General features: G+C 61.2%; 54 protein-coding genes (1 of these 54 running past the window's edge). 3 read left to right on the forward strand and 51 right to left on the reverse strand.

The window, feature by feature from the left end; all coding sequences use genetic code 11:
* Positions 1 to 159 precede the first annotated feature (159 nt).
* From AB5767_RS00005 to pyrR, 27 genes are all read right to left on the reverse strand, one after another.
* Positions 160 to 2,406, reverse strand: a complete 2,247-nt coding sequence (locus AB5767_RS00005; RefSeq protein ID WP_055309899.1) for a polyribonucleotide nucleotidyltransferase — start codon at positions 2,404 to 2,406, stop codon at positions 160 to 162.
* Between the two features lie 149 nt (positions 2,407 to 2,555).
* A complete protein-coding gene (rpsO, locus tag AB5767_RS00010) occupies positions 2,556 to 2,834 on the reverse strand; it encodes a 30S ribosomal protein S15 (RefSeq protein ID WP_035138510.1) in 279 nt (92 codons plus the stop codon).
* Positions 2,835 to 2,972: 138 nt separating this feature from the next.
* Entirely contained in the window at positions 2,973 to 3,722 is a 750-nt protein-coding gene (recO, locus tag AB5767_RS00015) for a DNA repair protein RecO (RefSeq protein ID WP_368132283.1), read from the reverse strand.
* A gap of 15 nt (positions 3,723 to 3,737) precedes the next feature.
* Positions 3,738 to 4,805, reverse strand: coding sequence for a GTPase Era (era, locus tag AB5767_RS00020; RefSeq protein ID WP_368132284.1), 1,068 nt, complete (start codon positions 4,803 to 4,805; stop codon positions 3,738 to 3,740).
* A 12-nt stretch (positions 4,806 to 4,817) separates the two neighbouring features.
* On the reverse strand, positions 4,818 to 5,195 hold the full coding sequence (locus AB5767_RS00025) for a diacylglycerol kinase family protein (RefSeq protein ID WP_117797781.1): 378 nt from the start codon (positions 5,193 to 5,195) through the stop codon (positions 4,818 to 4,820).
* A gap of 9 nt (positions 5,196 to 5,204) precedes the next feature.
* Complete coding sequence (gene ybeY / locus AB5767_RS00030) at positions 5,205 to 5,714, reverse strand: rRNA maturation RNase YbeY (RefSeq protein ID WP_368132285.1); 510 nt, start codon at positions 5,712 to 5,714, stop codon at positions 5,205 to 5,207.
* Complete coding sequence (locus AB5767_RS00035) at positions 5,711 to 6,697, reverse strand: PhoH family protein (RefSeq protein WP_055285155.1); 987 nt, start codon at positions 6,695 to 6,697, stop codon at positions 5,711 to 5,713. The genes ybeY and AB5767_RS00035 overlap by 4 nt, the downstream gene beginning before the upstream one ends.
* Entirely contained in the window at positions 6,678 to 7,970 is a 1,293-nt protein-coding gene (locus AB5767_RS00040) for a MiaB/RimO family radical SAM methylthiotransferase (protein ID WP_368132286.1), read from the reverse strand. Before AB5767_RS00040 ends, AB5767_RS00035 begins: the two co-directional genes overlap by 20 nt.
* A gap of 9 nt (positions 7,971 to 7,979) precedes the next feature.
* Positions 7,980 to 9,128: a molecular chaperone DnaJ gene (gene dnaJ / locus AB5767_RS00045; RefSeq protein WP_035138517.1), complete on the reverse strand. Its 1,149-nt coding sequence runs from the start codon at positions 9,126 to 9,128 to the stop codon at positions 7,980 to 7,982.
* A gap of 81 nt (positions 9,129 to 9,209) precedes the next feature.
* On the reverse strand, positions 9,210 to 10,313 hold the full coding sequence (locus AB5767_RS00050; protein WP_198019965.1) for a DnaJ domain-containing protein: 1,104 nt from the start codon (positions 10,311 to 10,313) through the stop codon (positions 9,210 to 9,212).
* A gap of 58 nt (positions 10,314 to 10,371) precedes the next feature.
* A complete protein-coding gene (hemW, locus tag AB5767_RS00055; RefSeq protein WP_368132287.1) occupies positions 10,372 to 11,604 on the reverse strand; it encodes a radical SAM family heme chaperone HemW in 1,233 nt (410 codons plus the stop codon).
* A 2-nt stretch (positions 11,605 to 11,606) separates the two neighbouring features.
* On the reverse strand, positions 11,607 to 12,650 hold the full coding sequence (gene dusB, locus AB5767_RS00060) for a tRNA dihydrouridine synthase DusB (RefSeq protein WP_368132288.1): 1,044 nt from the start codon (positions 12,648 to 12,650) through the stop codon (positions 11,607 to 11,609).
* A gap of 4 nt (positions 12,651 to 12,654) precedes the next feature.
* Entirely contained in the window at positions 12,655 to 14,466 is a 1,812-nt protein-coding gene (gene lepA, locus AB5767_RS00065; protein ID WP_368132289.1) for a translation elongation factor 4, read from the reverse strand.
* A gap of 96 nt (positions 14,467 to 14,562) precedes the next feature.
* A complete protein-coding gene (rpsT, locus tag AB5767_RS00070) occupies positions 14,563 to 14,829 on the reverse strand; it encodes a 30S ribosomal protein S20 (protein WP_022094714.1) in 267 nt (88 codons plus the stop codon).
* 133 nt (positions 14,830 to 14,962) lie between these two features.
* Entirely contained in the window at positions 14,963 to 15,925 is a 963-nt protein-coding gene (gene holA / locus AB5767_RS00075) for a DNA polymerase III subunit delta (RefSeq protein WP_368132290.1), read from the reverse strand.
* A 77-nt stretch (positions 15,926 to 16,002) separates the two neighbouring features.
* Positions 16,003 to 18,306: a DNA internalization-related competence protein ComEC/Rec2 gene (locus AB5767_RS00080; RefSeq protein ID WP_368132291.1), complete on the reverse strand. Its 2,304-nt coding sequence runs from the start codon at positions 18,304 to 18,306 to the stop codon at positions 16,003 to 16,005.
* A complete protein-coding gene (locus tag AB5767_RS00085; protein ID WP_117797773.1) occupies positions 18,303 to 19,016 on the reverse strand; it encodes a helix-hairpin-helix domain-containing protein in 714 nt (237 codons plus the stop codon). The genes AB5767_RS00080 and AB5767_RS00085 overlap by 4 nt, the downstream gene beginning before the upstream one ends.
* Before the next feature lie 213 nt (positions 19,017 to 19,229).
* The gene (gene thiI, locus AB5767_RS00090) at positions 19,230 to 20,474 is read right to left on the reverse strand and encodes a tRNA uracil 4-sulfurtransferase ThiI (RefSeq protein ID WP_368132292.1); all 1,245 of its coding nucleotides are present in this window, start codon (positions 20,472 to 20,474) and stop codon (positions 19,230 to 19,232) included.
* Positions 20,475 to 20,756: a DNA-directed RNA polymerase subunit omega gene (locus AB5767_RS00095; RefSeq protein ID WP_035138532.1), complete on the reverse strand. Its 282-nt coding sequence runs from the start codon at positions 20,754 to 20,756 to the stop codon at positions 20,475 to 20,477.
* Positions 20,757 to 20,761: 5 nt separating this feature from the next.
* Positions 20,762 to 21,331: a guanylate kinase gene (gmk, locus tag AB5767_RS00100; protein ID WP_138374178.1), complete on the reverse strand. Its 570-nt coding sequence runs from the start codon at positions 21,329 to 21,331 to the stop codon at positions 20,762 to 20,764.
* On the reverse strand, positions 21,332 to 21,640 hold the full coding sequence (gene mihF, locus AB5767_RS00105; protein ID WP_006236130.1) for an integration host factor, actinobacterial type: 309 nt from the start codon (positions 21,638 to 21,640) through the stop codon (positions 21,332 to 21,334).
* Positions 21,641 to 21,879: 239 nt separating this feature from the next.
* On the reverse strand, positions 21,880 to 22,596 hold the full coding sequence (pyrF, locus tag AB5767_RS00110) for an orotidine-5'-phosphate decarboxylase (protein ID WP_006236129.1): 717 nt from the start codon (positions 22,594 to 22,596) through the stop codon (positions 21,880 to 21,882).
* Positions 22,590 to 23,498 (reverse strand): dihydroorotate dehydrogenase, encoded by a 909-nt coding sequence (locus tag AB5767_RS00115; RefSeq protein ID WP_368132593.1) that lies wholly within the window; start codon positions 23,496 to 23,498, stop codon positions 22,590 to 22,592. Before AB5767_RS00115 ends, pyrF begins: the two co-directional genes overlap by 7 nt.
* A gap of 14 nt (positions 23,499 to 23,512) precedes the next feature.
* Positions 23,513 to 24,280, reverse strand: coding sequence for a dihydroorotate dehydrogenase electron transfer subunit (locus tag AB5767_RS00120; protein ID WP_368132592.1), 768 nt, complete (start codon positions 24,278 to 24,280; stop codon positions 23,513 to 23,515).
* 116 nt (positions 24,281 to 24,396) lie between these two features.
* Positions 24,397 to 25,686, reverse strand: coding sequence for a dihydroorotase (locus AB5767_RS00125; RefSeq protein ID WP_368132591.1), 1,290 nt, complete (start codon positions 25,684 to 25,686; stop codon positions 24,397 to 24,399).
* The gene (locus AB5767_RS00130) at positions 25,670 to 26,614 is read right to left on the reverse strand and encodes an aspartate carbamoyltransferase catalytic subunit (protein WP_035138537.1); all 945 of its coding nucleotides are present in this window, start codon (positions 26,612 to 26,614) and stop codon (positions 25,670 to 25,672) included. Before AB5767_RS00130 ends, AB5767_RS00125 begins: the two co-directional genes overlap by 17 nt.
* A gap of 4 nt (positions 26,615 to 26,618) precedes the next feature.
* Positions 26,619 to 27,203, reverse strand: a complete 585-nt coding sequence (pyrR, locus tag AB5767_RS00135; RefSeq protein ID WP_006236123.1) for a bifunctional pyr operon transcriptional regulator/uracil phosphoribosyltransferase PyrR — start codon at positions 27,201 to 27,203, stop codon at positions 26,619 to 26,621.
* A gap of 451 nt (positions 27,204 to 27,654) precedes the next feature.
* On the opposite strand from pyrR, the gene rpmB reads away from it, so the two are divergent.
* The 3 genes from rpmB (at position 27,655) to AB5767_RS00150 (ending at position 31,861) form a co-directional block, all read left to right on the forward strand.
* Positions 27,655 to 27,843 carry a 50S ribosomal protein L28 gene (rpmB, locus tag AB5767_RS00140; RefSeq protein ID WP_022094725.1) on the forward strand — a complete coding sequence of 63 codons (189 nt, stop codon included), beginning with the start codon at positions 27,655 to 27,657 and terminating at the stop codon, positions 27,841 to 27,843.
* 516 nt (positions 27,844 to 28,359) lie between these two features.
* Positions 28,360 to 31,008: a bifunctional acetaldehyde-CoA/alcohol dehydrogenase gene (adhE, locus tag AB5767_RS00145; RefSeq protein ID WP_117797767.1), complete on the forward strand. Its 2,649-nt coding sequence runs from the start codon at positions 28,360 to 28,362 to the stop codon at positions 31,006 to 31,008.
* Between the two features lie 88 nt (positions 31,009 to 31,096).
* Positions 31,097 to 31,861: an aminoglycoside phosphotransferase family protein gene (locus AB5767_RS00150; RefSeq protein ID WP_035138543.1), complete on the forward strand. Its 765-nt coding sequence runs from the start codon at positions 31,097 to 31,099 to the stop codon at positions 31,859 to 31,861.
* A 178-nt stretch (positions 31,862 to 32,039) separates the two neighbouring features.
* Here AB5767_RS00150 and AB5767_RS00155 read toward each other — a convergent pair whose 3' ends face one another.
* The 24 genes from AB5767_RS00155 to rimM form a co-directional block, all read right to left on the reverse strand.
* Positions 32,040 to 33,761 (reverse strand): proline--tRNA ligase, encoded by a 1,722-nt coding sequence (locus AB5767_RS00155; RefSeq protein ID WP_368137006.1) that lies wholly within the window; start codon positions 33,759 to 33,761, stop codon positions 32,040 to 32,042.
* Entirely contained in the window at positions 33,762 to 34,844 is a 1,083-nt protein-coding gene (ispG, locus tag AB5767_RS00160) for a flavodoxin-dependent (E)-4-hydroxy-3-methylbut-2-enyl-diphosphate synthase (RefSeq protein WP_229028270.1), read from the reverse strand. It lies immediately after the preceding gene.
* A 13-nt stretch (positions 34,845 to 34,857) separates the two neighbouring features.
* On the reverse strand, positions 34,858 to 36,219 hold the full coding sequence (locus AB5767_RS00165; RefSeq protein WP_055285139.1) for a M50 family metallopeptidase: 1,362 nt from the start codon (positions 36,217 to 36,219) through the stop codon (positions 34,858 to 34,860).
* A gap of 25 nt (positions 36,220 to 36,244) precedes the next feature.
* Complete coding sequence (gene dxr / locus AB5767_RS00170; protein WP_055285138.1) at positions 36,245 to 37,432, reverse strand: 1-deoxy-D-xylulose-5-phosphate reductoisomerase; 1,188 nt, start codon at positions 37,430 to 37,432, stop codon at positions 36,245 to 36,247.
* Positions 37,432 to 38,331 carry a phosphatidate cytidylyltransferase gene (locus tag AB5767_RS00175; protein ID WP_253276017.1) on the reverse strand — a complete coding sequence of 300 codons (900 nt, stop codon included), beginning with the start codon at positions 38,329 to 38,331 and terminating at the stop codon, positions 37,432 to 37,434. Before AB5767_RS00175 ends, dxr begins: the two co-directional genes overlap by 1 nt.
* Before the next feature lie 2 nt (positions 38,332 to 38,333).
* Positions 38,334 to 39,128, reverse strand: a complete 795-nt coding sequence (gene uppS, locus AB5767_RS00180) for an undecaprenyl pyrophosphate synthase (protein ID WP_368132325.1) — start codon at positions 39,126 to 39,128, stop codon at positions 38,334 to 38,336.
* A gap of 1 nt (position 39,129) precedes the next feature.
* Positions 39,130 to 39,666 carry a ribosome recycling factor gene (gene frr / locus AB5767_RS00185; RefSeq protein ID WP_006236112.1) on the reverse strand — a complete coding sequence of 179 codons (537 nt, stop codon included), beginning with the start codon at positions 39,664 to 39,666 and terminating at the stop codon, positions 39,130 to 39,132.
* A 2-nt stretch (positions 39,667 to 39,668) separates the two neighbouring features.
* A complete protein-coding gene (gene pyrH / locus AB5767_RS00190) occupies positions 39,669 to 40,391 on the reverse strand; it encodes a UMP kinase (RefSeq protein WP_035138557.1) in 723 nt (240 codons plus the stop codon).
* A gap of 118 nt (positions 40,392 to 40,509) precedes the next feature.
* A complete protein-coding gene (gene tsf / locus AB5767_RS00195; RefSeq protein ID WP_022094736.1) occupies positions 40,510 to 41,379 on the reverse strand; it encodes a translation elongation factor Ts in 870 nt (289 codons plus the stop codon).
* A gap of 45 nt (positions 41,380 to 41,424) precedes the next feature.
* Positions 41,425 to 42,153, reverse strand: coding sequence for a 30S ribosomal protein S2 (gene rpsB / locus AB5767_RS00200; protein ID WP_006236109.1), 729 nt, complete (start codon positions 42,151 to 42,153; stop codon positions 41,425 to 41,427).
* Positions 42,154 to 42,372: 219 nt separating this feature from the next.
* Entirely contained in the window at positions 42,373 to 43,293 is a 921-nt protein-coding gene (locus AB5767_RS00205; RefSeq protein WP_368132332.1) for a tyrosine recombinase XerC, read from the reverse strand.
* The gene (gene trmFO, locus AB5767_RS00210; protein ID WP_368132326.1) at positions 43,290 to 44,627 is read right to left on the reverse strand and encodes a methylenetetrahydrofolate--tRNA-(uracil(54)-C(5))-methyltransferase (FADH(2)-oxidizing) TrmFO; all 1,338 of its coding nucleotides are present in this window, start codon (positions 44,625 to 44,627) and stop codon (positions 43,290 to 43,292) included. Before trmFO ends, AB5767_RS00205 begins: the two co-directional genes overlap by 4 nt.
* A gap of 29 nt (positions 44,628 to 44,656) precedes the next feature.
* Positions 44,657 to 45,574 carry a DNA-processing protein DprA gene (locus AB5767_RS00215; protein WP_368132327.1) on the reverse strand — a complete coding sequence of 306 codons (918 nt, stop codon included), beginning with the start codon at positions 45,572 to 45,574 and terminating at the stop codon, positions 44,657 to 44,659.
* The gene (locus AB5767_RS00220; protein ID WP_368132328.1) at positions 45,574 to 47,097 is read right to left on the reverse strand and encodes a YifB family Mg chelatase-like AAA ATPase; all 1,524 of its coding nucleotides are present in this window, start codon (positions 47,095 to 47,097) and stop codon (positions 45,574 to 45,576) included. Before AB5767_RS00220 ends, AB5767_RS00215 begins: the two co-directional genes overlap by 1 nt.
* The gene (locus AB5767_RS00225) at positions 47,097 to 47,582 is read right to left on the reverse strand and encodes a YraN family protein (protein ID WP_368132329.1); all 486 of its coding nucleotides are present in this window, start codon (positions 47,580 to 47,582) and stop codon (positions 47,097 to 47,099) included. The genes AB5767_RS00220 and AB5767_RS00225 overlap by 1 nt, the downstream gene beginning before the upstream one ends.
* Before the next feature lie 189 nt (positions 47,583 to 47,771).
* Complete coding sequence (gene rnhB / locus AB5767_RS00230) at positions 47,772 to 48,560, reverse strand: ribonuclease HII (protein ID WP_368132330.1); 789 nt, start codon at positions 48,558 to 48,560, stop codon at positions 47,772 to 47,774.
* Positions 48,561 to 48,653: 93 nt separating this feature from the next.
* On the reverse strand, positions 48,654 to 48,995 hold the full coding sequence (rplS, locus tag AB5767_RS00235) for a 50S ribosomal protein L19 (protein WP_006236098.1): 342 nt from the start codon (positions 48,993 to 48,995) through the stop codon (positions 48,654 to 48,656).
* 209 nt (positions 48,996 to 49,204) lie between these two features.
* A complete protein-coding gene (gene ppdK / locus AB5767_RS00240) occupies positions 49,205 to 51,955 on the reverse strand; it encodes a pyruvate, phosphate dikinase (protein WP_368132793.1) in 2,751 nt (916 codons plus the stop codon).
* A 249-nt stretch (positions 51,956 to 52,204) separates the two neighbouring features.
* Positions 52,205 to 53,071, reverse strand: coding sequence for a pyruvate, water dikinase regulatory protein (locus tag AB5767_RS00245; protein WP_368131533.1), 867 nt, complete (start codon positions 53,069 to 53,071; stop codon positions 52,205 to 52,207).
* 34 nt (positions 53,072 to 53,105) lie between these two features.
* Positions 53,106 to 55,202, reverse strand: coding sequence for a glycine--tRNA ligase subunit beta (gene glyS / locus AB5767_RS00250; RefSeq protein WP_368131534.1), 2,097 nt, complete (start codon positions 55,200 to 55,202; stop codon positions 53,106 to 53,108).
* Positions 55,203 to 55,205: 3 nt separating this feature from the next.
* Positions 55,206 to 56,117: a glycine--tRNA ligase subunit alpha gene (locus AB5767_RS00255; protein ID WP_006236091.1), complete on the reverse strand. Its 912-nt coding sequence runs from the start codon at positions 56,115 to 56,117 to the stop codon at positions 55,206 to 55,208.
* Between the two features lie 59 nt (positions 56,118 to 56,176).
* Complete coding sequence (gene lepB / locus AB5767_RS00260) at positions 56,177 to 56,740, reverse strand: signal peptidase I (protein ID WP_368131536.1); 564 nt, start codon at positions 56,738 to 56,740, stop codon at positions 56,177 to 56,179.
* A 2-nt stretch (positions 56,741 to 56,742) separates the two neighbouring features.
* On the reverse strand, positions 56,743 to 57,501 hold the full coding sequence (trmD, locus tag AB5767_RS00265; protein WP_368131538.1) for a tRNA (guanosine(37)-N1)-methyltransferase TrmD: 759 nt from the start codon (positions 57,499 to 57,501) through the stop codon (positions 56,743 to 56,745).
* 10 nt (positions 57,502 to 57,511) lie between these two features.
* Positions 57,512 to 57,671: the end of a ribosome maturation factor RimM gene (gene rimM, locus AB5767_RS00270; protein ID WP_226812527.1), read on the reverse strand. It continues 332 nt past the right edge of the window; 160 of the gene's 492 nt are visible here — the last part of the coding sequence; its start codon lies beyond the right edge, outside the window; the stop codon is at positions 57,512 to 57,514.

Genomic DNA, 57,671 nt, shown 5'->3' on the forward strand with positions numbered 1-57,671 from the left:
GTTTATCGCGAGTTCCGCACGAACAGGAGGCCACTTAATGTGGCCTCCGTCGTGAGCAGGACTGTAGAGCAGGAAACTTTATCCGCGGACCCCGCCGGGAATAGCAAAAGGGCGACCCCTGTCCGGGGTCGCCCTTGTTGAACTGCTTATGTGCGGCTGTTACTCGGCGTCGTGGTGACGGCGGGGCTTGCGGCCTCCGTTGTCGCCGGGACGGCGCGGACGGTCGCTGCGCTCGGAGCGCTCGCGTCGCGGACGCTCACGGCGCTGGAAGTGCTCGCCGTCGCCCTCGGAGGCACCCTCGGCGCGAGCCGGGGCCTCGGGCTTATCCAGACGATCGAGCGAAATCTTGCCGCGGTCATCGACTTCGATGACGACGACCTTGACCTCGTCGCCCACATTGAGGACGTCCTCGACCTTCTCCACGCGACCCTTGGCGACGCGGGAGATGTGCAGCAGGCCGTCCTTACCGGGCAGCAGGTTGACGAAGGCGCCGAAGGGCTGGATGGAGACCACGCGACCGGTGTACTCCTCGCCCGGCTCGGGAACCTTGATGATGAGCTTGATGCGCTCGACGGCCTGGTCCACGGACTCGCCGGTGCCGCCGACAAAGACGGTGCCGTCCTCCTGGATGTCGACCGAAGCGCCGGTCTCGTCCTGAATACCGCGGATGACCTTACCGCCGGAACCGATGACGTCGCGGATCTTGTCGGTCGGGACCTGGATGGAGACGATGCGCGGAGCGGTGCTGCGTGTGGTGTGGCGCGGCTCGGGGATCACATCGAGCATCTTCTGCAGGATGAAGGCGCGACCCTCCTTGGCCTGCTGCAGGGCGCGGGCCAGGATGTCGAAGGTGAGGCCGGTGGCCTTGTTGTCCATCTGCAGGGCGGTGATGCCCTCGGTGGTGCCGGTGACCTTAAAGTCCATGTCGCCCAGGAAGTCCTCGAGACCCTGGATGTCGGACAGGACCACGGTCTTGCCCTCCTCCTGGATCAGGCCCATGGCGATACCGGAGACCGGGCGCTTAATGGGCACGCCGCCGTCCATAAGGGCGAGCGTGGAGCCGCAGGTCGAAGCCATCGAAGAGGAGCCGTTGGACTCCATGACCTCGGAGACGACGCGGATGGCGTAGGGGAACTCGTTCTCGTCGGGGAGCACCGGAAGCAGAGCGCGCTCAGCAAGGTTGCCGTGGCCGATCTCGCGGCGCTTGGGGCTGCCCATGCGGCCAGTCTCGCCGGTGCAGAACGGCGGGAAGTTGTAGTGATGCATGTAGCGCTTGCCCTCGGTAGGCTCGATGGTATCCAGACGCTGGCCCTCGTTGAGCATGCCGAGCGAAAGAACCGAGAGCACCTGGGTCTGGCCACGCTGGAACAGGCCGGAGCCGTGAACGAGCGGCAGGTAGTTGTCCTTCACCATGATGGGGCGGATCTCATCGGCGGCACGGCCGTCGACACGCTCACCGGTCTCGACGACCATGGTGCGCATGGCCTTCTTCTCGAGCTTCTTGAGCGCCACGGGGATCTCGCGCTCCCAAGCGGCCTGCTCCTCCTCGGTGAACTCGGCGCGGATGGACTCCTTCAGAGCCTCGACCTTACCGATACGGGAGAGCTTGTCGGCGTCACGAAGGGCGGCTGCCATCTCGTCGTAGTGGGCGAAGATGCGCTCCTGGACCTCCTCGACGGGCTGGTCGAGCGGGTACTCCTTCTTGACGATGGGGCCGTTGACCTGCTCCCACTCGGCGACGAACTCGTCCTGAGCCTGACAGAAGGCAGCAAGGGCCTCCTGGCCAAACTTCATAGCGGCGAGCATGTCGTCCTCGGAGATCTCCTCGGCGCCGGCCTCGACCATCGAGATGAAGTCGGCAGAGCCGCCCAGCTCCAGGTCCAGATCGGAGTTCTCGCGCTCCTCGTAGGTGGGGTTGACGATAAACTCACCGGTCTCCACGTTACGGCCAATGCGCACGCAGGCAAGCGGGCCCTCGAAGGGCACGCCGCCGAGCGTCATGGCCAGAGAAGCACCCATGACGTTGATGACGTCGAAGGGGTTGACCTGGTCGGCGACGAGCGAGGTGGCGACGATGTGCACCTCGTTGCGGAAGCCGTCCGGGAAGCTCGGGCGAATCGGACGGTCGATCATGCGCGCGGTGAGCGTGGCCTTCTCGCTGGGACGGCCCTCACGCTTGAGGTAGCCACCCGGGATGCGGCCGGCGGCGTACATCTTCTCGTTGAAGTCGACGGTCAGCGGGAAGAAGTCGTAGTTCTTGCGCTCCTTGGAGACGACCACGGTGTCGAGCATGGTGGTGTCGCCCTGCTTGACCAGGCAGGCGCCGGTGGCCTGCTTGGCAAGCTCGCCCGACTCAAAGGTGTAGGTCTTGCCGTACAGCTCAAAGGTCTTGGATACAAGTGTCATTGTTCTCCTTTACCCCACAGGCCCCTTGCCTGCGGGCTTCTCATGTGACGCAGGCCCCCTGCCCCCGCCACGCTTCAGAGCGTGATTGTTCACGCCCTTACACAAAAAGAGCGCCCCGCTGCGCAGGACGCTCTTAGCATGTACAAATCCTACTGGATGTTGTCGCGGATGCCCAGAGCCTTGATGAGCTCACGGTACTCGACGATGTCGTTCTTCTTGATGTAGGAGAGAAGACGACGACGACGGCCGACGAGCATGAGCAGGCCACGACGGGTGTGGAAGTCCTTCTGGTGGGACTTCATGTGCTCGGTCAGCTCCTTGATGCGCTCGGACAGGATGGCGACCTGAACCTTGGGGTTGCCGGTGTCGACCGGGGTGTTACCGAACTGGGCAGTCAGCTCCGCCTTGCGCTCTTTGGAAACAGTCATTGTTTCACCTTTCGTTTTGCGTCGCCATCGGGCGACTCGATTCGCCTCGGACTGGGAAGCCGCCGGTGGAGCGAGCAACCAAGGTCGAGGTACCAACAGGTCGGTATGTTACCACAAGCAGCCCGCGCCTGCGCATCATCACCGACCCAACATGAATTCCATCGCACGGAGGCGCTGATCGGTGTGCGTCGCAGCCCAAACATGCGAAAGCCCCAGCAAAAAGGCTGCGGTATGCGGGTCGATTCGCTCGGCCAAAAGCGCATCGAAGGTCATGGACATGAGGGCGCGCAGCCATGCGGCCTCACCGGTCGACACCAGTTCGACACCTGGAACGCTCGACGCGCACGACCCGCACATGAGGCCGCCCGCCTGGGGCGAAAAATACGACAGCATGGGGTCTCCGCACAGCACGCAGGCCGAAAAATCGGGTCGATAGCCAACGTGCGACAGCAGCTTAAAGACATATGCCGCCACAAGTAGGTCCATATGCGCCGTGTCGAGCCCGCTGCCCACCAGGGCAAGCGCTCGCTGCGTTATAGCAAAGGTAAACGGGTCCTCGGCGTCCTCGAACGAGCACACGCGCGCGACCTCGGCGATCGCGCTTGCGGCGCAGGTCGTCTCGTAATCGGGCGCAGCGCCGAGCGGCGCCTCCATAAGCTCGGCCTGAGAAACCACGTCGAGTGACCGTCCATGCGCGAGCAGCATATCGACCGTACAGAACAGCTCGCAGCGCGCAGCCAGGCGTCCGCCGGGTTTGCGGGCGCCCTTTGCCACTGCACGAACCTGCCGTCCCCGCTCGTCAAGCATCGTCAAGATCAGGTCGGTCTCTTTGAGCTTAGTCTTATCGAGCACGAGCACTTTCGTGCGATATGTCCGGGAGCCTGCCATGCGCGCCGCGCGTCCTTAGTCCTCGGCGTTATAGCCAAAGCGGCGAATCTGGGCCTCGTCGTCGCGCCAGCCGGACTTGACCTTCACGTCCAGCTCCAAAAAGACCTGCGTGCCAAAGATGCGCTCAAGATCGCGACGGGCGTCGATACCGATATGCTTGATCATCTCGCCGCCTTTGCCGATGATGATGCCCTTTTGGCCCTCGCGCTCGACGTAAATGGTGGCGTGCACGCGCAGCACCTTCTTGGTCTGCTCGAGCGCATCGCAGATCACGCCAACGGAGTGCGGAATCTCATCACGGGTGCGGCGCAAGACCTTCTCGCGCACAAACTCGGCAACGAGCGTCTCATCGGAAGCGTCGGTACCCATGTCCTCGGGGAACCAACGCGGACCCTCGGGCAAAAAGTGCGCAACGGTCTCGATAAAGGCATCGACGTTGAAGTTCTTGACCGACGACGTCACGATCTCGTCGTCATATTCCATGAGCTCGTGGGCGGCCTTAAGCTGCTCCATGACCTGTGCGGGGTCGGCCTCATCGGCCTTGGTAAGCACCAGGACCTTCTTGCAACGAGCGCATCTGACACGCTCGGCAACCCAGGCGTCTCCCCTGCCGATGGGCTTGGTGGCATCAATCAAAAACGCGACGACATCGACATCGTTCAGCTCAAACAACGCGCTCTTGTTGAGCTCGGAACCCAGGCCGTCCTTAGGCTTGTGGATACCCGGGGTATCGACAAAGACCAGCTGGTAGCCGGGGCGGTTGACGACGGCACGCATGCGGCGGCGAGTCGTCTGGGCCACCGGCGAGGTGATGGCGACCTTCTTGCCGTAACAGGCGTTGAGCAGCGTGGACTTGCCGGCGTTGGGACGACCGACCAGGGCCACAAAGCCGCTGCGGAAACCGGGCTCCACGTCGCCAAAGCCCGCGAGGTTGTCGTCCTCGTCGCACAGGGCGTCGAGTTCCTCGTCGCTCATACCCTCAAACGGGTCGAACTCCTCGACATCCTCGAGCTCCTCGGTATCCACCGCGTCCAGGGACTCGTCGTCCAAAATCTCATCGGTAGGCTGCATATTGTCGGACATGGGAATCCCTTTCTAAATAAAGTCGAGCGCGTGGGCAAATACCAGTACGCCCACAATCGCGGCGGTGATGGAAAGAACGTATACAGAGGCGGCGGCGATGTCCTTCGCACGCTTGGCCAGCGGATGGAGCTCTTGGGTCGCTAGGTCGACGATAGCCTCCATAGCGGTGTTGCACAGCTCGCCGTGAATCACCAGGCCACAACAGATGATAATCGTGGCCCACTCGGCAATGTCGAGCCCCACGATACAGCCGGCAATGACAGTGCACACGCCCGCCACGAGCATCACCTTAATATTGCGCTCAGTCTTGACTGCGGTGACAAAGCCCTCCATGGCGTAGGAAAACGACTTTAAGAAGGACGGATGGTCCTTGTTCGATCCGGGAATCATAGAAGGCTCCTAGTCGTGGGCGTGGTTGGTGATGGGGCCGACGTGGACTAGCTTTGGGTCCTCGCCGCGCTCGAGCGCCAGATCGCGCAGGATCGCGTCCTCGCGGGCCTCCATGACCTCGGCTTCGTCGTCCTCGATGTGGTCATAGCCCAGCAGGTGAAGCATGCCGTGAACGAGCATCAGACGACACTCGTCAGCGGGGCTATTGCCAAAGCCGGGGGCCTGACGGGAAATAACCTGCGGGGCCAAGATGATATCGCCGAGCTCGAGCGTCTCATCGGCGGGAATGTCATCGTCAAAGGCCGAATCGCACTCAAACGAGAGCACATCGGTGGTGCGGTCGATACCGCGCCACTCGTGGTTGAGCTCGTGCATCTCGTCCTCGTCGACATACGAAAGGGAAATCTCGACTTCACGTTCAACGCCCTCGGCAGCAAGCACAACTTCGCAGATGTGCCCCACCTCCTGTGCGTCGAGCAGCGTATCGAGCTCGGCATCGTTGCTGATCAATACACTCAACGGGACTCCTTTCGGTCGCGCGGGCGCTGCTCGCGCACGTCATCATAAGCATCATATGCCTCGACGATACGTCCCACCAAGGCATGGCGCACCACGTCGGCGCGCTCCAGGTGCGAAAATGCGACATCGTCGACACGGCCCAAAATCTTCTCGACATCGGCCAAACCACCACGACGACCCACCAGGTCGCGCTGGCTCAGGTCGCCGGTAATCACAAACTTGGAGTTGAAGCCCAGGCGCGTCAGGAACATCTTCATCTGCTCGGGCGTGGTATTTTGCGCCTCGTCGAGCACCACGAAAGCATCGCTCAGCGTGCGGCCGCGCATGTAGGCAAGCGGGGCGATCTCAATCACGCCGCGCTCCATAAGCTCATCGGTGCGCTCGCGATCCATCATGTCAAAAAGGGCATCGTAGAGCGGACGCATGTAGGGATCGATCTTTTCCTCAAGGGTACCGGGCAAAAAGCCCAGGTTCTCCCCCGCCTCGACAACCGGACGTGTCAAGATCAGACGGCCCACCTCGTGACGCTTGAGCGCGGCAACGGCGAGCGCCATAGCCAGATAGGTCTTACCGGTACCGGCAGGACCCAAGCCAAACGTGATGGTATGCGAGCGGATGGCATCCACATAGCGCTTTTGCCCGAGCGTCTTGGGGCGAATGACGCGGCCGCGATACGAAAGCAGCACGTCATCGCGAAGCGACGTAGCCTCGTGCTCACCGTCGCGCAAGACAGCCAGGCAGCGAGAGACATCGTCGGCAGACAGCGTGCGCCCGGCGGCCGCCTCGCGAAAAGCGTGCTCGAAAAAGCGCGCCACGAGTTCGACCTCGTCCGGGTCGCCGCTCACGGCGATGCTATCGCCACGGGCGACCACATGAGCGCGAACCAAGCTCTCGAGCGCACGAAGGACGCCGTCGCCGGCGCCCAAAACGCGCGAGGGATCAATTCCCTCGGGAACGGTAAGTCTAATCTTCGAGGCTTCCATGAACCTCCCTGCGTGCATGGACCAAGCCGGAATCATCGACTCCGATGATAGCAACATCGAGCAGGCACGGGGCTGTAAGTCCACAGGTATCGTCAAGACGGGCATGATGGAACGAGCCGAGCGTCAGGTTGTCGCCATACTCGAGCACGGCACGCTCGACCGTGCCCACGCGACGGCGAGCGTCGGCAATAGCGAGCTCCTGTGCGGAGGCCCGCATACGGCGGCTGCGCTCGGCCATAACCTCGGGCGGAACCTGGTCGGGCATGTCGGCAGCAAGGGTACCGGGACGCTTGCTGTAGCGGAACACGTGCATACGCGAGAAACCCACACGGCGGCACAGCGCCAGCGACTCCTCGAACTCCTCGTCCGTCTCACCAGGGAAGCCGACAATAACGTCGCAAGAAAGTGACGCCTGCGGCAGATTGGCGCGAATCATACGCACCGTGTCCTCAAAGGCCTCCGCACTATAGGGACGGCCCATGCGATGCAGGGTCGCCGTGCAGCCGGACTGCACGGGCAGGTGCAAAAACGGGGCGATACGCTGCGGATAGCGCGCCATAACCTTAAGCAGGCGCTCAGAGATATCCATGGGCTCGACCGAGGAAATGCGCACATGCGGAATAGACGTGCGCTCCATGATGGCCTCGAGCAGCTCATCGATTTCGACGTGCTCGTCGGTCGCGCTCTTGCCATCGTAGGCACCCAGGTTCACACCGGTCAGCACCACCTCGGGTACGCCGGCCTCCTGGGCCTCACGAACTTGCTCGAGCACGGACTCGACGGGCACGGAGCGCTCGGGGCCGCGTGCCTTCCACACAATGCAATAGGTGCAGCGATGGTTGCAGCCGTCCTGAATCTTCACGCCCAGGCGAGAGCGACCGAGCGCATCGACCACCTCGCCATCGCTGCAGGCGGGAACGCTATCGGATTCGACACCCAGCACCTCGCAGACGCGCTCGGCGACGTCAATCTTGGACGGCTCGGCGATCACGCGATCGGAGAGCTCCAGCAACTCCTCGGGATGCAGGTTGACGACGCAGCCGGTTACGACCACGTAAGGGTCGTTAGGATGGGCCAGCGCATGACGGACGGCCTTACGGGTCTTGGCCTCGGCCTCGCCCGTAACGGCACAGGTGTTAATGACGATCAGATCGGCATCCTGGGGATCCACAATAGCAAAGCCCAGGCGCATAAGATCGGCAGTGATACGGTCAGACTCAACCCGGTTGACGCGGCAGCCGAGGTTGACGACGGAAATATGGGGTGCGAGCACGCGGGCTCCTTAATCGAGGATATCGTCGAGGGCACTCTTGATACGGTCGGTCACCGACTTCTTACCGGAAGCGACGTCATCGCCCATCTCATCGGCAAAAGCACGGAGCAGCTCGTGTTGCTTATTGGAAAGATTGGTGGGAACGACCACGCGCAGTTGCACGATCAGGCGACCACGCGAACCGCCACCGCCAATGCGCGGCATGCCGTAATTATTGACGCTCACGGTGTCGCCGTACTGTGTACCAGCAGGGACCGTCACCTTGACGACCTCATCGGGCATAATGCCCTCGACCTCGATCTCGCAGCCGAGCGCTGCCTGCGCAATCGAAATATCGCTCACGAGGTACAGGTCGTCACCGTTGCGCTTAAAACGCTCGTGGTCGGCGACGCGCACGTTGACGATCAGGTCGCCCGAGGGCTCGCCGCGAAGGCCAGCCTCGCCAAAGCCGCTCACGCGCAGCTGGCGACCGGTCGAAACGCCGGCGGGGATATCGATGTCGATCTTTTCATGCGAAGGCGTGCGGCCCTGACCGTCGCAGGTCTCGCAGGGATGATCGATGACCGTGCCCTCGCCGTGGCAGTCGGGACAAGGCGAAGAGGACTGAACCTGGCCCAGGAACGAACGCTGGACCGTCGTGACATAGCCCGTGCCGTGGCAGCGGCTGCACTGCTTTTCCTGCGCGCCCTCGGCCCTACCGGTGCCATTGCAATCCTCACAGGGAGCAAGGCGGTCATAGCTGATCGTCTTTTTGCACCCGAGTGCCGCCTCCTCGAGCGTCACCGAAAGGGAGATGGCCATGTCGCGGCCGCGACGACGCTCACGGCGATTTCGGGCGCCACCGCCGGCACCGCCGCCAAAGAACGACGAGAAGAGGTCGTCCATGCCCATGCCGCCAAAGATATCGTTAATGTCGACGTAGCCCGAACCACCAGGGCCGTCGGCAATGCCGTAACGGTCGTAGTTAGCACGCTTCTGCTCATCGGAAAGAACGGAATATGCCTCGTTGAGCTCTTTGAACTTGGCCTCGGCCTCGGGGTCGTCCGAAACGTCCGGGTGTACGGTACGGGCCTTCTTTAGAAACGCGCGCTTAATCGTCCGCGCGTCGGCATCCTTGTCGACGCCAAGCACCTCGTAGTAATCCCTATTTTCCGACACGACCGAATCCTTCCGACTTTCATTATTGTCACAGTGCGTCCTATACCCAAGCTGGGCCGGCCGCAAACAGAGGGTTTGATGTTATTGCATTGCGTAGGGTGAAAGCATGGCACGTTGCGAGCAGCTCGCAAACCAAACCGACACGAGCGCAAACATAAATCCGTTGGCAAAACCGTTGGCAAACTGCATCGCGCCGCGCTTCCACCACAGCAGGCTGCGGTGCAGCACGCCGTCCGAGAGCACCATGAACAGGCCCATGGCAAACGGAATAAAGCACATCACGGCAAAGGCCGAGAACACGCCCGAGATGGCCGATAGCACCAAAAACGGCGCCACGATGCCCATCAGGTAAAAACCGGTACGGGCCTTGCCTTCCAGGCGCTCGGCCTCAACATGGGCGCGACCGACCAGATCACCGCCAGAGGCGCCGTTGGTGCCGGCGTGACCCATGCCGCCAATACGGACCTCGTCGCCATCGTGCGTGCCGGCGGGAAACTCAATCGTCTGCTCGGAGGTCACACGGGTCCGCCCGCTGCCGCCGCAATCGGGACAGGGGTCGGCGACGACCTTACCGGAGCCACCGCACTCAGGGCAGACCGACTGGAACGTGCCGGCACCAAACAGAAAGGACAGGTCGACATCGATGTGACCGCGACCGCCGCAGCTCGGACAGGTATGTGCATGCTCGGACGAAACAGAGCCCGAACCACCGCAGTGACCACAGGTATCGAAGCGCGTATAGCGGACGGTCTTGCGGGCACCGCCCTTGGCCTCCTTGGCGTCGAGTTTGATATCGACGACCACATTGGCGCCGTTCTCGGGATTGTAAGCAGCCTGCCCACGACGCTGCTGGCCCCAAGCGCCGCCAAAGGGAAAACCGCCCTCAAAGGGATTGCCATAGCCTGTGTTGCCGGCGTAGCCGCCACCATAGGGCGAAGCCGTAGGAGCGCCGGCAAAGGGATTGCCCGAGCGCATGGCGTCGTAGCGCGCACGTTTTTGCTCATCCGAAAGCACGGCGTAGGCCTCGGAAACCTCTTTAAACTTTTCCTCGGCATCCGGCTCTTTGTTGACGTCCGGATGGAGCTTGCGGGCCTTTTGCTGAAAGGCCTTTTGAATATCACGCGAGGTGGCGTCCTTGGAGACACCCAGAATCTCGTAGTAATCTTTTTCGTTCATCGTCGCCATGCGCGGCAACCTCCTGCTCACAGCAGCGTATATATTCCGGTAATTCTACCCGAGCGGCCTAAGCTAGATCCCAAAACAGCTCGAACAGAACATTTCCATCGAGCCAGCCCAAGTGTGTCGGCGCCAGACGAGCTCGAACATAGCCCGCGACGACATCTGCCGAAGTGAAAGGTCCCTCATGGACCCCGAGCGTCTCGGGCACCCAAGTGGCAAGACCCAATTCGAGCGCGCGATCGCAGGCAGCTGCCAGCTCATCGGCCGGGATGACGCAAGCTGCACGAACCAACAGGTCGGACGCAACACCGCCCGTCATGCGACAAGACAGCATCAGGTCTTCAGCCGCAGCCTCACGCTGCGACAGATATTCGGCCTCAAACGCCGTCGCGTCATCGTCACGTTGCACCAGACGCACGCGGTACGAATCGCCTCGAGAAGACACGCCGGGAAACAAACCTACAAGACGGTCGAAATCCTCGGCGTCGAGCATGCCCGCGGCGGAACGACCCAGGCCCAAATAGCCCTGGTCGGTCCAGTAGGCAATGTTATGGGCGCACTCATGTCCGTCGAGCGCATAGCTTGCCACCTCATACGGGTGATAGCCGGCCGCACCCAGACGCTCACGCGCCACATCCATGCACGAAGCTTGAAAATCCTCGTCGGGCTCGACCGACTCGTCGCGGCACGCCATGCGATAAAGGGGAGTCCCCTCCTCAAGCGTGAGCGGGTAGACCGACACATGATGCGGAGCCGCCGCCAGCACGCCATCGAGCGTGCGCTTCCAACTCGCTGCGGTCTGCCCGGGAAGTCCGCACATAAGGTCGCACGACACGTCAAGCCCAGAGTTCTTGACCGTCGCGATGGCGGCAAACGCCCGATCGGCATCGTGAATACGGCCGATGGCGGTAAGTTCGGTGTTATCGAGCGTTTGCACGCCCAGAGAGACGCGTGTGACACCAACCTTGGCAAGCGCAGTGGCAAGCTCGGCGGTCAGCGACTCGGGATTGGCCTCGCAGGTAAACTCAACGGGAGCGCACCACGCACGAATACGCCGCGCCAGCTCCACCAGGCGCTCCCCCGCCAGCGACGGCGTACCGCCGCCAACATAGACGGTGCGGATATGGTCAAGGGCCCCAGCCTTGCCAAAAGCATCGAGGCGCGCGAACAACTGCTCAAAATAGACATCGAGCGCAGCACTCAGGTCGCACGGAGAAAAACTGCGCGAGTCAAAGTCGCAGTACCGGCACTTTTGGGCGCAAAACGGCACGTGCACGTACAGCGCGGTAACGGCCACCCTTAAGCCTCCAGCGGATTAGGGGGCACCGATTCGCCGGCGGCAAGGGCAGCCTCGCAGGCCACCACATCGCGCTCGATATCATCGACCAGTGCCATAAACTCCTCGTACGTGGAGCAGCGCACCACCTGAGCGCGCCAGGCGGCGGCATGGGGCATGCCCTTTAGATACCAGCTCGCGTACGTACGGGCGCGCGACATAAGCGGCAGAAGCTCGTGCGTCAACGTCAGGTGCTCACGCAGAGCCTCCAGGCGCTCGACCGAGGAGCGAGAAGGAACCGGCGTGCCATCGAGCGCAAGGGCGCGAGCATCACCGAACACCCACGGATTGCCGTAGATGCCGCGCGCGATAAACACCGCGCTGGCACCCGAGCCTTGCAGATGCTCAGCAGCGTCCTCGGCCGAGAACACATCACCCGAACCAATCACGGGAATCTCGACAGCGTCGGCAACCTCATCGACGACAGACCAATCGGCCTGGCCCGTATAGAGCTGCGTGGCACAACGACCGTGCACGGCGACTGCGGCGGCACCGGCGCCTTCGAGCATCTGGGCAAACGTCGCGGCATTACGGTCCTCGGCATAAAAGCCCTTGCGGATCTTTACAGTCACGGGCACATGTGCCGCGCCCACCGCCGCCTCGACGATCTTCTCGGCCAGATCGGGCGTGCGCATAAGCGCCGAGCCCTCGCCCTTGGTAACGACCTTGCGCGCCGGACAAGCCATGTTGATATCAATCAATGACAGGCGATCGCCCACGCGTTCCTCGACAGCAGCGACGGCACTCGCAAACTGCTCGGGCTTGGAGCCAAAGAGCTGCACGCAAATCTGCTGCTCCTCGTCGGCCGGTAGCACCAGGCGCCAGGTCTTGTTGCTGGCATAGGCAAGGCCCGCCACGCTCACCATCTCGCTATAGGCAAGGTTGGCACCGCGGCGGCGGCACATGATGCGGTAGGCAGGGTCGGTCACGCCGGCCATGGGAGCCATAAGGAACGGCTGCTCGGCATAGGCACCCAGCAACCGCGTACTGTATTCACAAAGCGCCATGGACCTACTCGTCCACCTTGAGGATCGCCATAAAGGCCTCCTGCGGGACCTCGACCGAACCGATGGCCTTCATGCGCTTCTTGCCCTCTTTCTGCTTCTCGAGCAGTTTGCGCTTACGCGAGATATCGCCGCCATAGCACTTGGCCAAAACGTCCTTGCGGCGCGCCTTGACGGTGGAGCGGGCGATAATCTTGTTGCCGATGGCACCCTGAATAGGCACCTCGAACAGCTGGCGCGGAATGATTTCCTTGAGCTTGTCGCATAGACCGCGGGCCAGGCCATAGGCCTTGTCCTTGTGAACGATAAACGAAAGCGCGTCCACCTCGTCGCCCGAAAGCAAGATATCGAGCTTAACGAGCTCGGAGGGACGGTACTCGTTGAACTCGTAGTCGAGCGAGGCATAGCCCTTGGTACGGCTCTTGAGCTGGTCAAAGAAGTCCAAGATGAGCTCGGCGAGCGGCATATCGAAGCGCATCTCGACCGATTTGCTCGTCAGGTGGATCATGTCGGTCGTAACGCCGCGGTGCTCGATGGCGAGCTGCATGACGGCACCCGTGTACTCAGGCGGGCAGATGATCTTTGCCTTGAGGTAGGGCTCCTCAATGCGCTCGATGCGCGTAGCCTCGGGCAGATCCTGCGGGCTGCGGACATCGATCATCTCGCCATCGGTCTTGTACACGTGATAGTCCACCGAGGGGCTCGTGGCAATGAGGTCAAGATTGAACTCGCGCTCCAGGCGCTCCTTGACGACCTCCATATGCAGCAGGCCCAAGAAGCCCACGCGGAAGCCAAAGCCGAGCGCCACCGAGGTCTCGGGCTCCCACACCAACGACGGGTCGTTGACGTGCAGCTTATCGAGCGCGTCACGCAGGTTCTCGTAGTCCTTGTTATCGATCGGGAACAGGCCCGTATAGACCATGGGCTTGGCCTCGCGGTAGCCGGGAAGCGGCTCGGGGCAGGGATTCGACGCCCACGTGAGGGTATCGCCCACGCGAACGGCCTCGGGGTCCTTCAGGCCCGTGACCACGTATCCGACCTCGCCGACCGTGAGCGCGTCGACCGGGGTCTCGGCGGGACGCTTGACGCCCACGCCATCGACCAAAAAGTCGCCCTTTGCCTGCATCATGCGCAGGGTATCGCCCTTTTTGATTGAGCCGTCAAAGACGCGCACCGTGGCGACGACGCCACGATACTCATCGAAGTACGAATCCAGGATAAGTGCCTTGAGCGGCGCGTTCGCATCGCCCTTGGGCGGGGAGATCAAAAAGACAATGGACTCCAGCAGATCGTGGATGCCCTCGCCGGTCTTGCCCGAGACACACACGGCATCATCGGCAGGGATCGCCAGGTCATCCTCGATCTCGGTCTTAACCTCATCGGGATGGGCCGAGGGCAGGTCGATCTTGTTGATGGCCGGCACAATGTCCAGATTGGCGTTCATGGCGAGCGTCGCGTTGGAGACGGTCTGCGCCTCGACGCCCTGCGTGGCGTCGACAACAAGCACCGCGCCCTCACAGGCTGCCAGCGAGCGCGAGACCTCATAGGTAAAGTCCACGTGGCCCGGCGTATCGATCAGGTTGAACTGATACGTCTCGCCATCGTCGGCGTCATAGGACACGCGAACGGCATTGGACTTGATCGTAATGCCGCGCTCGCGCTCGATATCCATGGTGTCGAGCAGCTGCGACTCCATGTCGCGCTCGTCGACGGTATGGGTGAGCTCGAGGATGCGGTCACTGATCGTTGACTTGCCATGGTCGATGTGCGCAACAATCGAGAAGTTGCGGATGTGGGAAATGTCATTTGAAGTATTCATGCGGACTATCTTACCCGAGCGATACAAAAAATGGAGCCTGTTCCATAAAACAGGCTCCATTTATGCGCGTAATCTGTGTGGTGTGAAATTTACAACTTAGGCGTTGATGCTGTTCACGAGCTTGGCAAGACCGGACTTGCGGTTGGAAGCCTGGTTCTTGTGGATAACATGCTTGGCGGCAGCCATGTCGAGACGCTTGGTGACGGTCTTGAGGGCGGCCTGGGCCTTCTCGGCGTCGCCCTCGGCGACGGCGGACTGGACGTGCTTGGTCAGCGTCTTGAGCTCGGACTTGACAGCCTTGTTACGCATGCGAGCTGCCTCATTGGTGCGGATACGCTTCTTCTGAGACTTGATGTTTGCCACTTCTGGAGTTCCTTTCGAGTTCCTTGCAAAAAATGTATGACACCTCTGAGACACGGTGAGGTCATGCAAGCGCCTACTATAGCACGCTCCCCCCCAAAGGGATAGAACGAATTTGTCAAATAGGCAGGTATCATCACGATTTTCTCAAGATGTTCGTAATCCAGAGCAAAAGCGCGGTCCGAGAATCGGCCGAACCCTTGAGCGCGAGCTCCACATCGACCGCTCCCTCGAGCGCTGCGACGAGCTCTGCCATCGAAAAGCGGCGAGCCCAGGTCAGGTGATTCTTGACCTGCCAGGACTGGAGCTTAAGCGTTGCGGCCAGCTCACGACCCTGTCCGCGCGCATCGAGCGCCTTGGCAACGATAAGCTCGCGAATACGGCCGCACAGCAATGTGTAAGTCCACACGTAGCTCTTGGCGGGCAGTAGATTGAAGAGCTCGAGCGAGCGGCGCATGTCACGGGCCGAGACCGCATTGAGAAAGTCCCAGGGCTGAACCTCGGCCGTACGTACAATCCAGCGCTCAACGTCGGCAAGCTCAATCTGGGGCGCCTCGACCATCTGGGCAAGCTTAGCCAAATCGTTATCGAGCATGCGAGTGTTTTCACCCGAACGCGAGACGAGTTCCTCGGCGGCCGCCGTCGAGATCGACTTGCCATGCTGCGTCGCCATCTGCTGAACGCGGCGCGGTAGCTCCCAGCGCTTGGTGCCGGAGCAATCGATCACGGCCTTCTTGTCGATCTTGGCGATCGCCTTATACAGGCGCGTGTTCTTGGCAAGCGAGTCGGCGATGATGAGGCAGACCGTTGTGGGGCTGGGACTTGCGAGGTACTCGACGAGCGGCTCCGAGACAGCCTTAGCGAGCTTTGAGCAGCCATCAAGGATTACCAGGCGAAACTCGCTGCCCATCGGAAAGGTGTTAAGCGATCCGATAATGGACTCGATATCGGGGTCCTTAGTCATGTCGCGCTCGTCGAGGTTAAACTCGACCATACCCGACTTTTCCAGACGCGCTTTCATACGCGAGACGGCGTGATCGCGCTTGACTCCGTCGGTACCGACGATCAGATATGCCGGCAGCAGACCGGTTTCGGACATTGCGCTCCCCTCCCGCAGGCCTTCGTATTCGTTCCGTGCCATTCTAGCCCAGGGGCCACCACACGCCAACGACGTCGTTACGGTCGCTGGCATCGCATCGCAAAGCCATTCGCAGTCGGCGTGACGGTAATGTCGCCGTGTTCGATAGTGCACGCGAACACGCCGCCCGCTTCCTTAACGGCATCGATGCAGGCATCGGACGGATGGCCGTATCGATTCCCTTCGCCCGCACTCGCGAGGGAAAGCTCGGGCTTCAGGACGTCCAGCAACTCATCATCGACCGAAACCTTAGAGCCGTGATGCCCAAGTTTAAGTATGTCGATATCCCCCACCTCCTGCACGAATTCCCGTTCTTGGTCGATCTCGGCATCACCGGTGAGGAGCATACGCAGGCCCTTGCCTTCCTGAACATAAGAGAGCAGCAGGACAAGCGAGTCCTCATTGCCCTCGCCATCCACGGACTCGAATGGCCACATCACGCGGGCGCAAAATGAGCCGATATCGACCGTATCCCCACGGCGCACCTGCCGATACTCCACGCCAGGTCGGTTCAATACCTCGGCAGGAGCATCCTCCAGCGCATCCGCCGCCACGGCAATCGTACCGACCGAAAACTGTTCGAGCACGGCAGGCAGACCACCCCAGTGATCCTCATCCCAATGCGTCACAAAGACGGCATCGATATGGTGCACGTTATTGCGAACCAACGCCGCCACCACGCGCTCGTCGAGCCCGCAGTCGACGAGTGCCACTGCACGGCCCTGGCGGATAAGAATCGCATCGGCCTGGCCCACATCGAGCACCGTCACAGAAGGCGGAGCGAATCGATCCCAGTAGACGTACGGAATCGCAGCCAGGAACACCAGACATGCAAGCCCCACCGCCACAGAACGTGCACGGGGACGCGGCCACCAGACCAGCAGCACCGCCAGCAAACACGGCACTAGATAAATCCACATGCTATCGGGCGGCACGCTCACGGATGCACCCGGCACGGCGGCAAACAGCTGCTCGAAGAACAGCGCGCAACGGGAGGCAATCATGGGCACAACGAGCGCCCAAGTCCGCAACGGTGCCACGAGCGAAAAGGGAACCAGCACGATCGACACGGCAAGCAGTACGCTCACCACCGGACCGATGACCGCATTTGCCAGCGGAGCAATGAGCGAGAACGTACCGAAGGCAGGAATGGTAATGGGAAGTGTCGCCAGTTGCGAGCACAGCGTGACGGAAAGCATGCTGGCAACGCCCGATGGCACACCCAGCTCGCCCAAAGCGTAGGTCGCATAGGGGCAAAAGCACAGAATGGCTAAGACGCTGGCACATGAAAGCTGAAAGCCCATCTCGAACGGCACCGTCGGCCGCAGTAGAACAAAGATGGACATGGTAACAAAGAGTGCCGAAAGGCCGTGCCGGCGACGCCCCGCGCCGTTTACGACAAGCGTCGCGAATACCATGCAGCACGCGCGCACGGCCGAGGGAGACGCGCCCGTAAAGGCAGCGTAGCCCACAAGCGTTATCGCCAGTATCGCCCGCTGAAGACCAGGTGAGCACCGAGTCTTTTGCAATAAACCCTCGATTACAAACCCCACGATAGCCAAATGGCTACCCGAGACGGCGATAAGATGCGCCGTTCCCGTCACCGAAAACCAGTCGCCCGCCGGCTGGGCGCGCAGCTCGGCCGAACGACCGCAGACGACACCGGCTATGAGCGCACGCGCCGGGTCGGTCGCAGCCGCGATGGACGCAAGCAGCCCATTTCGCAGCCGAAGCAGCGGCCCCGGAGAGCCCTCATCGACCGACACAATCCGAACGGCTTTAACCTTGCGCACCTCGCCTCGGAGCACGCGCGATCGTCCATACGCATCGTTCTCAAAACGTGAAACGCGACCGATAACACGCACGTGCGCCCCGACCTTGAGCTCGCGGTCAAACGATAGGCGAACCGTTGCCAGGTTCTTACCGTCCGCGCGTGCCTCGCAGGTATAGGAATACACGTCGTCGTTTATGGATGGATCACCCTGCACGACAAACTCGAGGCTGCTTGCCGCTCGACCATCGAGCGCCTTCGAGGCACTCAGCGTGCCCACAGCCCACCACACCGAGACGACCGCTCCCGCCACGAGACCGACGGACGCGGCATACAGCCACCGCTTCCAAGGGGCAAGCCGCGCACAAGATTGAGCCAGCACAACGAATACCGCCGCCGCAACGGGAATGGCCCATAGCGGCCCGACCGCCGGAGCCCGCTCCCTCAGCAGCGCATCAGCGACCATGTTGAGCACCAAGACGCAGCTCATGCACATGCCGGCACACAGGGCCATCGTCCACGGCATCAGGGGCCGCGGAGGCATCACGTGCTCGCGCTCGGTCGCACTCATACGCAGATGCAATCTTTGATTTTGGCAAGCTTCTTCTCGCCGATTCCCGACACACGCATCAGATCGTCAACCGAAGAAAAAGCACCGTTCTTTGTCCGCTCATCGATAATCGACTGGGCCATGGAGGGGCCGATGCCCGAAAGCGTCTGCAGCTCTTCTGCGCTTGCCGTATTGATGTTTACTAGGCCTGTTGCGCCACCCGCGCCCGATGATGCGGAAACCCCACCATCAACACCGGCTTCCGCAATGGACGCCTGCTGCTCCCCTACCGTTGGAACATGGATTTTTTGTCCATCAGTGACCTTAGATGCCCGATTGAGCCCCGTAACGTCTGCCTCGGGCGCCAGCCCGCCGGCAGCATCAATCGCCTGAGCCACCCGCGCGCCGTCCTTGAGACGATATACGCCGGGCGACACAACGGCGCCATCAACATCGACATAGACCTCTGCCGCAGCAGACGCCTTAGGCGAAGAGCCTTCGGATGTCTTTCCGCTCGAAGCATCGCCGGATCCCGGCTCCACCAACGAGCCCGAACCATCAGTCCGCTCAAAAGACACGCCGCTGGCACCGCCGCCAAGGTTCGCCATCGCCAAGCCGCTCGCCATCGCAATGACAACCAGTATCGCCATCACCACTGCCTTATGACCGAGCAGCTTGTCCGCCAAGCGGTCCATCCGTTTGACCCGTTCGTGTTGTTCGCGCTGCGCCATAGCAAAACCTCCCAACAACATCGTGTCAGGAAAAGAGCCCTGCAACAGCCACGCTCCAAAACCGGTTTTAGCGGTCAAACCAAAAGCTGACCAAAACCTTGCACAAATCTGTCCATTTATTCAAGCACACGTCAGCAAATGAACACTTAGCCGCAAAATGCCCAGATAGCAAAAGACCGACGATGCAGACGCATCGTCGGTCTATGCACAAAATTACTCGTGATCTTGGTAAATCTCACGCGGAGCAAGCTCCGAATGTTTGCGCTTTAAGGTCTTAGGGGCCTTATACGTGTTGCTCTCGAAGTCGATGTACTCGGCCTGCTTGAGCAGGCGCTCGATCATCTCCTCGTGATCGAACAACTCCCAGGCCTCATGCACGGCATCGAGTTTAGCGTGCGTCTCGGGACGGCGCGGCATAAACAGCGTGCAGCAGTCGGGAGCGGCCTCAGTGGAGATATCGAACGTACCGATCTCCTCGGCGCGCGCGATGATCTCCTGCTTGTCCGAACCGATGAGAGGGCGGAACACGGGGATCTTCACGGCCTCGTTGACGGCCATGATATTCTCAAGCGTTTGGGAGGCAACCTGCCCAAGCGATTCGCCCGTAACGATGGCCTTGGCACCCTCGATGTGCGCAATGCGCTCAGCAACCGAATACATAATGCGGCGATACATGATCACGCGCAGGTTGCTGGGACAGGTGACCGAAATCTCACGCTGGCAGTCGCCAAACGGCACTACGTACAGTCGGCCGATCTGGACACCCGGCTCAAGCGCACGGATGATGTCCTGCACCAAATACTCGCTCGTATCGGGCGTCTGCGGACGACCGGAGAAATGTACCGGCACGCACACCGCGCCGCGACGCGCGAGCATCCAGGTCGCCACCGGAGAATCGATACCCGAAGAAAGCAGCGTCACGACCTTGCCGGCAGACCCCACCGGAAGACCACCCACGCCGCGCTCAGAGCGCGCATACACATAGACGCTACCCTGGACCACCAGTACGTGCACCATCGCATCGGGGTCGTGCATTTGAACCTTTTTATCGGGGAAGGCCTCGCACAGCACCTCGCCCACCTGACGATTGATGTCAATCGAGGTGAGCTCATAATCGGTATTGGAGCGCTTGGCGTGCACCTTAAACGAATCGAAGGAACCAAACTCGCGCAGCGCCTTCACGGCGGCGGCACAGTACTCCTGAGGGTCGCGATTGGTGTGATACGCCAAAGACACACGAGCAACGCCGGGAACGGTGCGAATGACACGCGCCGCCTCGTCGGCCTGATGCTCGTTAAAGGTCACGAGGATATAACCGGAAATTCGAGACACGGCATTCACGGAAAAGGCGGCCAAGGCCGCCTTGATGTTATCCATGAGGATATGCTCAAAATGTGCGCGGTTCTTACCCTTCAGTCCAACCTCGTGATAGTGGACCAGGCAGACGCGAGCCGCCACTTAGGCTTCAGCAACCTTGTGGCCGAGCGCCTTCTCGTAACGGGCCTCGTCATAAGAGATGTCGCCGTCGACAATCTCGTCCATGGCCATCGAGATGGTATCGGCACCGGAAAGCCCGATGGTGATGTCATCGACATCCTGGACGGCAAGCACACGGTTGTGCTGGCCACGCAGCATGCTATTGATGTCGCAGGCGCGCTTGGAGGCAAGCGAAGCGAGCAGGAAGCGGTTGTGATCGGTCTTCTCCAGAAGATCGTCAATGCAAGGCTTTACAACGGACACGGACCTCAGATCCTTTCATGCATATCGAGAACGCGAACGAGCTCATCGGTCGCGCGGTCGAGATCGTCATTCACCACGACGTCGTCGTAGCGGTCGGCAAGGGCAAGCTCATCGGCGGCGTTTGCCATACGCAGCTCAATCGTCTCGGGCGTCTCGGTACCGCGACCGACTAGACGCTCGCGAAGCACCTCGAGCGAAGGTGGCTTGATAAAGATCAGCACGGCCTCGGGGAAACGCTCCTTCACCTGCAGGGCACCCTGGACATCGATCTCCAAGATGAGAGACGAACCAGAGGCGAGCTTGGACTGGACCTCGCTCACCAACGTGCCGTAGCAGTTACCGTGGACCTCGGCCCACTCAACAAACTCACCGTTTGCCACGCGGCGGTCGAACTCCTCGCGCGTCAGAAAAAAGTAGTTGACGCCGTCGACCTCACCTTTGCGTGGTGCTCGCGTGGTAGCCGAAACCGTCAGGCCCAGGTTCGAGCGGCGCTCGCGCACACGAGTGACGAGCGTACCCTTGCCTGCGCCTGACGGTCCAGAAATCACAAAGAGCTTGGAATCCTGAGCGCTCACTTATTTGGTCAGCTGCTCGAGGAGCTGCTCGCGCTGACGGACGCCGAGGCCCTGGACGCGACGGGTAGCGGAGATACCGAGCTCCTCCATGATCTTGGCGGCCTTGGCCTTGCCATAACCAGGGAGAGACTCGATGAGGGTGGAAACCTTCATGCGGGAAGCGATGGGGTCATCGGAGTTGAGCACGGACTCGAGGGACTTCTCGCCCTTCTTGATCTGCTCGCGAAGCTCAGCGCGGGCGTGACGTGCGGCAGCAGCCTTCTCAAGAGCCTGCTTGCGCTGCTCATCGGTAAGCTGAGGGAGTGCCATTCGTACCTCCAAATAGTTGGGTTATATCTGATTCAATAATTGGCATTTTAGCACGTAGAACGTACAAAATGCCCAATCGCGGCTCCATAGGTTAGACGATACCCGCAAAAAGTGCAATATACTGCGCCCAAAGTTAAGCCCCTGACCTGCGATTCCACACAAAGGATGGGAAAGTTTACGCAGGCACAGGGGCTATTTTGTGCTAATGAGACCCAAAAGTGGTGACTTAGGGGAATCTTTTACGCGACGTTTTCGACCAGCTCGGCGACGATGGCGTCAAAGGCGGCAACCGGATCGTCGGCACCAGTGATGGGACGGCCCACCACAATGTGGCTTGCGCCTCGCTCGATAGCCTGGGAAGGCGTCGCCACGCGAGACTGGTCGCCTAAGGCGGCACCCACCGGACGCACACCCGGAGTCACGATCAGGGCATCAGGACCCAGCAGCTCACGCATGTCGTGAGCCTCCATCGGCGAGCACACAATGCCATCGATGCCGCTGGCCTGAGCGAGCTTTGCCAGGCGGGCGGCCTCCTCGGCCACGGGCGACTCGACGCCGATCTCGCTCAAGGCATCCTGATTCATGCTCGTGAGCACGGTGATGGCGACGAGCTTGGCGCGGTCCTCGCGCGCCTCCTCGGCACCCTCGCGGCAGGCAGCGAGCATGGCGCCCGAACCCAAGCCGTGAACCGAGAGCAGGTCGGCACCGGCAAGCGAGGCCGAACGGGCGGCACCGCGAACCTGATGCGGAATATCATGGAACTTAAGGTCAAGGAAGACCTTAAAGCCCAGGTCCTTAAAGGTCTTGACGATCTCGGGGCCCTCAGCGTAATAGAGCGTCATACCAACCTTAAGCCAGGCGGCATGGCCCGAAAGCTCGTGGGCGAGCTCGAGCGCACGCTCACGATCGCAGTCGAGGGCGACGATTACGCGGTCGCGGGCATCGGTCTCTAGCATTCGAAAGCACCTACCAGCTCGTTGATGTCCTTTACGCCCTGGGACTCGGCCCAGGCCTCGAGCTCATGCGCGATCTTGAGCGAAGCGCACGGATCGACGAAGTTGGCCATGCCAACCGACACGCAGGTGGCACCGGCCAGGATAAACTCGGCCGCATCCTCGCCGGTCATGACACCGCCGACACCGTTGATGGGGATATCGACGGCCTGGGCAACCTCCCAGACCATGCGCACGGCGATGTGGTGGCACAGCGGGCCCGAAAGGCCGCCCTTGGGCTTGGCCACGCGGGACTTGCGGGTATGGACGTCGATGGCCATGCCCTGGATGGAGTTGATAACTGAAAGGCCGTCGGCACCGGCAGCCTCGAGGGCCCTGGCGATCTCGGCGACGTTGACCGGCGCCATCTTCACGAACAGCGGCTTATCGGTCACCTTACGGCAGGCAGCCATAACGGAAGAGGCGCCCTCGGGCGTGGAGCCCATGGCGGCACCGCCGGCGGCGATATTAGGGCAGCTCACGTTGATCTCGTAGCCGGCAGCCCAGGGGCACAGCTCGACATACATCTCGAGTGCGCGGACAAACTCGTCAACGGAGTGGCCGGCAACCTGACAGATGACCTGGCAGCCGTCCTTGGACAGCTGTTCGAGCCACGGACCGGACTCGCGGGCAAAGGCGGCCACGCCGGGGTTCTGAAGGCCCACGGAGTTGATCATACCGCCGGGAATCTCGGCCATGCGGGGCGCGGGATTGCCGGGCCAGGGCTCGGCTGCGCAACCCTTGGTGGTGATGGCACCCAGCTGGGAGACATCAAAGAAGTTCTGGAACTGCCAGCCGTAGCCAAAGGTACCGGCTGCGGTGTTGATGGGGTTTTGCATCTTGACGCCGCCGAAATCGACGGCCATGTTCACGGTACCCACTAGAAGACCACCACCTTGGAAGCATCGAACACGGGGCCGCACATGCAGGCGCCCTTCATACCGTCGACCGTCTCGACATTACAGGTGTTGCAGGCGCCAAAGCCGCAGCTCATCATGCGCTCGAGCGACACCTCGCAGTACGCACCGGCCTCGGCGGCAGCGGCGGCGACTTTCTTCATCATGACGGCGGGACCGCAGCTGGCGACATAGTCGTAGCCGCCCTCGCTAAGCAGCTCGGCAGCAGGATCGGTGCAAAAACCGTGCGTGCCCAGCGTGCCATCGTCGGTGCACACATTAACCGTGGCGCCCAGCGCGCGGAACTCGTCGATGCCCACGGCCTTGGAAGCGGTGCCAAAGCCCAGGCACACGTCCACATCAACACTCTGCTCGGCAAGCATACCGGCAAGACACAGCACAGGCGGAACACCGATGCCACCGGCGACGAGCAGGGCCTTCCTGGTGCCCTCGGGTACCATCCAGCCACGGCCACCGGGGCCCAGCAGGTTAGAGGAGGAGCCAGAGCCCATCTGGGACAAACGACGGGTATCGTCGCCCACGACGGCGTACCACAGCTCGACGGTGCCGGCCTCGGCGTCGGCGCGGTAGTAGCTCAGGGGCACGCGAAGCAGCGAGGACGCATCACCGGGTACGGCGATGTTCACAAACTGACCGGGCTTGAGCGCACTTGCAAGCTTGGGGGCCGAGATGACGAGCGAGAAGACGCCGTCGGCAATCTCCCGGTTCGAGACGACCTCGAAGTCGTGCATGCGTGCAGTGGAAGGTGTGGGCATAAACGCTCCAATCCCCCATGCGGTTGCATGGTCCAAACGAATAGAAAGCGCGGCACCGCAAGGGCGCCGCGCACAAAAGCGATAAGGCTATGCTAGCAGATGCAGCCGTCGGCAAGCGTCTGTTTACCGCCGACAAATACATCGGTGGCACGACCGGTGAGCGTGCGGCCGGCAAAACCGGAGTTCTCGGCGCGCGACTCGTAACCGTCCTCGCCAACCGTCCAGGTTGCGGAGGGGTCGAACACGGTCAGGTCGGCAACGGATCCCGCCTTGACCTGAACCTGGTCGAGACCCAGGATTTCACGCGGTTTGATGGCCATGAGCTCGACCATGCGGCCCATGCTCATCTTGCCCGTGTTGACCAGCTCGGTGAGCACGAGCGACAGCGAGGTCTCGAGACCGATCATGCCAAAGGGCGCAAGCTCGAACTCGCGGGCCTTCTCCCACGGGGTGTGGGGAGCGTGATCGGTGACGATAACGTCGACGGTGCCGTCGATGACGCCCCGACGGATGGCCTCGGCATCTTCCTCGGTACGCAGCGGCGGATTGACCTTGAGCGAGGTGTTGTAGGTCTCGTCCAGGTCGTTCTCGGTCAGGAACATGTGGTGCGGAGTGGCCTCGCAGGTAACCTGAACGCCAGCGGCCTTACCGGCACGCACGAGCTCCAGGCCATGGGCGGTGGAGATGTGCTGGATGTGCAGCTTGGCACCAGTCAGCTTGGCGATCTCGATGTCGCGGGCGATCTGGAGCTCCTCGCCGGCAGCCGGCCAACCCTCGAGAGCCAGACGGGTCGAGACCTTGCCCTCGTTGATCTGGCCGTGGCCGACCAGGTCCTCGTCCTGGCAGTGGCTCATAAAGACCTTGCCGAACATCTTGCCGTAGTCCATGCAACGACGGAGCATGCCCGCGCCCTGCACGCCGCGACCGTCGTCGGTGAAGGCGACGGCGCCGTGGGCGACCATATCGCCCATCTCGGACATGGCCTCGCCCTTAAGACCGCGGGTCATGGCGCCCGACGGATAGACGCGGCAGTGACCGACCTCGGCAGCACGGGACTTTACGAACTCCACGACGGTGCCGTTATCGGTGACGGGATCGGTGTTGGGCATGGAGCACACGCCGGTAAAGCCGCCCTTGGCAGCTGCGCGGGTACCGCTCTCGATGTCCTCTTTGACCTCGTAGCCGGGCTCGCGAAGGTGAACGTGCATATCCACCAGGCCGGGGACGAGGTACTTGCCGGAAAGGTCGCGGACCTCGGCTCCCTCGACGGCGAGATTCTCGCCGACCTCGGCGATCTTGTCGCCGTCAATCAGGACGTCAACGACACCGTCAAGCTCGACGGACGGGTCGACGACGTGGGCATTCTTAAGAAGCAAGGCCATTATCGGCACCTCCAAGCAGCAGATACAGGATAGCCATACGCACGCAGATACCGGCGTAGACCTGCTCCAGGATGACGGAGCGTTGCGGGTGGTCGGCCATATAGGAATCGAACTCGACGCCGCGGTTGATGGGGCCCGGGTGGCAGATAATCGCGTCGGGCTTCATGAGCTTCTCGCGGTCCTTGGTCAGACCGAAGAGCTTGTGGTACTCACGAATGGTCGGGAACGGGGCACCCTCGAGACGCTCCTGCTGCACGCGCAGCATGTAGACGACGTCCAGCTCGGGCAGGACGGAATCGAGGTCGCTCGTCACGTGGTCGCAGCCCAGGACCTCGGGCGCCGGCGGCAGCAGCGTGCCGGGGGCGACGGCGTAGGTCTCGCAGCCCATGATCTTAAGGGCGGGGATCAGCGAGCCGCAGACGCGGGAGTGCGCGATATCGCCGACGACGGCGACCTTCAGACCGTGGAAGTCACCCTTGTGCTCCCAGATGGTGTACAGGTCGAGCAGGGCCTGCGTGGGATGGTTGTGCTTGCCGTCACCGGCGCAGATGACGCTCGCGGGCGAGTTCTGCGTGACGATGTAGGGAGCGCCGGCGTGCTTATCGCGCACGACGATGCAGTCGATCTTGTAGGCGTTGAGGGTCTCGACGGTGTCGACGAGGCTCTCGCCCTTGACCGTGGAGGTCGAGGAGCCGCCAAAGTTGAGGCTGTCGGCCGAAAGACGCTTCTCGGCGAGCTCGAAGGAGCTGCGGGTGCGCGTCGAGGGCTCGTTGAACATGTTGACGATGGTCTTGCCCTTGAGCGTGGGGACCTTCTTGATGGCACGCTCGTTGACCTCGGAGAACGCCTTGGCGGTCTCGAGGATGAGCTTGATGTCCTCTTCGGAGTACTCGGTAATGTCGATCAGGTGCTTATGGTTGAACGCCACGGTACTACTCACCTCCCAGCGGCGCGGAGCCCACGTGGGAACCCGGCGCGACGTCGTTAATCTCGACAGCGGTGTGGCCGTCGACTTCCTTCATATATAGGTGCACGTTCTCCTCATGCGACGAGGGAACGTTCTTGCCGACAAAGTCCGGCGAGATGGGGAGCTCGCGGTGGCCGCGGTCAACGAGGACTGCCAGCTCAATGCGGCTCGGACGGCCCAGGTCCATGACGGCGTCGAGAGCGGCGCGGATGGTACGGCCCGTATACAGGATGTCGTCCACCAGCACGACGCGCTTGCCATCGACGCTGAAGGGAATGTTGGTAGCGTGGATCGCGGGAGCGAAATTGGTCGCATAGTCATCGCGGTAGAAGCTGATGTCCAGGCTGCCGAGCGGAACGTCGACGCCCTCGATCTCCTTGATCTCCTCGGCGAGCTTCTTTGCCAGAAGGTCGCCGCGCGTGACGATGCCGACCAGAGCGAGGTCTTCACAGCCCTCGTTGCGCTCGAGAATCTCGTGCGCGATGCGGGTCATCGCTCGATTGACGGCGGTCTCGTCCATGATGACCGCCTTGGGGGAAGTCGTGCCCATCGATCTCCTTCCTCACATGTCTTGACTGCTGACACAGTCAAAAAAATAGATGCCCGACCGCTTAAAGCGGACCAGACACCCACAGGAAGGGCTGCTCTTTGGCAGCTATGTAATTCCATGTGGGTATCTCGTACCCCTTTAATGGTCAAGGGATAGTGTAGCCAACCTCGAGCTTAATTGCGAGCATTAATACAGAGCAATCCGTAAACGGAGCCCAATGCTCAATAAACCTATATATATTTGTGGGACGAGCTTGAAAACGCACGCACGAGCTGGCATAATCCCCTCTGCTGCACGCAAATCGGATCTACGTCCAGGGCCGTGGCGTGAGCACTATCGCCAAAAGAGGAATATCTCTGTGTAGATTACGCACAGGGAGTTGCTTCTGTGCTATAGTTCAGGCTTGTTTGTTAACGCGACATGTTCGTTTGTCGCCCAAGGAGGGTCAGTTATGTCCAAAGTTTGCGAAGTTTGCGGTAAGCACCCCGTTGCCGGTCGCTCCATCAGCCACTCTCACCGCGTCACCAACCGTAAGTTCCGCCCCAACATCCAGCGCGTCTACGTCGTCGTCGATGGTCACCGTCGTAAGATGAACGTTTGCTCCACCTGCCTCAAGTCTGGCAAGGTTGCGCGCTCCTAAATAAGGTCTTACCAACAAGTACCTCGGACTCTCCGGGTCAAAGACCTCGCGTTCATATAGAACTTACCAAAGGCGCCCTCCCCTACGGAGGGCGCCTTTTTGCACTCATTTGGGACAGACTTACATGAGTGTTTGCAGATGTCAAAGGGATCGTAGCCCAGCTGGTATGCCCTGTAGCTTGACCAGCGGTACGCCTCGATTGAGCCAAGCGCACCTTTCACGAGATTGAGACGAATATAGTCGAGCAGCTGCACCGCCTGCGTGTCTGACTCAACCGCGACCCGCGAATAGCAATTGTCAAAAAGATGCCCCGTTCTTCCCGTTTTCCGATTGAAATTCTCATGTAAGTCCGTCCCCAATAAGCGGGGAGATGCAGTAGGCAGATAGTTCTAGTTAAAACGCTTCATTTTATTGAAGCGTTTTAGTGTGCCTTTTAGAGGAATCTGGCCGTTCACCGAATTATTTCTTGCTATCATGCAAGGCGTAGGGTAAATCTCCGATCGCAAGGAGACACAAATGGTGAAAAAGTCACCGGAAAACACTACTCCCGCAATTGTGGACAACGTAGAGGCGCTTGAGGCTAAGCTCGCTCAGATGCGAGAGGCCCAGGCGCTTTTTGCTACGTACACGCAGGAGCAGGTCGACAAGATCTTCTATGAGGCCGCCATGGCCGCCAACAAGGCTCGTATCCCGTTGGCGAAGATGGCCATCGAGGAGACCGGCCGCGGCGTTCTTGAGGACAAGGTCATCAAGAACCACTACGCCGCAGAGTACATCTACAACGCTTACAAGAACACCAAGACCTGTGGTGTCCTGGAGCGCGACGAGGCTTACGGCATCACCAAGATCGCCGAGCCCATCGGCATCGTGGGCGCCGTCATCCCGACGACCAACCCCACCTCCACCGCAATCTTCAAGACGCTGATCAGCCTGAAGACCCGCAATGCCATCATCATCTCCCCGCACCCGGCTGCCGCCAAGTGCACCATCGCCGCTGCCAAGCTCGTGCTTGACGCCGCCGTCAAGGCCGGCGCCCCCGAGGGCATCATCGGCTGGGTCGATGTCCCCTCCATCGAGCTGACCAACATGGTCATGCGCGACGTCGACATCATCCTCGCCACCGGTGGCCCGGGCATGGTCAAGGCCGCTTACTCCTCGGGCAAGCCCGCCCTGGGCGTTGGCGCCGGTAACACCCCGGTCGTCATCGACGACACCGCCGACGTGCTGCTCGCCGTCAACTCCATCATCCACTCCAAGACCTTCGACAACGGCATGATCTGCGCTTCCGAGCAGTCCGTGACCGTCATCGACACCATCTATGACCAGGTCAAGGCCGAGTTCCAGAAGCGCGGCTGCTACTTCGTCAAGCAGGGTGCCGAGATGGAGGCCCTGCGTGCCGCCATGTTCAAGAACGGCGCTCTCGACCACCGCATCCCCGGCATGGCTGCCGCCAAGATCGCCGAGCTCGCCGGCATCGAGGTTCCCGCCAAGACCAAGATCCTGATCGCCGAGGTCACCTCCACCGACCCCGCCAAGGAGGAGTTCTCCCACGAGAAGCTCTCCCCGGTCCTGGCCATGTACCACGCCAAGGACTTCCAGGAGGCCGTCGACAAGGCCGAGCACCTGGTGCTCGCCGGTGGCCCGGGCCACACCGCCTCTCTGTACGTGCACCCCGCCCAGGCCGAGAAGATCAGCCTGTTCGAGCACGTCATGAAGGCCTGCCGTATCGTCATCAACACCCCGTCCTCGCACGGCGGCATCGGTGACCTGTACAACTTTGGCATGAAGCCGTCTCTGACCCTGGGCTGCGGCTCCTGGGGCGGCAACTCCGTCTCCGAGAACGTTGGGGTGAAGCACTTGATCAACGTTAAGACTGTGGCCGAGCGCCGTGAGAACATGCTTTGGTTCCGCGCTCCCGAGAAGGTCTACTTCAAGAAGGGTTCCACGCCCGTCGCCCTCGACGAGCTTGGCAACGTCATGGGCAAGAAGCGCGCCTTCATCGTCACCGACCAGTTCCTCTTCAAGAATGGCAACACCCGCGCCATCGAGGCCAAGCTCGACGAGATGGGCATCGCCCACGACTGCTTCTACGACGTCGAGCCCGATCCGTCGCTGCAGTGCGCACGTCGCGGCGCCAAGCAGATGGCTCTCTTTGAGCCGGACGTCATCATCGCCGTCGGCGGTGGCTCCGCTATGGACGCCGGCAAGATCATGTGGATGATGTACGAGCACCCCGAGTGCAAGTTTGAGGACATGGCCATGGACTTCATGGACATCCGCAAGCGTATCTTCACCTTCCCCGAGATGGGCAAGAAGGCCTACTTCGTCGCCGTCCCGACCTCTTCGGGTACCGGCTCCGAGTGCACGCCGTTCGCCATCATCACCGACAAGGAGACCGGCATCAAGTGGCCGCTCGCCGACTACGCGCTGCTCCCCAACATGGCTATCGTCGACGCCGACAACTGCATGACCGCCCCGCGCGGCCTGACCGCTGCCTCCGGCATCGACGTCATGACCCACGCCATCGAGTCCTACGTCTCCATCATGGCTTCCGACTACACCAAGGGCCTCTCCGAGCGCGCTGCCAAGCTCGTCTTCGAGAACCTGCCCTCCAGCTTCACGAACGGCGCCAAGGACCCGCACGCCCGCGAGGAGATGCACAACGCCTCCTGCATGGCCGGTATGGCCTTCGCCAACGCCTTCCTGGGCCTCAACCACTCCATGGCCCACAAGCTCGGCGCTTTCCATCACCTGCCCCACGGCCTCGCAAACGCTGTCATCCTGACCCGCGTCATGCGCTACAACGCCGCCGAGGCTCCCGTCAAGATGGGTACCTTCTCCCAGTATCCTTACCCCAACGCGCTGCACAACTACGCCGAGATGGCCAAGTACTGCGGCATCGAGGGCAAGGACGACAAGGAGGTCTTCGAGAACTTCATCACGAAGCTCGAAGAGCTCAAGGACTTCATCGGCGTCAAGAAGACCATCGCCGACTACGGTGTTGACGAGCAGTACTTCCTCGACACCCTCGACGAAATGACCGAGCAGGCATTCAACGACCAGTGCACCGGCGCCAACCCGCGCTACCCGCTCATGAGCGAGATCAAGGAGCTCTACCTGGACGCCTACTACGGCCGCGAGCCCCAGGATTACGCCGTCTGCTAGTTTTAGCACGGTTTTTAACGGCGGGGGTGCACGGGTGTTTCACACACCCCCGCCGTCGCTTCTATCGCATCGTTGAAAGGATGCAACCATGCTGCTACCCGATTCCAAGACCGAGCTCGTCCGCCGTGGCAACAAGGTCGTTTACGACCTGGGCGACAAGATTGTCAAGGTCTTTAACGAGACCAAGCCTGTCTCCGACGTGTTCAACGAGGCTTTGAATCTTGCCCGCATCAATGAGTGCGGCATCCGCAGCCCCAAGGCGCTCGAGGTTTCCCAGCTCGAGAACGCCAACGGCTGGGCGCTCGTGACCGAGAAGGTTCCGGGCACCACCCTTGCCGAGAAGATGACTGCCGAGCCCCAGCGCTTTGGTGAGTACCTCGAGATGTTCGTCGACCTCCAGATCGAGATCCACGGCTACACCTCCCCGCTGCTCAACCGTCAGCGCGACAAGTACGCCCGCATGATCGACAGCCTTGATCAGCTCAATGCCACCACGCGCTACAACCTTCAGGAGCGTCTGGACGGCATGACCAAGGAGTTCAAGGTCTGCCACGGCGACTTCAACCCCTCCAACGTCATCGTCGGCGACGACGGCCAGCTCTATGTGTGCGACTGGGCACACGCCACCCAGGGCTCCCCTGCTGCCGACGTTGCCACCACCTACCTGCTCTTTGCCCTCAACAGCAAGGATCAGGCTGAGGCCTACCTGGAGCTCTACTGCGACCGCGCCGACATGCCCATGCAGGTCGTGCGTCAGTGGACGAGCATCGTCGCCGCTTCCGAGCTCGCTCGTAAGCGCAACGTGAACGATGAGTTCCTGAAGAACTGGATCGACGTCGTCGATTATCAGTAATATCTGAGCGATTTATTTCGCATCGGAGGCACAAGGAAAACCCCGCAGCTCACATGGGCTGTGGGGTTTTCCTTTTAGATATCGAGGATGCCACAAGATAAAAGGACGGCCCCGCATCTCCCCGATCTGGAGAAATGCGGGGCCGTCCCGTATATCGAACTACAAGCGAAATCGTCGATTAACGGCGTGCTGCCTTCACAAGCTCGGCAACCTTGGCGACGACCTCGTCGATCGCCACATCCTCGCGCTCACCCGTGGCACGGTCCTTGAGCTCAACGGTGCCATCCTTAAGGCCACGCTTACCCAGAACGACCTGATACGGGAAGCCCATAAGGTCGTTGTCGGCAAACTTAAAGCCGGGACGCTCGTCGCGGTCGTCGACGACAACCTCGATTCCCTCGGCGCACAGGCCATCAACAATCTGCTCGCAGACGGTCGAGCACTCCTCCTTCTTGGGATCGAGCGGAATCACCGCGACCTCGTACGGAGCGACAGAGACCGGCCAGACGATACCGTGCTCGTCGTTGTGCTGCTCCACAACGGCAGCAAGCGAGCGGGACACGCCCACGCCGTAGCAACCCATGATAAGCGGCTTCTCCTTGCCGTCCTCATCCATAAAGGTGGCACCCATGGCCTCGGAATACTTGGTACCCAGCTGGAAGACCTGAGAGACCTCGATGCCACGAGCAGCAGAGAGCGGCTTGCCGCAGTGCGGGCAGGGATCGCCGGCGACGACGGTGACCAGGTCGGCCCACTCATCGACGGTAAAATCGCGCTCGGGGCAGGCGCCGGTAAAGTGATAGTCGACCTCATTGGCGCCGCAGGCCCACTGCTTGGACTCACGCAGGCTCTCGTCGCACACCAGGCGGATACCCTCGGGCAGGTTGACCGGCCCGATAAAGCCCTTATGCAGGCCGTAGGTCTGGAGCTCCTCGTCGGTCATCATGCGATAGCCCTTGCCAAAGACATGCTCGGCCTTGCAGTCGTTGAGCTCATGATCGCCCGGAACGATGGCCACGACGGGCTTACCCTCGGCATCGATGAGCGCCAGGGACTTGCGCGTGCCGTTCTCGGGGAACCCAAAGAACTTAGCAACAGCCTCGATGGTGCCCATGCCCGGAGTCTCGACCTTGGTGAGCGTACCGTCACCGGGGCCCTCAGTCACGACGACCTTGGTGCTTGCCGCCTCGTCATCGGCAGCAAAGCCGCAATCGTCGCAGTAGACGAGCGAAGCCTCGCCGGCGTCGGCCAAAGCCATGTACTCGACGGAGGTATCGCCACCGATCTCACCGGAGTCGGCAACAACGGGCAGGGCCTTGATATAGCAGCGCTCGCAGATGTTAGCGTAGGCCTGCTTCATCTTGTCGTACTCCTCCTGCAGACTCTCCTGCGTGGCGGAGAAGCTGTAGGCGTCCTTCATGATGAACTCGCGACCGCGCATCAGGCCAAAGCGGGGGCGGAACTCGTCGCGGAACTTATCCTGGATGTGGTAGAGGTTAACGGGTAGCTGCTTGTAGGAGCGCAGCTCATTGCGCACCAGGGCCGTGACGGTCTCCTCGTGCGTGGGGCCCAGGACGAACTCGCGACCGTGACGGTCGTCAAAGCGCACAAGCTCCTTGCCATAGGCGTCGATGCGGCCGGACTCACGCCACAACTCGGCATCGACCATGATAGGCATCATAAGCTCCTGGGCGCCGGCGGCGTCCATCTCGTCGCGCACGATGTTCTCGATCTTGCGAATCGAGCGCCAAGCAAGCGGCAGGTAGGAATATAGACCGGCGGCCTCCTTGCGGATCATGCCGGCACGGAGCAGCAGACGGTGGCTGGCGAGCTCAGCGTCCGCCGGATCCTCTTTAAGCGTCGGCGCATAAAGCTTAGACATATACATTGCTCGGGTCATTTATTTCTCCTCAATAAGCTTGTCGACCTCGGCCATAAGCGCGTCGACAATTTGGTCCTCAGCTACTTTACCAATGATCTGGCCATGCGAAAAGAGCAAGGCCTGACCACGTCCGCAAGCAACGCCCAGATCGGCATCAGAAGCCTCGCCGGGGCCATTAACGGCACATCCCATCACAGCGATCGAAAGCGGCGCGGAGTAGTTCTTAAGCCGCTCGGTAACCTCCTCGGCAATGGGAATAAGGTTAACCTGGCAGCGGGCGCATGTGGGGCACGAGACAATCTCGGGGCCACGGCGACGCAGGCCCAACGACTGCAGTATACCCCAGGCAACCGGCGGCTCCTCAACCGGATCGGCTGTGAGCGACACACGCATGGTGTCGCCAATGCCTTCGGAAAGCAAGATACCCAAGCCTACAGAGCTCTTGATGGTGCCCTGGAGCTTGGTCCCCGCCTCCGTCACGCCCAGGTGAAGCGGAACGTGGGGAATCTCACGCGACAGGGCTCGATAGGTATCGAGCGTCGTTTGCACGCTATGGGCCTTGGCCGAAAGCACAATGTTCGTAAAGCCGCGGTCCTCAAAGTGCTTGACGAAGCGCTCGCTCGACATCACGAGCTTTTCGGGCTGCGTGAGGTCTTCGCGCTCGGCGATATCCTGCTCAAGCGAACCGGCATTGACGCCGATACGAATCGCACAGCCCGCGGCGCCGGCGGCGTCGATGACGGCATCGACCTTGGCCCAATCGCCAATGTTGCCGGGATTGATGCGGAGCTTGGCGGCACCGGCCTCCACAGCGCCAATGGCCAGCTTGTGGTTAAAGTGGATATCGGCAACGATTGGCACCGGAGACTCGGCACAGATGGTGCGGAAACCCTCAAGCGCGGCCTCGGTGGGCACGCTCACACGCACGATATCGCAGCCAGCCTGCGCCAACGCGCACACTTGCGCAAGCGTTGCCTGGGCGTCAGCGGTATCGGTGCAGGTCATGGATTGGACCACCACCGGCGCGCCGCCACCGATCTGCACACCGCCCACATGCACGGGGCGCGTCAACTCGCGAGGCAAAGGATGGGATAAAGACAATCCAAACACTCCCCTACAGGATAAATCGAAGGACGTCGGAACGAAGCATATAGACAAACAGCAGCGCAAAGAGCGCGATGCCCACATAGCTCACAATCGTCTGGACCTTGAGCGGAAGCTCGCGGCCAGCAATCTTTTGAATGATCTCGATGACCAGCTTGCCGCCATCGAGTGGTGGGATGGGCAGCAGGTTCATAAAGCCAAGCGAGAACGAAATGAGGGCGGCAAACGAAAGGAACGTGGCAGGGCCGGCAGCAGCAGCCTGTGAGGACATAACGCTAATGCCCACGATCGAAGAAGACTGATCGAGAATCTCCATCGTATGCTGCGGCTGGAGCAGGCGCATCACGCCCTCCGCTGTCTGCACGACACAGGAGAACGAAAGGCGAGCCGACGTGATGGGGTCTAAACGGACCACCTGCGTAGAGGCATACACACCTAGGCGCTCGTCCTCTTTGAGCGCAACCGAGGTCGAATGCTGCTTGCCGTCGCGCTCATACTCAATGGCGATATCGTCCTTACCGGCGGCCTTGCCGATGGCATCGTAAACGTCCATCCAGGTAGAGCACGATACTCCGTCAACCGAAAGGATCGCGTCGCCGCCCTCGATACCCGCCTTGGCGGCAATAGACCCCTCGTCAACCTGACCGATCACGTTGGTATCCATCGGCACGGTGACACCCGCAATAGAGTAGATGCTCATAAGCAGCAAAAAGCCCGTCAGGATATTGACGAGAATGCCCGCGAGCAGCATAAAGGCGCGCTTGAGAAAACCCTGGCCCAGATAGGTATGCGAACGCTCTTGCGCAAGGAACTCGGCTTCGCCGCACGGCAGCTCCCACACATCGCCCTCGGTAGTCGCATGCTCTCGATCGAAACGGCGGCCGTCAAAGGTGGTGTAACCCGCCGCGTCTCGCGGCAGCGTCTGATACTTGGTGGGATAGTAGCTCGGCGAGGGCTTCTCCCCTTCCTCATACCAAGGCGCGATAGAGCCCCAACCCAAGAGCAAGGCGCATGCCTCGAGCACAACCTCCTCGGATAGCTCGAGCTCGACAGCAAGGTCGGCCACGGTCACGCGACCATGACGATAGATAGCCGCGAGCACGCGATCGGCACACGAGACGTCGGTCGGATCCATACCGCAGATGGCAGCGTAGCCACCCAGCAGCAGCGGGGTCACGCCAAACTTGGTTCCAATGCGACGCGACGTGTAATGGATGTCAAAGCGGCAAGGCAGGCCCAAAAAGAACTCGGTCACACGGACGCCGCAGGCACGCGCCGCCAAAAAGTGGCCGCCCTCGTGCAAAAACACGAGGACGGAAAGCATCAGCAGGCCCCAAAAGACCGATGAGAGAACGCTCAGAACAGTATCCATAAAACGAAAAAGCAATCCTTATGGGTTAGGAACGGGTTGCGGCGAGCACCTGCGCAGCCTTTTCACGCGCCCATGCATCGATGTCGTGAAGCTGCTCAAACGAATCGACCGCCTGCATATCGTGGGAATCCATGCAGGATTCCACAATGCGATCGATATCGGTAAAGCTGCAGCCATCGTGCAGGAAGGCATCGACGGCGACCTCGTTGGCGGCATTGAGCACGCACGGCATGGTGCCACCCGTCTTGCCGGCACGTTCGGCCAGTGCCAGACAGCGGAAGGTATCCATGTCGGCAGCATCAAACGTGAGCTGCCCCAGCTCGCGGAAATCGATACGAGGCGCCGGGGTATCCCAACGCTCGGGATACGAGAACGCGAACTGGATGGGAATACGCATGTCGGAAGCACCGAGATGCGCCATCACGGAGCCGTCGGCGAACTCGACCATAGAGTGAATCTTGGACTGACGCTGCACGACCACGTTAATGAAATCGAGGTCGCAGTTAAACAGATGCATGGCCTCAATGCGCTCCAGGCCCTTGTTCATGAGGGTGGCGGAGTCGATGGTGATCTTGGCACCCATGGCCCACGTGGGATGTGCGAGGGCATCGGCACGCGTCACGCGGTCGAGCTCGTCGCGGGTGCGGCCAAAGAACGGACCGCCCGAGCAGGTGAGCCAAATACAATGAGCCTCGCGTGGGTTCTCCCCCAGATAGCACTGGTAGATGGCGGAGTGCTCAGAGTCGACTGGAATAAGCTGGCCCGGTTGCGCCAACGGCATAAGCAAGTCGCCGCCGACGACGAGGGACTCCTTGTTGGCAAGGGCAAGACGCTTATTTGAGGTCAAGGCCGCATGGCTCGCCTCGAGACCAGCGGCGCCCACAATAGCAACGAGCACGCAGTCGACATCGTCGCGACGCGCGAGCTCGCAAACCGCCTGCGCGCCAAGGCCAAGCTTCGTTCCCTCGGGCAACTCCTGCAGCACGGCGTCATCGCCATGAGCGACATCGGCCACGGCAACCGCCGGAACCGAGAACTCGCGGGCAGCGGCAACAAGCTCGGAGGTGCTGGAGTTAACGGACAGCGCCGTCACCTGCAGGCGATCGGCATGCTGGCGGCACACATCGAGCGCCTGGGTGCCGATGGAGCCGGTACAACCCAGGATGGCAACACGGAGGCGTCCATCGGGGCCATACGTCGTCTGGAATGACATTACAGCACGCCTCCGATCATCAGCATCAGCTGCGCGGTGATGCAGCCGAAGATAAGCGAATCGCTACGATCGAGCATGCCGCCGTGGCCCGGGATAAGGTTGCCGGAATCCTTGACGCCCACACCGCGCTTGATGCGCGACTCGATAAGGTCGCCGATAACGCCCAGAATGGACACGACCACGCCGCACAGCAGCGCATAGGGCAGGCTGAGCTTGAAGAAATGCGTCGCCCACAGGATGAGCCAAATCAAAACCGAGCCCAGGATGCCGCCAACAAACCCCTCCCAGCTCTTTTTGGGAGAGATCTTGGGAACCATCTTGTGTTTGCCGATACGGCTACCCACGATATAGGCAAACGAATCGGAGACCCAGAGAGACGCGCAAACACCCACCGAAAGCAGGGCGCCGGCAAAACCGGGCACGGCATCGCGCAGCAGCACGATAGCCGACAGCATAAAACCGGTGTAGATGGGACCCATGAGTGTCACGGCAACATCGGATATGCGGGTACGCGGCGACCAGACATACCAAATGCCCACAGCGAGCATCAGGGCAAAAAGCAGGGCATTCAGCAGCATCGAATCGCCCAACGCCGACAGCGGAAAGAGCACGGCGGCAGCGATACCCATGCGCTCGTTAGCCATCTTGCCATCGAGCCTTGTCATACGGAAAAACTCATAGCAGCACAGACCGCTCATGACGGAAACAAAGATGGCCGTGGGCACGATACCCAAAACCAGGCACAGGATAAAGACAACGGCGTAGACGATACCGGCGGCGGCACGGGTAATAAAGCCCGCCAGCCACGAACCGGAACCGCTCTTCGCTGCAGGCGCTCCCGCAGTGGCAGCTTTACGCGCAGGCGTCTTGGGAGCAGATGCCTTGGGACGATCGGACACGATTAAGCCTCCTCGGTCATGCTCAGTCCACCAAACCTACGGTCACGGCCCTGATAGGCCAAAATGGCGTCGACAAGGCCCCAACGATCAAAGTCGGGCCAATAGGTATCGGTGACGTAGAACTCAGAATAAGCTACCTGCCACAGCAGATAGTTCGAAAGGCGCAGCTCACCAGAGGTGCGAATCACAAGCTCAGGATCGGGAAGACCGGCGGTATAGAGGTGGGAAGCCACCATGTCGTCATCAATTGCGGCAGGATCGATCTTACCGGCGGCAACGTCGAGTGCGATCTGACGGACAGCGCGGGTAATCTCGGCACGCGCGCCGTAGTTGACGGCAAGCGCCAGCGTCATACCGGTGTGATCGGCGCACTCGGCAAGACCGCGTTCAAAAACGTCGCGGGTCTTCTTGGGCAGCGCGGAAATATCACCCAAAAAGACAACGCGCACGTTTTCGCGCTTCAGAAGCGGCAACTCGTCGATGAACGTCTTGGCAAACAGGTGCATCAAGACGTTGACCTCATGCTGCGGGCGGTTCCAGTTTTCGGTAGAAAACGCATAGGCCGAAAGCACGTCGACGCCCAGGCGCACGCAGGCGGTAATGATCTCGCGCAGCGAGACGATACCCGCCTTGTGGCCCTCAGTGCGTGCAAGACCGCGCGACGTGGCCCAACGACCGTTGCCGTCCATGATGCACGAGATATGGTGCGGAATGTTATTGAGGTCAAGGTCGGAAAAACCGACGCCCGCAGGGGCGTCGGCAAAGTACTCGACCAGTTTATGCTCGTCGTATTGCACCTTAGATCTCCATGACCTCGGCTTCTTTTTCCTTCAGAAGCTCCTCGACCTTGGCGACATACTCATCGGTGTGCTTCTGGACCTTAGCCTGCTCGCGACGGACATCGTCCTCGGTGAGCTCCTCATCGCGCTCGAGCTTGTTGTTGAAGTCGCGACGGATGTTACGGATAGACACCTTGGCCTGCTCGGCGTACTCGCGGCACTCCTTGACGAGCTCGCGACGGCGCTCCTCGGTGGGAGCCGGGAACGGCAGACGAACCACGGTGCCATCGGAGTTGGGGGTAATACCCAGATCGGAAGCGCCGATGGCCTTGACGATAGCGTTGATGAGTGCCTTGTCCCACGGCTCGATGAGCAGCATGTGGGCCTCGGGGGTCTTGACGGCGGCAACCTGCGTGACCGGCGTGGGAACACCGTAATAATCGACGGTGATGTCGGACAGAATGTTGGCATTGGCGCGGCCGGTACGGACCTTGGAGAAGTTATGCTTGAGGGACTCGAGCGACTTGTCCATGTGGGCGGTGATGTTCTCTGCCATGCTTAATCCTCCTGATAGACCAGCGTGCCGACGGGCTCACCCGAAAGCGCGCGCTTGACGGTGTCCTCGCCATCGATGTTGAGGACCAAAATCGGCATACGGTTGTCCTGGCACAGTGCCGTAGCCGTGGAATCCATAACCTGCAGACCGCGGACGAGAACCTCGTGATAGGTAATCTTGTCAAAACGGACGGCATCAGCGCACTTGACGGGATCCTTATCGTAGATGCCGTCAACCTTGGTGGCTTTAATCAGAATCTCGGCGCCGATCTCGCACGCACGAAGAGCCGCGGCGGTGTCGGTCGTAAAGTACGGATTGCCCGAACCGGCGGCAAAAATAACGACGTTGCCCTTGGAAAGGTGGTTGATGGCGCGACGGCGAATATAGGGCTCGCAGATCTCGTTCATCTGGATAGCGCTCATCACGCGGCAGGGAACATCGTTATGCTCGAAGGCATCCTGCAGGGCGAGCGCGTTCATAACGGTTGCCAGCATGCCCATGTAGTCGGCCTGAGCACGCTCCATGCCACCGGCAGCGCCTGCCATGCCGCGGAAAATATTGCCGCCGCCGACAACGACGCCGACCTCATGGCCAACGGCGAGCAGCTCCTTGACCTGCTTAGCAAGATGGTCGGTAACCTTGGGGTCGATGCCATATTGGCCGTCGCCCATCAGCGCTTCGCCGGAAAGCTTAAGAAGCACGCGTTTATATCGGATGTCGGACAAAGCGATCCTCCTTTAGATTGAACTTTCAACATTCTATCAAAGGCTCTAAGAAGAGCCATGAAAAAGCAGGCTGTGAGTAAAACCCACAGCCTGCTCATTACCAGCTACAAGAGCTTATTTACTCGCCACGGACCAGACGGTCAAAGGCAACGACGGTAATGGTGTCGCCGAGCTCCTTGGAGACCTGCTCAGCGTACTTCTTGATGGTGAGGGAGCTGTCCTTGATGAACTCCTGCTCGGTGAGCACAGACTGCTTGTAGAACTTCTCCAGACGGCCGACAGCCATCTTCTCCTGGATAGCCTCGGGCTTACCAGACTCGGCAGCCTGAGCCATGTAGATCTGCTTCTCGTGCTCGACGGTCTCGGCCGGAACCTGATCGCGGGTAGCGCAGATCGGGGCGACGGCGGCAACCTGAAGGGCAACGTCGTGAGCGAAGGTCTTGAAGGATTCAGCCTGAGCGGTCTCAGCCTTCTCGAAGGCGAACTCGACGAGGACGCCGATCTTACCACCCATGTGGATGTAAGAAGCGAGCGCGCCGTTCTCAGCCTTGCGGGCAGCGAAGCGGGAGATCTTCATGTTCTCGCCCATGATGTGAATCATCTCGGTGAGCTCGGAGGAAACGGTCTCCTCGCCCATCGGCTTCTCGAGCAGAGCGTCGACGTCAGCAGGCTCGGTGGTAGCGACAACCTCAGCGACCTTGGAAGCAAAGCCGGTGAACTTGGCGTTAGAGCCAACGAAGTCGGTCTCGCAGGAGAGCTCGAGCAGAGCGCCGGTCTTGCCATCCTCGGAGACGAACGCGGCGACAGCGCCCTCGTTGGTCTCACGGCCAGCCTTCTTGGCAGCCTTGGCAAGGCCGTTCTTACGCAGAACGTCGACAGCGGCGTCCATGTCGCCGTCAGCCTCGACGAGAGCCTTCTTGCACTCCATCATCGGGGAGTCGGTCATCTCGCGGAGCTGCTTGACCATAGCGGCGGTAATCTGGGCCATTGTGGTTCCTTTCAAAGAGATGAAAAAGAATTAACTAAGACTGATTTACTCGGCCTTGGGCTCAGCGGCCATCTCGGCCTCGGAGACCTGCTCCTTGCCGGAGCCAGCGAGGCAGGCGTCAGCCATGAGCTCGCACATAAGGGTGACAGCGGAGATAGCGTCATCGTTGCAGGGGATGCCGTACTCGACCTCGTCGGGATCGGAGTTGGTGTCGATCAGAGCGACGACGGGGATGTTCAGGCGCTGAGCCTCCTTGATGGCGTTCTCCTCGCGCTTGGTGTCGATGACGAAGAGAGCCTGGGGCAGACCCTTCATGTCGCGGGCGCCGCCGAGGTTGGTCTGGAGCTTGGTGAGCTCCTTGCCGAGCACAGCCTGCTCCTTCTTGGGCAGAACAGCCATGCGGCCGTCCTCGACCATGGCCTCGAGCTCCTCCATGCGGTTGATGCGGGAGCGGATGGTGACGAAGTTGGTCAGCATACCGCCGAGCCAACGCTGGTTGATGTAAGGCATGTTGGCGCGCTCAGCAGCGTTCTTGACGGCCTCCTGAGCCTGCTTCTTGGTGCCGACGAACAGCACGTTGCCACCCTTGGCGACGTTCTTGACGAAGGTGTAGGCCTGGTCGGCGTCGAGGATGGTCTGCTTGAGGTCGAGGATGTAGATGCCGTTGCGCTCACCGAAGATGAACGGCTTCATCTTGGGGTTCCAGCGACGGGTCTGGTGACCGAAGTGGCAGCCGGCCTCGAGCAGGGTGCGGATATTAATCTTGGTAGCCATGTTAAACCTCCTGTGGTTTGCCTCCGCGCGGGGTCATCCTCCAAAACCAACCCGGACATGTGCTACCAAAGCCCGGGCACCACGGTATGAAGTAGCCGCGCGTGCGTGATAAAAACATGTTGCCGTGAAGCAACCCGATGAATGATAGCAGGAATGCTTCCTCCTGCCAACCCGTAATCAAAACCACACACCTGAGTGCGGCGCGGGACGTCCCAGCCACTATTCGCCGCGGGGATGGGCTTGAGCCACAGCCCGCTTAAGCCGATCGGGTGTGAGATGCGTGTAGATCTGCGTCGTGGACAGGCTCGCATGACCCAGCAGCTCTTGAACCGAGCGCAGGTCCGCACCGCCCTCGAGCAAGTCGGTCGCAAAGGTATGGCGCATCGCATGCGGGGCGATATCGGCCGGAATGCCGGCGAGCGTCGCCAGCGTATGGAACCGCCGCCGGAGCATGGCGGCGCTCATGCGGTTGCCGCGCGCCGATACAAGCAGCGGATGCGGCCCGGTAGCGAGGTCACGGCGCTTTGCCTGAGCGAGCAACTCCGGCCTCCCCTCCTCAATATAGAGACGCGTCACTTCGAGCGCACGACGATACAGAGGGACGATACGTTCCTTGCCCCCCTTGCCCCACAGGCGCAGCGTGCATTCGGACCAAGCGATGGACTCCACATTGAGTGCTGCGAGCTCAGAGATACGAGCACCCGAGGCATAGAGCAGCTCGAGCATCGCCGCATCGCGCAGTCCCGCGGGCGTCGAGGTATCAGGCGTCTTGAGCAGCGCCTCGACCTGCTGGGTCGTAAGGACGCCCGGCAGGTCGCGCGGCAGCTTGGGCGATGCGATCGCCGAGACCGCATCACCCTCGATAATCCCCTCGGCAGTCATCCACCGATAGAGCGAGCGAATGGCAGACAGATGCGCCGCAAGCGTTCGGGGAGCCACCTGTTCACGCGAAAGCTCGGCAAGATAGCGACGAATGGTGCGCACGTCGGCAGCGAAAGCATCGATATCCTCGCGCTCGCACCAGGAAGCAAAGCGCTCCAGCCTCGAGCCATAGGCCGTCACCGTGTTGGGAGAAAGTCCCTCGACACGTGCGATATAGGCGATAAACGAGTCGACGGCATCGTACAGGTCAAAGGCTATGACCGGTCGCCTCCAAACAGATCGGGGCGAGTGGCCAGATAGGCATCAAGGGCCTCAAGCGCACGGTCCGCATAGGCCTGGTAGCGGTCGCGCTTGCTGCGACGCTTACCGTCCTCGAGCGGCGGCACCAGGCCAAAGTTGACATGCATGGGCTGGTAGCCCACGGTGGCAGGATCGGTCGCATAGCCCACGAGCGCGCCCAGGGCGCCCACGCGGGGCAACTCGACGCCCGCGGCACCGATAGCCTCGGCATAGGTGTTGAGTGCCGCGAGCAGACCGGTCGCCACGGCTTCCATGTACCCCTCGGTGCCGGTGATCTGACCGGCCAGGCGCACGCCGGTACCGGGCACGGCAAAGGTGCCATCGAGCACGTGCGGGGCGTCGACAAAGGTATTACGGTGCATGACACCGTAGCGGAAGAACTCAGCGTTCTCCAGGCCCGGCACCATATGGAAGACGCGCTTCTGCTCGCCAAAGGTCAGGTTGGTCTGGAAGCCCACCAGGTTATAGGCGGTCTTCTCCTTGTTCTCGGCACGCAGCTGAATCGCCGCCCAAGGGCGACGTCCGGTACGCGGGTCGGTGAGGCCGACGGGCTTCATGGCGCCAAAGCGAATGGCGTCCTTGCCGGTGCGCGCAACCTCCTCGGCAGGCTGGCAGGCCTGGAACAGATCGCCGCCCTCAAAGTCTTTGAGCACCACGCGGTCGGCCGTGGTAAGTGCCCCGATAAAGGCCTCGTACTCCTCCTTGTTGAGCGGAGCATTGAGATAGTCGCCGCTCCCCTGTTCCTCGTAGCGCGACTGCGAGAACAGCACGTCCATATCGAGCGTGGAGGCATCGACGATCGGCGCCGCGGCATCGAAGAACGCAAGGGCGTCGCCACCGACGAGCTTCATGACCTCTTCGCTCAGCGCCGGTGAACACAGCGGGCCCGCGGCAATGACCACGTGGCCCTCGGGAATCTGCGTGACCTCGCCGTGTACGACCTCGATATTGGGACGGGCGGCAACCTCGGCCTCGACAAGCTCGGAAAACTTAACGCGGTCGACCGCCAGGGCACCGCCGGCGGGAACAGCCGCGCGATGGGCGCAATCGAGCAGGACTGAACCCATGCGCTCAAGCTCGGCCTTCAGCAAACCAGCCGCGGAATCCGGACGGGTCGACTTAAACGAATTGGAGCAGACGAGCTCTGCCAGGTGATCGGTATGGTGGGCCGGGGAGCTCACCTGGGGGCGCATCTCGCACAGCTTTACGGCAAACCCGCGGTCTGCCAGCTGGATTGCGCATTCCGAACCCGCCAGACCGCCACCGATAACTGTCACCTGATCGAACTGCATCTGCAAACACCTTTCTAATTGACACGTTTTCAATTGTGACCGAAGGGTGTCTGGGCGTGAAGGGCAAACTTGGAGGGCGCATACCTTCCATCCATCATGCGCTCGATAAGACCCTCGAGTTCAAGCGAACCCAAGAGTTTGAGTACGCCGACAGCATCGAGCGAGACGAGCGCCGCGATGTCGTCGCCCTTGAGCGGAGAGGCGATGAGCGCATGCATCACGGTCTGCTGTGTTGGATTCAGGTCGGCAATGCCGGGAGCATCGGGGCGAGAGTAGCGCAGGGTGCCGTAGATGCGTGAGATAGCCATCTCGATAGATTCCTCGTCGATGATGCAGCAGGCACCGTTCGCAATGAGGTAATTCGTGCCACGCGACTCGGGCGATAGGATCGACCCCGGCACGGCAAGAAGTTCGCGCCCCAAATCCATAGCAGCCTCGGCTGTAGAAAACGTCCCGGAAGGCATACCCGCCTCGGATACAAAGAGGGCTTGCGACAGGGCCGCGATCACGCGATTGCGGCGCGGAAAGGCAAACTTGCGCGGCCCCATGCCCCACGGAGAGATAGACACGACCGCGCCACCCGTATCGAGCGTGCGTGTAATAAGCCCCGCGCTCGAACGCGGGTAGACCACGTCGGCGCCCGTCCCCAGCACCACGACGTGTTTGCCGCCGGCGTTGACCGCAGCCCAACCCGAGGCTTGGTCACAACCGACCGCGCCGCCCGAAACTACCGTCACTCCCGCCTCGACCGCAACCTTTGCCGCAAGCTCTGCCACGGCAAGACCATACGGCGAGGCCTTTCGAGCGCCGATGATGGAGAGCGCAGGCGTCGAAAGCGCCTCGGGGTTGCCGCGCACATAGAGCGTCTGAGGTACATCAGAAAGCTCCAAAACGGTCTCGGGATACAACGCGTCACCTGGATGCAGCTCGAAGGTCCCCTCGGCCATCATTGGTCCCTCCTTCCCTGGTACATCGCCGCCTCGAGCACGTGGTCCTGCGTCACTTGCTCGCTCTCGGCGACATCTGCGATCGTGCGCGCAATGCGAACCAGGCGCACGATGCCACGCCCTGTGAGATGTGTGCGTTTGGACAGACCGAGTACGCATTTCTCGGCAGCATCATCGAGCTCAAAGGTCGAAACGACACCGTCAATGGACCGCGTCTCGTCATCCTCGGCCTCGGCATCCGCATCGTCCATACGGGATTCGCGCCAAGCGCGAAAGGCGCGACCGCGCACAACGTAGTCACGTAACTTGGCCGACGACATACCCTCCGCACCCTCGATAATCACTTGGGGGTCGGGACGGGTCACATCGATCATCATGTCGATACGGTCGGCTAAAGGACCGCGCAGTTTAGACCGATAGCGCTCGACCATCGCCGCCGAGCAGCGACACGGCACCTCGCGATCACCCAAAAAGCCGCAGGGGCAGGGATTGCTCGCAGCCAGCAGCTGAAAGCGCGACGGGAAGGTAAAAGCCCCGTCGACGCGTACGATTCTCACATAGCCGCGCTCGATGGGCTGACGCAGCGTCTGCAGCACACCCGTAGGAAACTCGGCAAGCTCGTCCAAAAAGAGCACGCCGCCATGAGCCAGGCTGATCTCACCCGGATGCACCGGGCGTCCTCCGCCAATGAGGCCCGCCGTTGAAATGCTGTGATGGGGACTGCGGAAGGGCCGGTGCCCCGCCAACAAGCCATCAATGTTCTCACCCAAAACCGAATGGATGCACAACGCCTCCTGCTGATCCTCAACGGAAAGCTCAGGCAGGATGCCGGTCATACGGCGCGCAAGCATCGTCTTGCCCGATCCCGGGGACCCGATCATAAGCAAACCGAGCTCACCCGCTGCCGCCAGTGCCATGCCGCGTTTGGCAACCTCCTGCCCCAGCACGTCGGCATAGTCGAGTTCGGGCTCAAAAATAGCCTCCACACCCTCGGAATCCAGATAATGCCGCGCGGCATCGCCCATGCCGCGAGCAAGCTGAGACAGATGGTCGATAAATCCGCAATCCACGCCCGCGAGCGGCACATGCTGGTCGGACCTGCCGGCGATAAAAGACAGCCCCATATCACGCGCCAATAGCTGAAACGCCACCTCGCCCTTGACAGGAAGCACCGTACCGTCCAAGCCAAGCTCACCAGCGATAAGACAACGATCGAGGTTGTCGCGGGGAATCTGGCCATCGGCCGCCAATACCGCGATGGCGATGGGCAGATCAAAGCCGCTACCGGTCTTGCGAATATCGCCGGGCGCCAGATTGACCGTAATGCCCGAGCGCGGGATCTCGAACCCGGCGGAGCGCATCGCGCAGCGAATACGACCGCGTGACTCCATCACCTCCATACTCGGAATACCGAGCATCTGAATGCCCGGAACGCCACCGGCAAGCGAGACCTCGACCGTGACGTGAATCGCCTCGACGCCACGGATGCAGGCCGCGTGAACGGCAAACGTCTCGAACGCCATCACGACACCTGCCAATCGAACGCGTTGTACTGATGCTCGATCTCGGCAATATGCCCGCCTCGAATGGTGACACCCACGGCATCGAAGCGGATCGCCTTGAGCGGATAATGCTCCATGAGATAGCAACTTGCGATGCGGCGGTAGCGGCGTTGCTTTTGGGCGTCCACGGCCTCCTCGGGAAAGACCCGCGTGGTGCAATCCAGCGAAACGCGTCTGGTCTTGACCTCGGCCATCACCACGACATCGTCGAGCTCATCGAGCAGCACCAGATCGGCCTCGCCCTCGGTGCAACGATAACCCTGCTCCAGCAAGGTGTAGCCGCGCTCGTTAAAGTAGTCGATGGTGATCAGCTCGCCCAGCATACCCAGCTCGCGGGGACTGAGTCCCTTGATAAACTCGGGCGTCATCGCCCCGCAGTCGAGCTCGCCGTTTTCCCAACGCTCCTTGAGCTGCTGCGTCTTGCTCTTTTTGCTTACGGCACTCATGGGGTCTCCTTTCCCGCACACTGCATTGCCCCGATGATGAGGGCACCTTTCATGCGGGTAAGTACCGGAAGCAAACCAAAAGCTGACCAAATGCCGACAAAAAACGGGCCGTACGCAGCAATGCTGTTGCATACGGCCCGCTACCAGCAGGTTTATAAAACCCCAGAGGTCCCTGTCTCCACAATTGACCTAGAAAAGGCGCTCAGTCTGCAGAAAGTTTCCGCAAAAGCTCACGCGGTGCAGCGGACAAAGTCCATGTTTGCGAATGGCCTCGATGTGCTCGGGGCTCGCATAGCCCTTCGACTCGGCCAGATGGTACTCGGGGTACTCGGCGTCGTACTCGACCATCATCTCGTCACGCGTGACCTTGGCCATGATAGACGCCGCAGCGATGCAGGCGATCTTGGCATCGCCCTTCACCACGTCGCGCTCGTTGGGAACGGCGCCCAAGGGATTGCCATCCATGAGGACGCAGTCGGGCTCAAGTCCCGTATCGGCCACGGCGCCCGCGACGGCGGTACGGATAGCACGGGCCATGCCCATCTCATCGATATCCTTCGGCGCGATATGACAAAAACCGATCGCCTTCGCCACCTCGGCAATCTTCACAGAGAGCAACTCGCGGCGCGCGGGCGTAAGCTTTTTGGAATCGTTGATACCCCAGACGCGCGGCTCCATTGGAAGACAGACGGCGCATACCGTCAAAGGACCGGCCACCGATCCGCGACCCACCTCGTCGACACCAACGACCACCCCATCGCCGCCAAGCTCATGCATAAGCTCGTACGTGTCATTGACGCGCTCGCGCTCGGCAAGTTCCTTGGCATGGCGCTTAAGAGCACGCTCGCAAGCCTTGATCACCTGCTGGCGCGGGTCCTCGCGATAATGCTCCACGAGGGCGGGGATCTCCTCAAACGTTGCGCTCGCCAGCTCTCCGGCAACCTGCGATGCCGAAACCGAGCTCGTCATGTTGGCCATACCAGGCCCTCCTTGCATGCAAATCAGATAAAAAGAAGGGCCACCCGAAGGTGACCCTTGTGTCCAAACGAGTGGACAGACGCTGCGATCTTCTTAGCGCTTCTCGGGGATGCGAGCAGCCTTGCCCACCTTGTCGCGGAGGTAGTACAGCTTGGCGCGACGGACGCGACCATGACGAACGACCTCGAGCTTGGCGATCTTGGGGCTGTGAAGCGGGAAGGTACGCTCAACACCGACACCGAAGGACATCTTGCGGACGGTGAAGGTCTCGCGGGCACCGGCGCCGGCCATGCGGATGACGTCGCCCTGGAAGACCTGGATGCGCTCGCGGTCGCCTTCCTTAATGCGGTAGTGAACCTTGACGTTGTCGGCGACGCGAACCTGAGGAATGTCCTCGCGGATCTGCTGACGCTCGATTGCGCGGATGTAATCCATGTGCAATTCCTTACTCTTCTAGAGGTGCCGTACCACCTTGGCCGGCACGTAGTTGAACAAACGTATTCGAGTATACACGCGCGGGTTTCTGCTGCAAGAACAATTTTTTACGCAGACAAAAAGACAAAACCCGCACATGATAACCGCCCGCCTCACGAACGAGACGGGCGGCATGAAGGGGGCTACGCTAGGCGTCTAAACCCAAAACGTTAGGCGGAACGCTTGGCCTCGAGCTTGGCCTGAGCGGCAGCCAGGCGTGCGAGGGGCACGCGGTAGGGCGAGCAGGACACGTAGTCCACGTCGGCCACGTTAAACAGGCCCTTGATGGACTTGGGGTCGCCGCCGTGCTCGCCGCACACGCCAAAGTGCATGTCGGGGTTGGTGGCGCGGCCCTTCTCGACAGCCATGCGCACCAGTTCGAGTACTGCCGTGTCGATGGTCTCGAAGGGATTGTCCTTCAAGATCTTCTTGTGCATGTACAGCGGGATGAACTTGGCCTCGGCATCGTCGCGGGAAAAGCCGAAGGTCGTCTGGGTGAGGTCGTTGGTGCCAAAGCAGAAGAAGTCTGCGTGATGGGCGATCTCGTCAGCGACCATGCAGGCGCGCGGCAGCTCGAGCATCGTGCCCACGGGAATATTGAGCTCGACGCCCTCCTCAGCGGAAACCTCAGCGATCACGCGCTCGATGACCTCGCGGGTCTGGACATGCTCGGCCGTGATGGAAACGAGCGGAACCATGATCTCGGGACGCGGATCGACGCCCTCCTGGATAAGGCGAGCAGCAGCCGTGGCGACGGCGCGAACCTGCATGAGCGGCAGATCGCTAAAGACGACGGACAGACGTACGCCGCGTAGGCCGAGCATCGGGTTAGACTCGACCATGCCGTCGATACGACGCAGGCGGGCGCGCAGAGTGGCAAGCTCTTCCTCGCTGGCGCCAGCGGCTTCCTTCTTGGTGATGGCGACCTCGAGCTCGCGAGGATTATCCAGGAACTCATGAAGCGGCGGATCGAGCAGACGAACGACCACATCGCGACCGGACATGGTCTTGAACATGGCCAGGAAGTCCTCCGTCTGAACCTTGAGCAGATCGGCGAGGGCCCGCTGCTTCACGGCCTCATCGTCGGACAGTATAAAGCTCTGGATGATGTTCTTACGGTCGCCCAGGAACATGTGCTCGGTGCGGCACAGGCCAATAGCCTCGGCGCCAAACTCGAGTGCGAGCTCGGCATCCTCAGGGTTGTCGGCGTTGACGCGCACATGGTTGGCGTGGCCACAGGTCTCGTCCAGGCGAATCTCGTCGGCCCAGGACAGGATGGTGTCCAGATCGCCAGTGAGCTCGGCGGAGACCAGGTCGACGGGACCGTCGACGACGATGCCCTGGGTGCCGTCGATGGAGATGATGTCGCCCTCGTGCAGCACGCGGTCGCTGCCCTCGATGCGCACGACCTTCTCGGCGGCATCGATGTGGAAGCGCTCAACGCCGCAGACGCAGGGCGCACCCATGCCGCGGGCGATAACGGCGGCATGGCTCGTCTTGCCACCGTGGCTGGTCAGGATGCCCTCGGCGGCGACCATGCCCTTCAGGTCGTCGGGGTTGGTCTCCCAACGAACCAGAATGACCTTGTGACCCTCGGCGGAACGCGCGACAGCGTCGTCGCTCGAGAACACGACCTCGCCCACGGCGGCACCGGGGCTGGCATTAAGACCGCTGGCGAGAGCCTCGTACTTCTTGGAGGCGTCAAACTGCGGGTGAAGGAGCTGGTCGAGTTGCGCGGGATCGATGCGGCTCACGGCCTCTTCGCGGGTGATCAGGCCTTCCTCGACCATTTCGATGGCGATGCGCAGGGCGGCGGTGGCGGTACGCTTGCCCACGCGGGTCTGGAGCATCCAGAGCTTGCCCTGCTCGATGGTGAACTCGATATCGCACATATCGCGGTAATGATCCTCGAGCGTCAGGAACACGCGCTCGAGCTCCTCACCTGCGGACTCGAGGCCCGGGGTGGTCTTGAGGTCGGCGATAGGCTCGGTGTTGCGGATACCGGCGACGACGTCCTCGCCCTGAGCATTAACCAAAAAGTCACCGTAGAACTCCTTGGTGCCGTCGGCCGGATTACGCGTAAAGGCGACGCCTGTCGCAGAGGTCTCGCCCTTGTTGCCAAAGGCCATGGCCTGCACGTTGACGGCGGTGCCGAGGTCGTCGGAAATGCCATGCTGCTTGCGGTAGATGCAGGCACGCTCGTTCATCCAGCTGCCAAAGACGGCCTGAATTGCAAGGCGCAGCTGAAGCTCCGGGTCGTGCGGGAAAACGGGCTTGCCGTCAGCGACCTCGAGCTCGGGATACAGGGAGGCATCGACGTTCTCGGAGAAGATGCCCTTAAAGGTCTCGACGAGTTCCTGCAGGTCCTCGGCCGAAAGCTCGGAATCGACGCGAACGCCGGCGACCAGACGGGCCTGGGTCAGGGCGTTCTCGAACAGGTCGGCGTCAACGCCCATGACGACATTGGAAAACAACTGGATAAAGCGGCGGTAGCTATCCCAAGCAAAACGCGGGTTCTGCGTCTGCGCGATGAGGCCCTGGACGGAATCGTCATTGAGGCCCAAGTTGAGGACCGTGTCCATCATACCGGGCATGGAGAACGGAGCGCCCGAACGAACCGACACGAGCAGCGGATCGGAGGCGTCGCCGAGCTTCTTGCCGCAGCGGGCCTCGAGGTCCGCCTCGGCGGCAACGATCTCATCGAGTGCGCCCTCGGGCCACACGTTGCCGGCACCGGAGTACTCGACGCAAGTCTGGCAGGTAATGGTAAAGCCACCGGGAACCGGCAGGCCGATACGGCTCATCTCGGCAAGGTTAGCGCCCTTGCCGCCAAGCACGAAGTTCATGGACTTGTCGCCCTCGGTGACACAGGTGCCCTGGGCGTCGGTTCCAAAACGGTAAACCCTCTTGCAATCGCTCACGATACTTCCCCTTCCATGCACTTACGCGCACGACCGTGGTAACGAATCGACCCGCCAGATGCGGGCCGTGAGGGAACTATACGGCGGGTTTTGAGCGGGCTTAAGCAGAGGATGCGCGGTTTGGTAAACGTGCTAAAACTGGCGGTAAACGGTAGGTAAAGGTGGTTACCTTATGAAGATACCATTGTAAGAAAGTGCAGGTCAGATGCGATATTTTTGCTAAATCGCTTTATCAAAATGCTGCTACTATTAGGCTCGACGGGCGGCGCGGCGGGCACGGGCTTCTTGGATTTCCTCCAAGTGGCTAATGATCTCGGCAGCGCTTTCCTCGATGGCCTTGCCGTCGGTACGCACCACAAAGCAGCCTAGGCGCTTCATGAGGGCACGGGCTTCCTCGAGCTCGCTGTGCACGCTCTCGGGCTCGGCATAGGAGCCGGCAACGGCACGAGCGTAATCATCGCCCAAGCGGCTATCGCGAATTTCGGAAATCACATCGACGGTCGAAATCAGGCCGAACAGGCGCATCGGGTCAACCTCGTAAATCGACTTCGGCGGCTCCATGCCATGGGCCAACGGAACATTGGCAACCTTGTAACCTTGATAGGCCAGATACATCGACAGCGGCGTCTTGGACGTGCGCGATACGCCCAGCAGCACGATATCGGCACCTGACAGATCGTCGCAACCGCGCCCATCATCGTGCTCAACAAAATACTCCATGGCCTCGATGCGTTGGAAGTAGCGGTCATCGGTCTTGTGAATCACGCCGGCAACGCCCTTGGGCGGCACACCGATAAGCGACGACAGCACGGCGAGCGTCGGGCCAATCAGGTCGACTGAACGAATATGCAGCATGCTCAGGTAATCGAGCACACGGGCGCGAAGCGCCGGATCGACAATGGTGTGAAACACGGCAATATCGCGATGGTCGGCATCGACGCGCGGCCCCACAAATGACTTGACCTGCTCCACGGAAGTCACCTTGGGCAGACGTAAAACGCGAAAAGCCCCTTCATCAAATTGCCCGGACGCCGCAAGCACCACCTCACAAGCGGTATCGCCGAGCGAGTCGGAGATAACGATAACGGTGGGACGAGCGGTGACCGGGCAATCCATGCGGGGCTCCTTTTGCGCTTACGCGCAGGCTGGCTTACTTTTTGCGGGCAAGCTCACCGATGTTGGCAATGCCGGAGAAAACGGCCTCGAAGCGGTTGAGCAGCTTAAGGCGATTATCGCGGAGCTGCTCGTCCTCGTCCATGACCATAACCTCATCGAAGAAACGGTCGATGGGCGCGCGCATGGCGGCGAGGGCGGCAAATGCGGCCGGGTAGTCCTCGGCAGCAAGGGCAGCATCGACAGCAGTCTGAGCAGCCTCGGAAGCATCGGCAAGCGCGAGCTCGGCCTCGCCCATCAGGCTGCGGTCGTACTCCGCGCCCAGCTCGGGCTTGGAGATATGCGCGGCACGGGCATAGGCCGTAGCCAGGTTGTCAAAGGTCTCGACATCGTTCTTGCGGGCCTCGTCGAGGGCGGCGCAGCGGGCGAAGAAGACGGACGGGGCGATGATGTGCACCGCAGAGACGGCGGCAACGGTATCGGCCGGGATCTTTTCGTCGCGGGCCATGCTCACCAGGCGGCCATGGAAGAAGTCGCGAACCTGCTGGGCGACCTCGGCGGCGTCGAACTCAATGCCCTGCTCGCTATAGAGCTCGAGGGCGAAGTCGATGAGCGATGTGGGGTCGATCGGCAGACGGTCGCGCAGGATGTTGATGATGCCGATAGCGGCACGACGCAGCGCGTAGGGATCGGAGGAGCCGGTCGGGGGCTCGCCAATGGCAAAGATACCGGCGATGGTATCGAGCTTGTCGGCGCAGGCCACGATGCAGCCAGCGGTGCCCTCGGGCAGCTCGTCACCGGCAAAGCGGGGACGATAATGATCGCGAATGGCGTGGGCGACCTCGTCGTTCTCCCCCATCGCGGTGGCGTAGTAACCGCCCATCACGCCCTGCTGGCTCGTGAACTCGACGACGGCGTTGGATACCAAGTCGGCCTTGCACAGGTGCGCGGCGCGAGCGGCATCGGCTGCCAGGTGAGCACCCAGGTGTGCCTCACGGGCAATAGCGAGCGCGAGCTGCTCGATGCGCTCGGACTTGGCGAGCACGCTACCGAGCTTCTCCTGGAAGGCGACCTTGGCCAGACGCTCGCGGAACTCGTCGAGGGAGATCTTCAGGTCCTCCTCGTAGAAGAACTTGGCATCGTCCAGACGGGCACGCACAACGCGCTCGTTGCCGTCGATCACGCGCTCGGCGTTCTCGGGCTTGCTGTTGGAGACGACCACGAACTCACGCGTGAGCTTGCCCTCGCCGTCATAGATCGGGAAGTAGCGCTGGTTGGTGAGCATGGACTCGCAGATGATCTCGTGCGGGACCTTGAGGAACTCCTCATCGAAGGTCCCGACGAGCACCGTCGGCCACTCGCAGAGGTTGATGACCTCCTCAAAGACCTTCTTGGGCGTATCGACATGGCAGCCGGGACGGGCAGCCTCGACCTCGGCGATACCGGCAAGGATGGCCTCGCGACGGCGCTCGGCAGAAAGCACGCCGGCGTCCTCGAGCACCTGCTCGTAGACGGCGGGGCTGGCGACCACATGGTCACCGGGGCCAAGCACGCGATGACCACGCGTGGTGTTGCCACTCGTCACGTCGGCAAACGACACGGGCACAACGTCCTCGCCCAGAAGGCAGCAGATCCAGCGGACCGGACGAACAAAGGTCGCATGCTCGTGACCCCAGCGCTGAGAGCGGTAGTTGGGCCACTGCAGGCCAGCGATAGTCTTCTCGCACAGGGCCGTCAGGATCGGGGTGGCCGGGGCGGAAGGGATGTTCTTCTCGGCAAAGACGTACTCACGGCCGTCGGTGTCCTCGCGACGAACCAGATCCTCGGCAGCCACACCGCACTTGCGGGCGAAGCCCTGGGCGGCTTTGGTGGCGTTACCATCGGCATCGAAGGCGATGTTGGCCGCGGGGCCGCGCTTGACCTCGTGAACCTCGTCGGTCGCGGTGGCGACGTCGGCAACGAGCGCAGCCAGGCGGCGCGGGCTCGAGATCACACGGACCTCGCCGTGGGCCAGACCGGCCTCGTCGAGACCCTTGGCGATCATGGTGCCAAGCTGCTTGACGGCATTGTTCAGCGGTGCGGAGGGCATTTCTTCCGTACCGATCTCAAACAGGAAATCCTTAGCGTCTGCCATGGCTTACGCCACCTCGCCTTCCTGATCGGCATTCTCGTTGACTCCGGCGACCTCGGCCATGTAGGCCTCGCAGCACGCCTTGGCGACGGCGCGGACGCGCAGGATGTAGTTGGCACGCTCGACCGCGGACAGGGCGCCGCGAGCATCGAGCAGGTTGAAAGCGTGGCTGCACTTCATGACGCAGTCATATGCCGGCAGCGGCAGCTTGCGCTCCAGGCAGGAATGGCACTCGGCCTCGTAGTCGTCAAACTTCTGACGCATCATCTCGACGTTGGCGACCTCAAAGTTATAGGCACTGAACTCGCGCTCGTTCTCGAGGAACACGTCGCCATAGGTCATGGGCGTGCCGTCGGGCAGGTAGCTCCACACCAGGTCGTAGACCGAGTTAACGCCCTGGGCGTACATGGCGATACGCTCCAGGCCGTAGGTGATCTCGACGGGCACGGGGTCGACCTCGATGCCGCCCACCTGCTGGAAGTACGTAAACTGCGTGACCTCCATGCCATTGAGCCAGACCTCCCAGCCAAGGCCCCAGGCGCCGAGCGTCGGGCTCTCCCAGTCGTCCTCGACAAAGCGGACGTCATGGTCGTTGGGGTCCAGGCCAATGGCGGCCAGCGAACCCAGGTAGAGCTCCTGGGCGTTGACCGGAGAAGGCTTGATGAGCACCTGGAACTGATAGTAGTGCTGCATGCGGTTGGGGTTCTCGCCGTAGCGGCCGTCGGCGGGACGGCGGCAGGGCTGCGCATAGCAGGTGCGCCACTCGGCGGGACCGAGCGAGCGCAGCGTGGTCGCGGTATGGAAGGTACCGGCACCGACCTCGGAGTCGTAGGGCTGCATAATGACGCAGCCCTGCTCGCCCCAGTACTGCTGGAGGCGCAGGATGATGTCTTGGAAGGAAAGCGATGAAGCGTTCATGCCTCTAATATCCCCTCGTCGAAACGATTACACGGTTAGGTACTGTACTATAGCGGTTTTTAGTCGATAGCGCCGATGCGGTTGAGCGGCCAGTAGCGCACAAGCGCCACAGCGATCAAATCAGAGCGATCGACGGGACCAAAGTAGCGTGAGTCGGCAGAGTTTTCGCGGTTGTCGCCCATCACCCACACGCACCCGTCGGGAACCGTGTAGGGATAGCTTACCTGAGCGCCAGGCGCTTGGACCGAAAGCGGCCAGCTCATGCCCGTCGTATAGTCCTCGTCGAGCGCTTGGCCGTCAACGACCACCTTGCCATCCTGCAGGTCGACCGTCTGGCCGGCCGTGGCAATAACACGCTTGACAAGAACATCATGCTCGGAGGTGCCATCGGGGTTGTGAAACACCACGATATCGCCCTGCTTGACGGGCTGACCGAGCTCGAGGCTCACCTTTTGTGCCAGGATCTGGTCGCCAATCTCGATCGTGGACTCCATGGAGCCGGTGGGCACCACAAAGGGCTCGACCACAAACGAGCGAATCAAGAAGGTGGCCGCGAGCGCGATCGCGATGACCACGATCCACTCAAAAGCGCCCCTCAACGCGGAATGCTGCGATGGAACCATTCTCACTCCTCGCTCTGCGAATACGCAGCGTCCAAAATCTCCTGCGCGTAAGCGCGCTCCTCGGGCGTGAGCCGCGCTGTCTCGATCAGATCGGGACGCCAGCGGCAGGTGCGCTCGATGGCATTCTTACGGCGCCAGGCATCGACCTTGGCGTGATCGCCGCTCACAAGCACCGGCGGCACGCCCTCGCCGTTGAACTCGGCAGGGCGGGTGTACTGCGCGTACTCGAGCAGTCCTCCGTCCTCGGCGGTCGAGAAGGACTCGTCGACGTTGCTCATCTCATCTCCCAGAGCGCCGGGGATGAGGCGAACAACAGCATCGGCCACGACCATGGCGGGGAGCTCGCCGCCCGTGAGCACATAGTCGCCGATCGACAGACGCTCATCGGCATACGCATACGCACGCTCGTCGACGCCCTCGTAGCGACTGCACACAAACAACAGGCGCTCACTTTTGAGCAGGCGCTCGGCCACATGCTGCGTAAAGGGCTCGCCACAGGGGGTAAAGAACACCACAGTGGGCTTGGGACCCTCTGCGCTAATGGCCTCGATGGCCTCGGCGATAGGCTCGACCTTCATGAGCATGCCCTGCCCGCCGCCGTACGGCTCGTCATCGACGGTACGATGGCGGTCGTGCGTCCAGTCGCGCAGGTTATACGCCTTAAAATCAAAAAGGCCGGCCTTGCGGGCGCGGCCCAAGATCGATGTGGACATGACGGGCTCAAACATCTCGGGAAAGACCGAAAGGGTCTCGATCAGCATGTTGTCCTCCCTACTTGTCCATATCGATCAGGCCGTCCATAACGTGGACGGAAATTGTTCCTGTGTCGGGAAGATCGAGCACGACCTGCTCGATCACGGGAATCAGTACCTCGCCGTACCGATCACCCTCGACAACCCAAACATCGTTGGCGGGCGTCGACATGATCTCG

The sequence above is a fragment of the Collinsella aerofaciens genome (assembly GCF_040926265.1).
Taxonomy (GTDB): Bacteria; Actinomycetota; Coriobacteriia; order Coriobacteriales; family Coriobacteriaceae; genus Collinsella; species Collinsella aerofaciens_BB.

What these genes read in the sequence shown, in the direction of transcription:
- AB5767_RS00085 (WP_117797773.1), bottom strand. Translation starts at nt 19,016, where the DNA reads ATGGCGCAGCGCGAACAACACGAACGGGTCAAACGGATGGACCGCTTG.
- lepB (WP_368131536.1), bottom strand. Translation starts at nt 56,740, where the DNA reads ATGGTTCCATCGCAGCATTCCGCGTTGAGGGGCGCTTTTGAGTGGATC.
- AB5767_RS00155 (WP_368137006.1), bottom strand. Translation starts at nt 33,761, where the DNA reads ATGACCCGAGCAATGTATATGTCTAAGCTTTATGCGCCGACGCTTAAA.
- AB5767_RS00080 (WP_368132291.1), bottom strand. Translation starts at nt 18,306, where the DNA reads ATGAGTGCGACCGAGCGCGAGCACGTGATGCCTCCGCGGCCCCTGATG.
- AB5767_RS00050 (WP_198019965.1), bottom strand. Translation starts at nt 10,313, where the DNA reads ATGGCGACGATGAACGAAAAAGATTACTACGAGATTCTGGGTGTCTCC.
- adhE (WP_117797767.1), top strand. Translation starts at nt 28,360, where the DNA reads ATGGTGAAAAAGTCACCGGAAAACACTACTCCCGCAATTGTGGACAAC.
- AB5767_RS00215 (WP_368132327.1), bottom strand. Translation starts at nt 45,574, where the DNA reads ATGGCCGAGGGGACCTTCGAGCTGCATCCAGGTGACGCGTTGTATCCC.
- rplS (WP_006236098.1), bottom strand. Translation starts at nt 48,995, where the DNA reads ATGGATTACATCCGCGCAATCGAGCGTCAGCAGATCCGCGAGGACATT.
- era (WP_368132284.1), bottom strand. Translation starts at nt 4,805, where the DNA reads ATGTCCGACAATATGCAGCCTACCGATGAGATTTTGGACGACGAGTCC.
- dusB (WP_368132288.1), bottom strand. Translation starts at nt 12,650, where the DNA reads ATGGCGCTTTGTGAATACAGTACGCGGTTGCTGGGTGCCTATGCCGAG.
- AB5767_RS00220 (WP_368132328.1), bottom strand. Translation starts at nt 47,097, where the DNA reads ATGGCGTTCGAGACGTTTGCCGTTCACGCGGCCTGCATCCGTGGCGTC.
- rpsO (WP_035138510.1), bottom strand. Translation starts at nt 2,834, where the DNA reads ATGACTGTTTCCAAAGAGCGCAAGGCGGAGCTGACTGCCCAGTTCGGT.
- AB5767_RS00120 (WP_368132592.1), bottom strand. Translation starts at nt 24,280, where the DNA reads ATGCACGACTTCGAGGTCGTCTCGAACCGGGAGATTGCCGACGGCGTC.
- trmD (WP_368131538.1), bottom strand. Translation starts at nt 57,501, where the DNA reads ATGCTGATCGAGACCCTTTCGGTCTTTCCCGAGATGTTTGAGCCCGTC.
- AB5767_RS00255 (WP_006236091.1), bottom strand. Translation starts at nt 56,117, where the DNA reads ATGAACGCTTCATCGCTTTCCTTCCAAGACATCATCCTGCGCCTCCAG.
- holA (WP_368132290.1), bottom strand. Translation starts at nt 15,925, where the DNA reads ATGTCCGAAACCGGTCTGCTGCCGGCATATCTGATCGTCGGTACCGAC.
- AB5767_RS00035 (WP_055285155.1), bottom strand. Translation starts at nt 6,697, where the DNA reads ATGGAAGCCTCGAAGATTAGACTTACCGTTCCCGAGGGAATTGATCCC.
- trmFO (WP_368132326.1), bottom strand. Translation starts at nt 44,627, where the DNA reads ATGCAGTTCGATCAGGTGACAGTTATCGGTGGCGGTCTGGCGGGTTCG.
- rpmB (WP_022094725.1), top strand. Translation starts at nt 27,655, where the DNA reads ATGTCCAAAGTTTGCGAAGTTTGCGGTAAGCACCCCGTTGCCGGTCGC.
- rnhB (WP_368132330.1), bottom strand. Translation starts at nt 48,560, where the DNA reads ATGGCCAACATGACGAGCTCGGTTTCGGCATCGCAGGTTGCCGGAGAG.
- mihF (WP_006236130.1), bottom strand. Translation starts at nt 21,640, where the DNA reads ATGGCACTCCCTCAGCTTACCGATGAGCAGCGCAAGCAGGCTCTTGAG.
- AB5767_RS00005 (WP_055309899.1), bottom strand. Translation starts at nt 2,406, where the DNA reads ATGACACTTGTATCCAAGACCTTTGAGCTGTACGGCAAGACCTACACC.
- tsf (WP_022094736.1), bottom strand. Translation starts at nt 41,379, where the DNA reads ATGGCCCAGATTACCGCCGCTATGGTCAAGCAGCTCCGCGAGATGACC.
- dxr (WP_055285138.1), bottom strand. Translation starts at nt 37,432, where the DNA reads ATGTCATTCCAGACGACGTATGGCCCCGATGGACGCCTCCGTGTTGCC.
- AB5767_RS00025 (WP_117797781.1), bottom strand. Translation starts at nt 5,195, where the DNA reads ATGATTCCCGGATCGAACAAGGACCATCCGTCCTTCTTAAAGTCGTTT.
- AB5767_RS00225 (WP_368132329.1), bottom strand. Translation starts at nt 47,582, where the DNA reads ATGAGTGCCGTAAGCAAAAAGAGCAAGACGCAGCAGCTCAAGGAGCGT.
- rpsB (WP_006236109.1), bottom strand. Translation starts at nt 42,153, where the DNA reads ATGGCTACCAAGATTAATATCCGCACCCTGCTCGAGGCCGGCTGCCAC.
- glyS (WP_368131534.1), bottom strand. Translation starts at nt 55,202, where the DNA reads ATGGCAGACGCTAAGGATTTCCTGTTTGAGATCGGTACGGAAGAAATG.
- AB5767_RS00150 (WP_035138543.1), top strand. Translation starts at nt 31,097, where the DNA reads ATGCTGCTACCCGATTCCAAGACCGAGCTCGTCCGCCGTGGCAACAAG.
- pyrR (WP_006236123.1), bottom strand. Translation starts at nt 27,203, where the DNA reads ATGGGCACGACTTCCCCCAAGGCGGTCATCATGGACGAGACCGCCGTC.
- recO (WP_368132283.1), bottom strand. Translation starts at nt 3,722, where the DNA reads ATGGCAGGCTCCCGGACATATCGCACGAAAGTGCTCGTGCTCGATAAG.
- AB5767_RS00165 (WP_055285139.1), bottom strand. Translation starts at nt 36,219, where the DNA reads ATGGATACTGTTCTGAGCGTTCTCTCATCGGTCTTTTGGGGCCTGCTG.
- lepA (WP_368132289.1), bottom strand. Translation starts at nt 14,466, where the DNA reads ATGAATACTTCAAATGACATTTCCCACATCCGCAACTTCTCGATTGTT.
- AB5767_RS00115 (WP_368132593.1), bottom strand. Translation starts at nt 23,498, where the DNA reads ATGGCCGTCGATTTCGGCGGCGTCAAGATGCAAAACCCCATCAACACC.
- pyrF (WP_006236129.1), bottom strand. Translation starts at nt 22,596, where the DNA reads ATGCTAGAGACCGATGCCCGCGACCGCGTAATCGTCGCCCTCGACTGC.
- AB5767_RS00125 (WP_368132591.1), bottom strand. Translation starts at nt 25,686, where the DNA reads ATGGCCTTGCTTCTTAAGAATGCCCACGTCGTCGACCCGTCCGTCGAG.
- frr (WP_006236112.1), bottom strand. Translation starts at nt 39,666, where the DNA reads ATGGCAGAGAACATCACCGCCCACATGGACAAGTCGCTCGAGTCCCTC.
- AB5767_RS00245 (WP_368131533.1), bottom strand. Translation starts at nt 53,071, where the DNA reads ATGGATTGCCCGGTCACCGCTCGTCCCACCGTTATCGTTATCTCCGAC.